Genomic DNA, 57,671 nt, shown 5'->3' on the forward strand with positions numbered 1-57,671 from the left:
GTCGATGACGAAGTGGTCCTCCAACACCTCCTGGAAGTTGTCGCGGGTGGGCACGTGCTTGGAGCCGCCGAACTTCTTGTGCACCACGTCCCGGCCGGGCTCCGTGTGCATGTGGAAGGAGGAGAAACCACACGGCTCCTTGCTCCGCTCCGCCGACAGCACGAGCGCCGCCGCCCCATCGCCGAAGATGGTCGCCTGCAGCCAGATGCGATCCTTGAGCTCCGGCTTGTTGTACGAGGACATGGAGCTGGCCGCGCACACGAGCACGTTGCGCGCCTGGCCCGAGCGGATCATCGACGTGGCCAGCATCATCGCGTTGAGCGTGCCCGCGCATCCGGCGATGTGCGTGAGCGCCACCACATTGGCGGGCGCCCCCAGCCGCTGATGCAGGATGCACGCGGGATCCGGCGTGCACACCGTGGTGGGCGTGAGGGTCACGAACAGGATGACCTGCACATCACTGATGTGCATCCCCGCGTCCTTCAGCGCCCGCTTCGCCGCCTCGTGGACGAGATCGTCCTCGTCGAGATCGTCGAGCCGGTCGTGCTTGTAGTCGTAGCGGGTGTGCCGCGTCCTGACTCCAAAAGTCTCGTAGACCCAGTTTGGATCCCGCCGACCATGCCACTGGCAGATGTCCTCGTTGGTAAAGGCGAGCGGCGGCAGCGCCATTCCGCTGCCCCGAATCACCACCGAGGGAGAAACGTCGTTCCGGAACGAGTTCGACGGGACCATAAACCGTCCTTAGCAGCCCGAAGGGTGGAGTGAGTCGACGGGATCGATGGGCGGCTTCCTGGGACAGCCATCGAGAGCCCATCCGATGAATTCGTGAGGAACACGCACGCCGGGCTGACCACGACAAGAGTACTACAGCCGCGAGCTACTCTCATCTGGGTCAGTCGGGCACCACATGGGGTTCTTGGAACCCACGCCTGTCCTGGAGTTCATGAATGGAAACGCATGCATGTCCCGCACTCGCGAGGACTCGGAGTCCACGTGGTGGACCTCTTTCGTTTCACCCGCTCGAACAGATCCAGCGAAGTTGAATCTCGTGGAGCAGGCCGCCACCACGCGTGCTACAGAGCCCCGGCACCCACTCACCTGGTAGGCAGGTGAGCGACCCGCTCCGGTGCACGGAGCGAATGTGCAACCCCATCATCAGTCAGGCACGGCAGGAGTCCCCCTTCCCCGCACCGCCGGTGGAAGGTCCAGCTCCCAGCGCGCTTGAGAACAGCCCCGAGGAGGGCATCCATGCAGATCGCGAAGGACAGCGTCGTCTCCATCGACTACCGGCTCCACCTGGGTGACGGGAAGATCATCGACGAGAGTGAACCGGGAGATCCGCTCGTCTACCTGCACGGGTACGAGGAGATCGTCCCGGGGCTGGAGAAGGCGCTCGAGGGCAAGAAGGCGGGCGAGTCGTTGAAGGTGGTGGTCGAGCCCAAGGACGGCTACGGGGAATACGATCCGGATGGCGTGGAGGAAGTGCCGCGCGAGGACTTCCCGCCGGACATGGAGCTGGAGGCCGGCGGCATCGTCAGCGCCACGGACGAGGACGGCGATGACGTCGAGTTCCTCGTGAAGGAAGTCCGGGCCAAGACGGTGGTGATCGACTTCAACGATCCGATGGCCGGCAAGACGCTCCACTTCGACGTCACCGTGCGTGAGGTGCGCGCGGCGACGAAGGAAGAGCTCGAGCACGGCCACGCACACGGCCCCGGCCACGAGCACTGAACCCACGCCTCCCCCGATACACGGTCCAGGCCTCACTCCGCCCCACACCAGGGCATGTGAGGCTTGACCCATCTTGGCGTGCCTTCCTACGGTTCCGGGTCTTCAAACCCCGTGGCACCGGGCGGAGGCCCCATGCGGTACACGCGCAAGAACATCTCGGAATTGCTGGAGACGGTGAGCGGAAGCCCGGACGTGAGCGGCTTCGCCACGACGTCGAACATCGTGGGCCACACGATGGTGATGGTGGCGTCGGCCGGAGGAACGGCCTGGCAGAACATGTACGACCCCAACCACCGCATCTGCGAGGACGGCACCACGCCCACGCCCGAGGACGCCGGGCGCATCCACGGCAACTGCGTCGTCTACTAGCGCCCCACATTCCTTGACGGGTGTGGCGATGACTTCCTAGGCTTTCCTTTTTTCCACACACCGTGGCACACGGAGAGTACGGATGCGTTACACGCGCAAGGATGTCTCGGAGCTGCTGGAGACGGTGAACGGAGGCCCGGACGTGAAGGGCTTCGCCACGACGTCGAACATCGCGGGCAACGTGATGGTGATGGTGGCGTCGGGCCCGGGCACGGTCTGGCAGAACGTCTACAACCCGAGCCACCGCATCTGCGAGGACGGGACGACCCAGCCCTACTCCGAGGACGTAGGCAGCGTCTGCTAAGAGCAGGGAATGAGCAGCCGCCTCGTCCTGATCCTCAACACCCACATGCCGCAGGTGCTGGGCGAGGGGCCCCTCCTCGATGAGCCGGAGACCTGGCTCTTCGAGGCGCTGACGGAGACGTACCTCCCCCTGTTCCGGATGATGTCGCGCTGGGAGCCCCAGCGCTTCTCCGGAACACTGGTGCTGTCTTTCACTCCATGTCTGGTGCAACAGCTGCTGGCGTGCGAGGAGCGCTACACGCGCTATCTGCACCTGCTGGGCCGCATCGCCACGCGCGAGCTGGAGCGCACCTCCCAGCGCGAGCTCTACAACCGCTACGAGAAGTATCCCCAGACGCTCACGGACGAGGCGCTGCACCGGCTCCACCAGACGGCGGGCATGTACCTGCGGCGCGTGGAGGACAGCCTGGCCTTCCTGAAGGAGCACCGCCTGCGCGACGTGCTCGGCCAGCTGGGGCGCTCGCGGCTTCCGGGTGTTCAGTTGTGGACATCCTCGCCCCAGCACAACTTCCTGCCCTTCTTCGAGCCCGCCACCGCGGATCGGCTGGTGGCCCGGGGCGTGGAGTCCTTCCAGGAGGTTTTCGGCCGCGAGCCGGACGGCTTCTGGCTGCCCGAGTGCGCCTTCCAGCCCGGGCTCGAGCGCGTGCTGACGCGCCACGGGGTGCGCCGCACCGCGCTCAGCCTCCATGGCATCGGCGCCTACCAGCCGGAGGATCCGAGCGGCCCGTACCGCCATGGGGACCTGGAGGTGCTCGTCCACGACTACCGGATTGGCCTGCACCTGTGGAAGTCGCCCGAGTCCACCTTCCCGGCGCACCCCGTGTACCGCGAGTTCTTCCGGGACCTGGGCTTCGACGTGGTGCCCGAGTACTTCGACGAGCTGGGCGTGCCCGTGCCCGCGCACAAGCGGGGACACCTGTGGACGGGCATCAAGTACCACGCGGTGAGCGGCAAGGACGTGGGGCTGGGACACAAGGCGCTCTATGAGCCCGAGGCCGCGCGCGCCCAGGTGCCCCACCACGTGCGCGCATTCTGGGAGCTGCTGGAGTCCCGCCGGGCGTCCGTCCAGGACGGGCGGACGTTCGTGCTCGCCTTCGACACCGAGCTCTTCGGCCACTGGTGGCACGAGGGGGTCGACTGGCTCGAGGGCGTGCTGCAGCCCGCCGCGCCGCGCGAGTCCATTCCCGCGAAGGTGGAGTCCCCTCCCCCGCCGCCCTCGCTGCCGCGGCTCTACTATTCGACGTGGGGGATGGACTTCTACAGCGAGCACTGGCTGACGCCGGCCAACTGCTGGATGTACGCGCTCATCAAGCTGGTGGAGGCGCACCTGCCGCCGCCGGTGGACGAGGCCTCCCGCGAGCTGTGGCGCCGCTTCGAGCTCTTCAGCGGGAGCGACCTGCTCTTCATGATGCCGGACCCCACGCAGAAGGAGCGGGCCCGCGCGCTGTTCCTCGCGCGTTACGAGGACCTGGTCTCGCGCCTGCCCGCCTTCGAGCCCGAGCTGCTCGCCGCCTACCCGGTGGATCCGTTCAAGTGCCTGCTCGTGCACGTGATGAAGCCGGGGGACGAGGCCCCACCGCCCTTCCAGCTGCACCGGCTGTCGCGCGAGGACGAGCGCATGGCCCGGCGCCGGGAGATCACCCTCGAGCCCGAGGTGCGCGAGATCGCCGGACTGCGCGTCTGCTTCCAGTACTTCCTGCTGCACCCGCAGGGCCGCTACGCGCTGCGCGTGGAGGGCTCGGAGCGCGCGCACACCTTCCAGATGCCGGACTACGGCATGCCGCTGCTGATCGCCCAGGATGCACGGGCGTATCCCAAGTACGACCCCGAGGTGCTCTACCGGAAGCTGGGGGAGATCTGGGAGGGGGATGAGCACCTGCCCATCAAAGCGGCGCCCACGCTGCGCAGCCGCCACGTGTACACGCGTGAGGCGCTGGCCGGAGTGCTCGCCGGGCGGCGGGCGGCGATCTTCAAGTACAACAAGGAGGGGTACGCGCTGCTGCGCTTCCGCGAGCAGGCGCTGGCCCCGGCCTCGATCGTCTTCGATGACACCGTGTCGCTGAGCGACGCGGGCGCGTACATCCAGGCCGGAGCCATGTCCGTGCCGGTGAGCAGCGATCCGGCGGACATCGCACTGCGGGACTTCGACGCGATCGTCTTCACCTGCTCGCTCAACTTCGAGTCCGAGGTGCCGCACGTCCGGGCGTTGCTGGAGGTGGCCACGCGCCGGCGGCTGCCGGTGATCTCCCTGTACGACGACATCCTCTATTACGATCTGTTCGACGGGTTGGACGTGGACCCGGAGCTCTTCTACCGGGTGGCCGTGCCCGAGCAGGACGCACTGGCCGCCCAGGCCCCGGAGGCGTACCAGCCGCGCAACCTGCTGGGCGTCTTTGGCACGGACACGGTGCAGGGCAAGTTCACCACGCAGATCTACCTGCGCGAGGCCCTGGCCCGGCAGAAGCTGCGCGTGCGCCACCACTCCACGGAGCCCACGGGCATCCTGCTCGGGGCGGACACGGGTTATTCGCGCGTGCTCCACGTGGAGCTGGCCCAGCGGCTGGCGTTCGAGCGGCGGCTCATGCTGGAGCTGGCCGGGGGCTGCGATCTGGTCATCACCGGCGGGCAGAACGGGCTGCTCTACACACCGCCGGGAGCCGATCGCCGGGCCAACGCCTCCACGCACATCTACGAGACGTTCCTGCCACGGCTGGTGGTGTTGACGGTCTCGGTGGACACCCGGGCGGAGGACGTGGTGGCCACGCGCGAGTACCTGGAGACGCTGGCCCGCGAGCACGGGGTGCCCTGCACGGTGGTGGGCCTGGCGATGATGGGAGGGCGCAAGCTGCACGGCAGCCGGTGGACCGAGACGTGGTTCCTCGGCGTCCGGGATGAGGTTCTGGAAGACGCCCGGCAGCGGCTGGAGCGGCACACCGGCCTGCGCGTCCATGCCATTCCCGAGGAGGCGGACGCACTGGCCCGGGCCGTGCTCACGCACCTGTGATGGAAGCGAGCGGCGCGACGCGGGAGTCAGCTCCCGGGCTGGGGCAGTCGGCACGGTATCTCGCCGCGCTCGTGCGGATGCTGCGTCCCGCGTGGGGCCTGCTGGCCCGGGGCGCGATGCTCGGGCCCGTCATCATGCTCCTCAGCCTGGTGCCGCCCTACCTCACCCGGCTGCTGTTCGACCATGTCACCGCCACGCGGGACGTGGGCCTGCTCGAGGTGCTGGTGGCCGGCATCTTCGCCGCGTCCATGGCCGCCGTCCTCGCCGAGTCGCTGCTGGGCTACACCTCGGCCTACCTGAACATCAAGTTGGAGAGTTCCGCCGTCCTCCACCTCTTCAACCATGTGCAGCACCTGCCGGACCGCTTCTTCTCCCAGCGGCAGGTGGGGGAGATCACCAGCCGCTTCGAGGACGCCCGCGCCGGGCTGTCCCTGGTGGTGAGCCTGGTCCGGCTCGTCTTCTCGCAGGGCGCGTATGTGCTGATCATCCCCTTCACCCTGGCCTCCCTGCACTGGAAGCTCGCGCTGGCGGCGCTCGCCACGCTGCCGCTCGCCGTGGTGGTGCCGCTCGTGCTCGGGCACCGGATGGGTGGAGCATGGCAGGAGGTGGTGGGCGCCTATACCTCGCTCAACGCCCTCCAGTTGGAGGCCCTGCGGCAGACCCGCACGAGCAAGGTACTGGCGCTCGAGCCGCTCATGTACGAGCGCACGGCGGGTCAGATGCGGTCCGTGCTGCGGGCGCACCTGCGGGCCCATGGAGCGGACGGGCTGCTCCGGCTGTGCGAGCGCACCGTGGAGGCGGCGCAGATCGCCCTGTTCACCTGGCTGGGCTGGCGCCTCATCCTCGCGGGGGAGCTCAGCCTGGGTGGATACATGGCCTTCGTGGCCTACGCCGCGTACCTGCGCGGGCCGGTGCTCGAGATCATCTCCTTCGTCACCCAGGTGCAGCAGCGCGGCGTCCACCTCCAGCGCTTCTTCGAGTACCTGAACGAGACACCGGAGCAGGATCCTGCGGGTGCCCTGCGGCCTCCCGCGCCACTCTCATGGCGGTTGCACGGTGGGGTGGCGCTGGAGGGCGTGTCCTTCGCGTACAGGCCGGGAGAAGAGGTGCTGCGCGAGGTGAGCGCGCGAATCGAGCCGGGTGCGGTGGTGACGATTGTCGGGCCGAGTGGCTCGGGGAAGACGACGCTGGCGCGGCTGCTGACACGGTTGGAGTCGCCCGGACGTGGGCGCGTGCTGTACGACGGACGCGACGCAGACGGGCTGGAGCTCTCCGAGCTGCGCCGGCAGCTCGCCGTGGTGTGGCAGGACGTGGAGCTGTTCCACGGCACCCTGCGCGAGAACCTCACCCTCGGCCTTCCACCAGTGCCCCAGGAGGAGGTGGAGCGCGCGGTGCGGTTGTGTGGGTTGGAGCAGCTCGTGGCATCGCTGCCCCAGGGGTACGAGACACGGGTGGCCGAGGGTGGAGCGAGCCTGTCGGGTGGGCAGCGGCAACGGCTGGCGCTGGCTCGGGCGGTGCTGCGGGATGCGCCGGTGCTGCTGCTGGACGAGGCCACTTCCCAGCTCGATGTGGAGACCGAGGCCACGGTGGTTCGCGGGCTGCTCGCACGGGCGCGGGAGCGAGGACAGACGGTGCTGTTCATCACGCACCGGTTGGCCAACGCGCCGCTGGCGGATGAGGTGTGGATGCTCGCCGGGGGCAGATTGGTGGGCCGGGGGCCGCATGCGGAGCTGCTGGCGCGCTGTGCGCCCTACCAACGCCTGTTCCGCGCGGGAGAGGGTGAAGCCGATGCCGCCTGATCTCTTCAGGAAGATGATCAAAGGGAAGATGATCAAAGGAGAGCCCTACTGCCCCCTCTCCCCTCGGGAGAGGGTCAGGGTGAGGGTATCCGGATCCGTTCTTCAACCCGTGGCCCACGGTGTGGACAGAGGGTTCAACCCGGGGCAACCCGATACCCTCACCCCGTCCCTCTCCCGGAGGGCGAGGGGAAATGTCCGCGGATCAGCCCATGTGACCGGAGGCCTCTGAGCGACCCGTCATGAACCCAGAGCCCCCTCACCTGCCCCTGCTCGAAGACCCAGATCACCCGGGCGTCTTCATCGTGAACCGGTTGGGCACCCTCACGGCCCTGCTGATCGGAGTTCTCTGCGTGGGAATGTTCCTCGCGGGCTCGTTCGTCCGGCTCGACGTCCCCGTCCAGAGTGAGGGCCCGCCACGCACGGAGTCCGTGTCCCTGGGAACCTACCTGGCACGGCAGCTCGGGCTCTCGAAGCTCCCGGGGCTCGGAGGCTCGGCCCCGTGAAGCTGGGGATCATCGACAGCGGTGTGGACGTGAACTTCCTGCGCGAGCATGGGATCCACCTCGCGGGAGGAGCCCGCTTCACGCTCGACATGGGCGCACGGGTGCTGGAGACGCGCAGCTATGACCGCGAAGAGCTGGAGGCGTGGCGAGCCGGCACGCACACGTTGGATCTACACGACGAGCACGGGCACGGCACCGCCGTCCTGAGCATCCTCCACGACCAGGTCCGCCCGTGGCCGGACGTGGAGCTCTATGTGGCGCGCATCTTCGACCAGGAGGTACGCGCGCACTCGCTGTGCCTCGTGGAGGCCCTGCGGTGGATGCTCGACGAGGTGGGCGTGGACCTGCTCAACCTGAGCCTCGGGACGACCTACCGCGCCATGGAAGCACCGATGCGCGAGGTGCTCGAGCGCGCGGTAGCCCGGGGAGCCGTCATCGCCTGTGCCGCGGGCGGAGTGCCCACACTCCCCGCGCAACTGGACTCGGTGGTGTCGGTGGGAGACCCGTCACTCATGGAGGGACTCGGCACCGGAGTGAAGGTCGACCACGTCGTCCCTCAGCGTCACGTGAAGCTCTACATGGGCGGACGCTGGTGCGAGTCGCCAATGACGACCAGCTTCGCCTGCGCGGTGGCCGTGGCCGGCGTCCTGCGCGATGGCTGCCCACCTGCATGGCGGCGCGAACAGCGCTGAGCCGCGCGCCACGGACCCTCAACGAGGGCCCGGGCCCTCCACGAGCGGGATGTCCACCTCGAGCGTCCCTCCAGCGCTGGGGGAGATCCGCACCTCGCCACCCGAACCGTCCGGCGTCCGCACCACCAGCCTCACGGGCTCGGCCGGTACGTCCCGCAACTCGAAGCGCTCTCCCGGGAACTCCCAGGGCTCCTGATCCCCGGGGAGGAACCCCGACTCGAGCTGGTAGCTCACGATGAACCCCTTCACGGGCTCGCCAGTGCTCACCACCCTCCCACTCACCAGGGCCGCGGGCCGCAATCGCATCACCACCCCCTGCTCGCCGGGCTTCACCCCCATCACCTCGCTGACCCGCCCGCCATTGCGCGCGACCACCGTCAGGCGGCCCTTGTTGGCGCCCGTCCCGGAAGGGAAGCCAAGGGAGAACCGTCCCTCGTCATCCGTGAGCCCCATCATCCACTGGGCGGGGCCTGTACCACGCTGGGAGGCCAGCGTGACGAAGGCCCTCAGCGAAGGAGCCCCGTCTGGCTCGAGCACCACGCCCTGGAGCTCGTTCCCTCCCGGAGGCTCCTCCCAGGTCAACTCGACCCGGACCGTCCTGCCCTCCTCCACCTGCACCTGCCGGGAGCCACCGGTACCGGAGCCTCGACGCTCCGCGAGCAGCAACCCGTAGGTGCCCGGGGGCAGCTCCATCCGGAAGTCTCCCCTCACCCCGACCGTGGCCCGGCCGATGTCCGACGCACCGGAACGGCCCTCGCCCTGCGCGACAGCCGTCACCTCCAAGGGCCCGCTGGGGAGCGGACCCCGAGCCGCCCGCACCACGCCCTCCACGGTGCCCGTGCCCTCCAGCGTGAAGTCCGCCCGGGCCGTGCCCACCTCCCCCACTTCCACCGGCTTGCTGACCCCCACCGTCGAGCCCTCCCGGCGAGCGGTAAGGTACTGGGTGCCCGCGGCGACCCCCTGGAGCCGGTAATGTCCCAGGGCGTCGGTCCGGGACTCGATGAACAGAAGACCCGCCCCTTCGCCCGAGCGGTTGGGCGCCATCACCCGCGCGCCCGTCACCGGCCGCCCCGCCGTATCCCTCACCTCTCCCTCCACCGAGCCGGTGCCCGTGAGCACGATGCTGACGGGGAAGCGCTCGCCCGGGCGCACCATCAGGCCACGCCGCCAGGCCGGCGAGAAACCCGGCGCGCTCACCTTCACGTCGTAGCCCCCGGCGGCGAGCCCGCTCACCAGGAAGTGTCCCTCGCCATCCGTCATCGCGCGGCCGGAGTCCCCAATCTCCGCATGGGGGCTGACGTCGACACGGGCCCTCGCCACCGGTGCTCCCGAGGACCGGGCCACCACACGGCCCTCCAGCACCGCGCCCGGTCCGAGCTGGATCCGCACCTCGCGCACCGTCTTTCCCGCCCTCGTGAGCAGGGGTGCGTCCAACCCACCCGCCTCCTCGCCTCGCCGCGCGGACACGGTGTGGGCTCCAGGCTCCACCTCGACGGAGAAACCACCTCCCGCTCCGGTGGTCACCACCTGGGCCGGCTCTCCGCTCACCCGCACCTCGGCGTCCGCGGCCGGGAGTCCCCGTGCGTCCACGACGAAACCCTCGATGACACTCGCCGCCCGGAGCGCCACCGTCAGCGGCTCCTCCGTGGGCACCTTCACATGGCCCATCACCGCTCGCGCGTGCCCGGGAGCACGGGCCTCCAATTGATAGACCCCCGGAGCGAGCCCGCCCACGAGGAAGCGTCCCCGCTCGTCACTGGTGGCGTACACGCGCTCCTCCGCGGGAGCCTCGGCGCGCTGCCAGAACTCCAACTCCCGGCCATGCGCCGTGAGGACGAGCTCCACCAGGGGCAGCGGCTCTTCCGTGCCCTGCACCACCGTGCGGCCGGTGAGGGACTGACCCGGCTCCAGCTCGAGGCGCAGGGAGGTGCGCTGCTCGCCGAACGGACGCACCACGTCGCGCAGCAGCGGCGCATGACCCCGGGCACGCACCGCCACCAGATACCGGCCGGGCCCCGATGCGAGCCGGATGACACCTCGCGCATCCGTCTGGCCCGTGCCCACCAGACGCCAGAGCTCCGCCTCGGGCTGGGCGTCCCGCGCGTCACGCCTGTACAGCCGCACGCTGGCGCCGGGCACGGGCTGCCCACCCGCCGCGAGCACCTCCACCTCCAGGAGGCCGTCTGCTTCGGTGGGCGCCTGGGCCGGGGATGGCGCGCTGCCCATGTTCGCGCGGACCGGCTCCTCGGGTGGCAACGCACCCGCGAGAGCCTCGTCCTTCCGCGCGGCCGCATTCACCTCGCCGGAGCCCTCCTCTGTGCCCGGCCCCCTGGAGCGCGAGACCCAGAGCAGCACGAGCCCCAACCCCACCAGGACCATCACCAGGATGAGCCGCCCGCGCATGTCCGCCTGTCCTCACGCCTGGGGGCGCGCGTCGCTCCCGAGCGCATCCCGGAGGAACGTCAGGATCTCCGCGTGGAGCACCGGCTGGAACGCGGCACGGTCGAAGCCTTTCGGATCCTGGGAAGGCGGAAACCCGGGGCTCGTCATCGCCGGAGGAAACGGGCTCTGGAAGGAGAAGTGGCCCGCGTTCGGGACGACCCGATGGTCGATGCGCTCCGGATGGGGAACACCTCGCAGGATGATCTCCGCGTGCATGGCGGGCGTGTGCTCATCGAGCTCCGCCGTGCGCATCAGGATGGGGAGGTCCACGCCAGCGAGAGCCCCCTCGGCCATGAACCAGGGCGACGCGGGCGCGAGCAGCACCAGCGCGCGGACCCTGGGATCGCGAACGGCCGGAACAGCGTGTGGTTGCCCATCGGGCGACTCGTTCGGAAAGGAGGACGGGCGCCCACCCGCCACCGCCAGCGCGGTGTATCCGCCCATCGAGTGGCCGATCACCCCTACCCCAGCGGGCGAGAGCCTCGGGCCCAGCCGCGCATCCCCGAAGAGCGCGTCGAGCACGAGGCGCACGTGCCGGGGCCGGTTCTCGAGATTCACGGCCGTCCCCGCCAGGCTGTTGTCGGAGCGGCTGTTGCCCGGATGCTCCGGAAGGGCCACGACGAAGCCGGCACGAGCCAGGTGCACCGCCATCCCGCGATAGGTCCACGGAGAGCCGCCCGTCCCGTGACTGATGACGACGAGCGGGAGCCGCTCACCTTCCACCGGAGCATCGGTGGCGACGGAGAGCGGATACGGTCCGAACTGCTCGATTCGCTCGGGCGCGCGCGTCGGGTGGAGAACCCGCACGGGAATACGTGCGCCTTGAACCCCATCCTCGACATCCAGTGCGCGGCAGCCGACGTTCATGTCTGAAGGCATTCGATGAGCACCCAGGTCCGGCCCCGCTTCTATCAGATCGACTCCCGAGCGACATGCCGGCCACCGCTCAGGTGGTGGTGGCGTGCGGCGAGCGCGCGGTGCGGAGCACGCTCACGAACATGGCGAGGACCAGGAACACGAGGAGGTAGATGATGAAGAGGCCGGGCGGCTCGATGCCTTCGTAGCCGGAGTCGCTCGGGAAGACATTCTCGGCCTCGATCAATCGCAACGGTCCGCCTCCCGCGGGCTCCTCGAAGAGGAAGTGGTAGTACGGGGAGAAGGCTCGGGTGGGCGTACCAGCACCGAGCGACAGGAACACCCGCCGTGTCCCCTTGAGGCCCTCGGCCTCCGCCACCACGCCCCAGAGCCCGTGATCGACCGCCGGGAGCCCCTCGGCGGTCACCAGGAGGCCCGAGGCCAGGGCGGGTTCCAGCAACGCCTGGACGCGGCGCTCGTCCGTCACGGGGAGGCCCTGGAGCTTGCCGCTCCGATGCAGCTTGTGCAGCACCTCGCCGATGGACCAGCCGCCCCCTTCCCGCCAGGAATTCTCCCGCACCTGCTCGCGCGTCAGGCGGGGGTGGATGCGCAGGGAGCGCGGAGCCTGCCCTTCTGGCACCGAGACGACGGGCGTCGCGCTCGAGTACTCACGGGCCCTGAGGAACCTCTGCTCGGGCGCTGGAGGAAGGAAGTAGCCCGACTGGAGCTTGCACGTGACGAGCGTGGCGAGGAGCGCCGCGCAGGCCGGAATGATGAGGACCAGGAGGCTCACCCTCGGCCCGGCTGGGGCCGGCTCGGAGGCCTCGCCCGCCCGTGACTTCTTGTACCGGTGGTACAGGTGCACGGCCGACAGCAGGAAGGTGCTGCCCAGCCCGGGGCTGAAGACCATGTAGCTCGCCAGCCCCGCGATCCCGAGTGTCACCATGACACCGTAGACCCTGCGCAGCCTGCTCACGCCACCACCGGGCAGCAACAGGAGGATGGCCACTACGATCAACGCGGCGACGCCCGCGCTGATGCCGGGCTCCTGCTGGAGCTTCCAGAACATCGATCGCTCGATGAGTGGCACCTCGAGCCCCACGGCCTCGGCACCCAGAACGACCGCCATGATGAGCAACACCGGCCACAGGAGGAAGGTGTCACCGAAAAACTGCTTCAGTTCCTCGCGACGCATGCGTCCCGGGAAGATGACACACTCCGCGCCCGCGCCCTAGGCGGACACCAGCCCCGGCGTCCCGGTATCGGGGCGGAAGGGCAGCTCGAGCGTGAAGGTGGCCCCCTTCCCGGGGCCCTCGCTGTGCACCACGAGCGAGCCATCCATGGAGCGGGCGGCGATCGCGCACGAGTGCAGACCGAAGCCGTGCCCTTCCTTCCGCGTGGTGAAGCCATGCTGGAAGATCTTCGTCAGCAGCTCCGGCGCGATGCCCATGCCGTTGTCGCTCACCTGCACGCTCACGCGCTCCTCCGCGGGGCGCTCGACCTTCACGGTGAGCCGCCGCTCGCCGGGCGGGTTGCCGTTCAGCGCGTACTTGGCGTTGCTGATGAGGTTCAGGATGATCTGCAGCAGCTTGTGCTTGTCCACCATCAGGCGCGGCAATGGGGCGATGTACCGCTCGAGCGAAACGCCATGCCGCCCGAGCGCCGCCCCGTTGATCCGCAGGGCGTCTTCGATCAACTCCTCCAGGGAGACCGCCTCCACGAGGCTCGAGGACACGGCGTAGCTCTGCTGCAGCTCGACGATCATCCGGATGTGCTCGACGTGGCGGTGGAGGGCCTCCGTCATGCTCAGCATCTCGTCGCGCTCGGCGGCCAGGTTCTCCCCGAGCTTGCCGAGGAAATCGGGCAGGCGCCGCCCGCGCTCGTCCCCCGTCACGAAGGTCCCGAGGTCGGCACGGTGCTCCTCCAGCAGTCCGGCGAGCTTGAGCAATGGTGGCAGGCGGAGCGCCCGCAGCCGCTCACCGAGGAGGGTGGCCGAAGTGTTGATGCTGTTCAGGACGTTGCCCACGTTGTGGAGCACGTTCGTGGCGAGCTCGGCCATGCCCGCCTGGCGCGCGAGCTCCACGGCGCGGCGCTGGGTGTCCTTCAGCTCCTGCGTGCGCTCCTTGACGCGAAGCTCGAGACCATCGTGGGCGTGGCGCAGCGCCTCGTTGGCCCGCGCGAGCTCCTCGGTCCTTTCGGCGACCCGGCGCTCGAGCCCGTCGCGGGCAGCGCGCAGCGCGGTCTCGCTCTGCTCGAGCTCCTCCGTCGAGGCGACGAATGGCAGGAAGATGCGTTGGATGACGAACCCGAAGAGCAGGAGTGTCAGCAGGAATGCGCCCACCGGGATGACGCGCTGGATCAGCCCGAGCAGCCGCAACTCCTCCCGGGTGTGGTTCTGGAGCAGCACGGAGACATCCCGGGCCGCCTCGGACAGGCTCCGCGACGCGGTGCGGAACTCCTCCAGCTCGGGATTGTTCTTGAGCGAGTGGTTCTCGGAGCGGAGCACGTGCACATGGGCCGCGTTGGCCTTGTCCCACAACCTCGTCAGGGCGGTGAGCGCCCCGAGTGCCTCGGGATCCTGGATGCCCTCGGGCGGCAACTCTCCAACAATCCCCTGGCCATCCCCTCGCAGCATCGCCCCGCTCAGGGTGGTGAAGCGCTCGGCCAGGGACTGGGCGGCCGCCCGCTGCCGGAGCAACATCTCCCAATCGGACGCCGCCAGCCCGACGAGGGCGAGGTAGGTCGCGTTCTCGAACTGCTCGACGACGTCGAACAGGCTCGTCGCGGCCGCGACGTACTGCCGGTTCCGGTTCACCCGCGCGTCGATCTCCACCACCGCCACCAACGAGGCCGCTTGCAGGGCGATGCTCAGCGCGAGCATTCCCAACAAGGGCCAGAGCAGCTGCCGCAGCTTGTGCGCCATCCGTGGCCTCCCCTGCTCACCGGATGGCGGTGAAGCCCGCCTTCTCCGCGGCCACCATCATGGAGCGAATACCGTCGTAGTGGCTGTCCTGCACGAGGGTGAACCGCTCCAGCAACGCCTCGTCGAGGATCTTCCGCCCCTCTGGATCCTCGTGCATCGTCACGAGCGCACGCTGGAGCTTGTCGCGCTGTTCCACCGGCATCTTGGAGGACGCGACGAGCGGCCCGATGGAGGAGGGGCCGGCGCTCTCGATGACACGGACCGCGTGGGCATGCCCGATGCCCTTCTCCCGGTCGTAATCAACCACGAGGCTGTCGACGTAGCTCGCATCCGCCTCGCCAGTCGCCACCATGCGGATGGACTCCTCGTGGGAGCCGGACCGGAGGACCTTGCCGAAGAAGCCCTGCGTCAGCCCGAGCTCGAGCATGCGGTAGCGGGGCATGTTGTAGCCCGCGTTGGAGATCTCATCGTTGTAGACGTAGGTCCGGCCCTTCAGGTCCTGGAGGCGCTGGAAGGGGCTGTCCTTGCGGACGATGAGATCCGAGAAATAGATGGGCTGCCCTTTGTACCGGGCGGCCTTCATGATGGGCGCGGCGATGAGCAAGGCCTTGGGCTGGGGCTCGTCGTGGAGCAGGACGTACGGCTGGCCACAGATGAAGCCGCTCTGGACGGTCCCTTCCTCGAGCATGCTGTTGATGGTGCCGTACGACAGCCCGGTGACGAACTCGATGGAGATGCCGGTCTTCTCCGTCAGGTACCCGGCGAGCTCCGCGTAGACGCCGACCCCCAGCTCCGAGACATAGGCCGCGGACATGGCGAGCCGGATGGTCTTGCCGGCGGATGGGGGGTGCTGCGCCGGGGCGGGCGCCAGCACCGGGGCCGGTGCCCGCACGGCCTCCGGCTCACCGATGAACCACCACAGGAAGGCACTGCCCACGAGCGCGAAGGCACCGGCGAGGCCGAGGAACAGGAATCTGCTGCGTTCGAGGACTTTCATGCGCTCTCTCCCAGTCACGCGGTGACGTCGCGCAGCAGCACGAACGCCTCCGCCGGGTCGATGGCGGCGATCCGTGCCTCGATGCACCGCGTCTCGCCGTCCAACGGAAGCTCGAACTCGAGGACCCGCGCCGGACCTCCTCCAAGAGCCTGGCCCAACCAGGAGAGCAGCTCCCGGGCAACGTGCGCCGGCAGGGAGCTCGCCAGCCTTCCGCCTGGAGGGAAGGCCAGCCGCGGAGCCAGAACGGCCTCGCGGGACGGCTGGAAATCGAGACAGGTACCATCCGCGGCGACGCGCAGCAGTGCGTCCGGGAGCACCTGGAGCAGCGCGCGCAGCCGCGCCTCGTGCCCGTGCAGCGCCTGCTCGGCCTGCTGGCTCGCGGCGTGGTGGGCCCACTTCTCCACCAGCGCACACGCCATCTGGCGGACCTCGACGGCATCGAAGGGCTTCTTGAGGATGAGGAAGCGATCCGTCTGGCCGAACCGGGCGCTGATGCTCTCCCACGAGAAGTCCGAGTACGCCGAGCAGATGACGGCCTGGAGGTTCGGATCCTCCTGCCAGATGCGCGAGAGCGTCTCGACGCCGTCCCACCCGGGAGGCATCCGCATGTCCATGAACGCCATCGCATAGGGAGTGCCAGCCTTCAGCGCCTCGCGGACCTTCTCGAGCGCCTCGGCGCCCTGGTAGGCACTCGTCAGCTCGAACGTCGGCGGTCTGGGCATGGCCGAGGCTTCACCCAGGAGCATCGCCTCCAGATCGTCCAGCTCGGAGGTGTCCACCCGGGGCTGGAGGATCCGGCGGAAATCATCGTGGATGTCCTCGTTGTCATCGACGATGAGGATGCGCCTGTTGGAATTCGGGTTCAGCGCCATGATGCAACCCCCCGTCGCGTGAGCCGGGCAATCTACCGCGAATCCCTGGCTTGAATGCGAAACCCTGAAGAAGTGTACAGCCCTCTTTTTTTGAAATGCAACGCAAGGGCTCCAGCAACAGAGGGATTGAAACGCTATGGTGTGAGCCGATGGCGGTTTCCCGTTCGCATCGGATCTTTCTCGCACTGCTCGCGTTGGCGCTCCTCGCCCCCCAGTGTGTCACCGAGTACCCCGGCCCGTGGCGCAACCACCTCGGCCCGGCCACCGTGATGGGCGCGGACGAGGAGGCCTACCTGATCCTCCTCAATAGCGTCCTGCTGGATGGGGATCTCGACCTGAAGAACAACCACGCGCAGGTGGTGGTGGGCTCGCTCCAGGGCGGCAGGAAGAACGTTGGCCGCGTCATGGACCACCACTCCATCTGGTACATCGACGGCCAGCGCTACGTGTGGCGGGACATGGTGGACCACTCGCGGTGGACGAGGGACGCGAACGGGCTGCCGCAGTATGTCTTCCACCCGCGGTTCGATCCCCGGCTCGCGCTCGGCCCCGAGTACAGCGCGCACCCGGTGGGACTGGCCTTCCTGCTCGCCCCGGTGCTCTGGCCACTGCGTAGTACCCCGTATGTGGAGATGGGCGCGCTGCTGTGCGCCGGGCTCGCCACCGTGTGCGGGATGCTGCTGTTGGACCGGCTGCTGCGGCGCTACACGGCGAACGAGAACGCCATCCGGCTCACCCTGGTGGCGGCCTTCCTGGCCACGCCGGTCTGGTACCACGGCCGCAGCTTCTTCACCGAGCCGTTCCTCGTGCCGCTGCTGTTGGGGGCGTATGTGCTCGGTTTTCGCGAGCGCGGCGGCTTCTGGGCGGGCCTGTGCGTGGCCGCGGGCATGTTGATGAAACCGCAACTGGCCCTGCTGGTGCCGGTGCTGATGGTGCCCGCGCTGCTGCGGCGCGATTGGCTCCAGGGAGCGCTCGTGGCGGTGATGCCCGCCATGGCCACCGGGCTGCTGCTGTGGCTGAACCAGCACATGTATGGCTCGCCCTGGCGGGGCCCCTACCCCTTCATGGTGGGCAACCTCTGGGAGGGACTCGAGGGCCTGCTGGTGTCACGGCCGAAGGGCCTGGTGTGGTTCGCGCCCGCCGTGCTGGTGGCGCTGCCCGGGTGGCCGAGGCTCGTGCGCGAGCGGCCCCTCGAAGGGGGGATGCTTCTGGCCGGCATCCTCCCCTCCTTCCTCCTGGTGGCCCTGTGGAACGACTGGGGAGGCGGCTGGTGCTACGGCCCGCGCCTCATCGTGCCCCTGCTGCCGCTGATGGCCATCGGCCTGGTGAAGACCCTGGAGTTGGACCTGTTCCAGCGCTTCGTCCCACGGTGGATCCTCGCCAACGCCCTGCTCTTCGGTATGGCGGTGAACGCCTTCGCCGCGTTCCGCTACTGGCAGAGCTGGCACCGCTTCCCGGTGCACATGCTCGCGGAGCTGATGGGCGCGCTGAAGCCCTGACGGAGGGTGGTGACGGCAGTCACCAGGGGGGTGACGGCGGTCATCAGGCGCGAGGCCTCCCGCGGGTGACGGCGCAGCGGCCTCCCAGAGGGAAGAGGGGCTCCAACCGGGCTCGCGGGGTGCTGGCACGCCTCCTGCTTAATGCCCTCACGAGACCGAGCAAGGGGCCACCCCCTTCCACAGCCCTCCCGAGGAACACCGTCATGGCCATCGCCCCCCTGTCCCGTTCGTCCATCGCCTGCCCGTCCTCCTCCGTGCGCGAGACCTGCGCCCCGAGCGCCCCCAGCGCCCAGCCGGTCTCCCCCACCCTGGCCAACAAGGTCTCCCCGCGACAGATGTTCGGGGCGGATGGCTTCGACTCCCCGCTGAGCGCGAAGAAGGCGGGCGGACTGGAGGCGGGTGGCCTGGAGGCGATGGTGCAGGAGCTCGCGCGGATGATGCAGGAGCTGTCCAAGGCGGCGGAGCTGCTGGGCGGCGAGGGCGGCGCCAGCGGCCAGGGCCTGCCGGCACTGCAGGCTCCGGCGAAGGGCGTGGAGGGTGCCAGCGGCGCCGGCGCCGGTCCCCAGGCCGCCCCGGCCGTGGCGGGTCCGCAGGCTCCGGCGAAGGGCGTGGAGGGAGCCAGTGGCGCCGGCGCGCCGGGCGCGGCGAAGGGCGGCAACACGATGACCTTCACCAACGATGGAACCTCGCCGATGACCGTCAACTTCACGCCCAATGCCGGGGACAAGGCGATCGACTCCGTGACGCTGAAGCCGGGCGAGGCGCGGACGGTGGAGTTCCCCCAGGGCTGGTCCGGCAACTTCCGCAGCACGGCCGGTGACGGCGCGGCGGCCACGCTCGGGGAGGTGAAGTTCAACGGCGGCGACAACCAGACGTACTACGACGTGAGCTACATCGAGGGCACGAACGCCTCGATGACCATCGAGCCAGAGGGCGGTGGCAGGAAGTCCGGCACGATGGAGAACCTGCTGGCGTCCGCCCCGGACTCGGTCAAGGCGAAGACGGCGGATGGCTCGGTGTACGGCATCAAGAAGACCACTACCTCCAACGTGCAGGACCAGGGCGTGGTGGACTTCTACCGGAAGCACGTGGGCGCGGATCAGGGCTACGTGATTCCCACGGATGACGCGAGCACGCTGGCGACGAAGGGCTCCCACCTGGTGGTCCGCATGAAGGACCTGACTCAGGGCACGACGGGCCGGGTCTGAGAGACGGAAGCGGACCGCCAGTGCCGCTTCTCGAGGGTCCTCACGTTGACGGCATCCGCGAGGGTGGCCAGGTACCTGGAGAGGGCGGGTAGCTCCTGGTCATCCGCCTCGCCGTTGTACTCCCTCACGTAGATGGCGTTGCCATAGTTGTGGACGCACTTGGCGGGGGTGTCGTCCACGATCAGGGTGCGCTCCAGCCGGTACCCCTTGCGCTTCAGCTTGTGCAGCTTCTTGACGTAGTTGTAGTGGGAGGCCGGGTCGACAAAACCGAACTCCCGCGCGAGTGCTCTGTCGAGCGAGAAGGTGCACCGGCTCCTGCCCCAGACGAACTCCAGAGTGAGCTGCCGGGGGAAGATGCGCTTCACGGCCTCGGCGACATAGTCATCGGAGGCGGAGGACCAGACGGCGAGACGGAAGTGGGCGGCGCACTCCGTCAGGAAGCGCTCCACGTGGGGCCGGACGTAGACGCAGTAGTCGAAGAGGAGGAAATCCTCCGCCCGCTCCAGCCTCGTGTCGCTGGCATGGATCAGCGTCTCATCCAGGTCCAGGATCAGCAGGATCTTGTCCGTGTTCGTCATGCGCGATCAGGACGGCCTGGGGACGAGGGGCCGGACAAGGCGGGAACGAACGAGAGCCAGCGCATGGGGAGTATCGTAGGATATCCCCTCGCCCTCTGGGAGAGGGCCAGGGTGAGGGTCTTCCCTCTGTGTCTACGCGGATCGCCCCCGTCGCCGGCCCGCGCAAAGCCAGCCGAGGATGACGGCCTTGTCGCCGGTGGCCAGCTCGTACCGGGACCCGGGGGTGATGACACCCTGGCGCGAGGCGAGCGCCTCCACGGCGAGCTGGGCCTGGGTGAGCTGCACGCCGGCTCCACCGCCGCCGAGCACGAGCGGAGCACCCATCTTGAGATCCAACACGACTACCCATCGCCGTGCGGGACGAGGCTCGGACATGTCCACCACGACGAAATCACCTGCGAAGCGGCGCTGGTCACACCGGAAGGCCCAGACGTTGCGCTTGCGGCGCAGCAACTCCCTCACGAAGGGCTTCTCATCGCTCTTGAGGGCGTAGCGTTCGGACAGGAGGGAGGCAGCGGAGAGCGAATAACCCTCCTCCTTCGCGAGCAGGAGCGCCCAGGGATTGGCATGCCCGAGCAGGGGCAGCGAGATGGGCAGGACGATGGGAGGCTCGCGAGACATGAGGAATCACTATCTGGACCAGAGGAGCGCCAGCTCGAGCTCGATGGCCTCGAAGGGCTCGACGCGCACCCGCTCCTCTCCTGACAAGGAATGGACGGGGATCCACTGACCGTCCTGAAACCGGAAGATCTCGAGCATGCGAGCAAGCGGGTCCAATTCGGGTGGGCGTCGAGTGACCATGAGGGAAGATTTCCGCATGACCCGCATGCGATGCAATGCAGGACCGCTGGGTTGAAGTCACCTCCCTCGGGTTCTGTCCGCCTCCCGGGCGCGCTCTTCACGAACTTGTCCAACTGTTGGACAAGTTCTGCGACACCGAGCCCAGACCCGGCATGAGCAGTCACTTCCAGAACGAGGCGTGCTCCCGAGCGAAGTCCTCGAAGGAGCGCGGGGGGCGGCCGGTCACGCGCGAGACGGTGTCGGTCACACGAGCCTCCGCCCCCTGGCGGATGGACTCATCGAGCCCGGCGAGCAGCCGCGCATACTGTTCCGGAATCCCCGCGCCCATCATGTGCTGGCGGACCTTCTCGCCATCCACCTGCACGTGCCGCATCGGACGGCCGGTCACCTGGGAGATCACGCCCACGAGCTCCCCATAGCTCAGCGCCTGGGGCCCGCTGATGACGTGCGCGGTGTCATGGGAGCGCTCATCGGCGAGCGCCCGGACGCCGACCTCCGCGATGTCCCGGGCATCGACGAACCCGGCGCGCCCCTCGCCCGTGGCCGTGACGACCACCCCGTCGTGCTTGAGAGTGGAGCCATGGTGGTGCCTCTCGTTCACGAAGTTCTGCATGAACCACGAGGGCTGGAGCACGGCCCACTCCGGCACGCGTTCACGCAAGTACCGGTGCACGGTCCCCAGGCCCGGAGAGCCCTCGGGCACGGCGGACGCGCTCAACAGGACGACACGCCGCACGCCCCGCTCCATCGCCCGCTCGATGAAGGGCAGCATGAGGGTGGAGGGGTCCTCTACCATCCCCGGGGCGATCAGATACATCCGGTCCACGCCGGACAACGCCTCGTCATGGCTGGACGGATCGGCCCAATCGAAGCGCACGTGCTCGGCGGTGCTACCCGTGGGGCGCTCTCCGCGCGTCGCGGTGCGGACGATGAAGCCGAGCTCCGTCAGGCGCGAGACGATGTGACTGCCCGTATTCCCCGTGGCCCCGATGACGAGGACGCGGGCGGAATCTCCACTGGAGGAAGTCCTCATGACGCGTTCACCGCCTTCCGCAGGTTCTGCTCCCCCCCGAAGGCCCTGAGCCCCGGGACGGGGTTCCAGTACTCCCGGTAGAGCGAGATCCTCCCGTTCCGCGCCTTCACCAGCATGACGTAGTCCTGCTCGTACGTGCTGCCCGTGGCGGCGATCGTCGCCGAGCCATGAGCCTCCGCGAGCGCGATGTCCGGCGCCGTCGTGGGGTAGCGCCGGACGTTCGTGAAGGTGAGCCCCCGGAAGTGCTTCGGCGTGTCCATGAAGTACTGGCGGATCGCCTCCCGGCCCTCCAGACGCTCGGGCAACCCGAGCCCGGCCGCGTAGGGGAACTCGACGACCGCGTCGTCGGTGAAGAGCTCGAGCCAGCGTCCGATATCGGAGGGGATGAGCTCCAGGTGGGCGTCCAACAGGTGGGCGGCATCGCGAGTGTGAGTGGCTGTCATGTGCGGCTCCTGATTTGTGATGGACGTAAATTGCTCCTGGCGCTATGGACTCTCAATGCCAGCGAGTCCAAATCTGTTGCCCGATCGTCCAGGAGCGATGGACGGCCACGCCGACGTCATCTCGGACGTGCTCGAGACGATGCGCTTCACCACCCAGCTCTTCGGCCGCTTCGAACTGGGAACGCCCTGGGCGATCCGCGTCCCGAAGAAGGAGACCTCGTCCTTCTACGTGCTGGCGCGAGGCAGCCTGCGGCTCCAGGTCGAGGGCCTGGCGACGCCCATCCTCCTGTCAGCGGGGGACGTGGTGCTGGTGCCCCATGGCGCGGCCCATGTGCTCGACGATGGCTCCCGGCGCACCCTCGCCCCCCGGGACGTCATTCCCTCGGAGCAGTTGCGCGGCTCCGGGCTGACACCGCGCAGGCTCGGCGGAGAGGGGTCCGTCAGCACGCTCGTCGTCGGATGCTTCCGGTTCAGCGCGGGTGTCCACAGCCCGCTGTTCACCGCCTTCCCACCGGCGATTCACCTCCCCGCCCACGAGCCGGGAGTGGCGCCCTCGCTCGCCGCGACGGTGCAACTCATCGTCGCCGAGAGCTCCGCTCCGGGGCCGGGCAGTGCCATCGTGCTCGGGCGGCTCGCGGATGTGCTGCTCGTCCAGGCACTCCGCGCGCGGGCGGCGGCCACCGGCCCGGACGAAGCGGGGCTGCGAGCCCTGGCGGATCCCCAGATCGGCGCCGCGCTCGGGCTGATGCATGGGCGCCTGACCGAGCCCTGGACGGTGGAGCGCCTCGCGTCAGCGGCCGGCATGTCCCGCTCGGGGTTCGCCGCGCGCTTCCACACGCTGGTGGGAGAGCCTCCGCTGCAGTACCTCGCACGGTGGAGGATGATGAAGGCCGCGCAGTGGCTGCGCGAGACGGACGACAGTCTTCCGGAGATCGCCGAGCGGGTGGGCTACGAGAGCGCCGTGGCCTTCAACAAGGCCTTCAAGCGCTGGCACGGCGTCGGGCCGGGGGCCTGGCGGCGGGCGCGAGACGTGGGGCCTGGCGCGGAGGCCCCGCTCTCTTCCCCGAGCCCATGAATCAACGCTCCGCGAGCTTCAGCTCGTTGGGCTCCTTCAAGAGCTTGCCCTTGCGGCTGAAGTTCCGCACCACGAGGGCATTCCGGGCCGTGTCGTAGGTCACCTGGGTGAAGTTGTCGTCCTGCTCGAAGCCGCGGGTGCGGTAGTGCATGGTGACGGAGCCGTCGATGTCGAAGCCATCCTGCTCGGCCTTCGAGTCGTGCACGAAACCGAGTGGATCCCCATCGGCGAACGGGAAGGGCCAGTAGAAGGCCGAGGAGACGATGGAGAAGGCCTTGAGCGGCAGTTTCCCGCGCCGCTTCTCGAAGGAGATCTCCGACACGTTGGAGCAGTGCACGTCACCGGAGAGGAAGACGACGTTCTGGACTCCGTTGTCGACGATGGTGCTCAGCACGCGCCGCCGGGTCTCGGGGAAGGCGGGCCAGGAGTCGCTGCTTCCACCGCGGCCACCGCGCGAGCCGACCTCATTGGGCACGAAGACACCGGGCGAGACGACGAACTTGGGCACGTTGCCTCGCTGCTCCTGCATCGCCACGAGCCAATCGCAGACCTGGTCCAGCTGGCCCTTGAAGCCGGGGGCACTCTCCTTGGCGGGGTAGCCCAGCAGGTGGTTGCCGAGGAGGGACGCATTGGCGTCATCGCGGATGCGCTGCGTGCGCACGTCGAGCACGAAGAAGGGAACGCGGGCACAGTCGAAGCTGTAGTGGATGCGCTTGTCGAAGTTCCGAGGCCCGTGCACCCACTGGTAGCTCATGTACGCGCGGATGGCGTTGTGGAAGAGGTCCCGCTTGAGGGCATCCTTGAGGCGTGCCTGCACCCAGTTGTCCTCGATCTCGTGGTCATCGAGGATCATGTACGTCGGCACCGAGCGCATGAGCTGGCGGATGTAGGGCGTGGTGAAGGCCTCGACGTAGCGCTCCTGGAACTCGCGCCAGGTGTCCGCGCGGCCCATGGGGATGCTCCGGTTGAGCTTGTCGGCGTAGATCTGGTCTCCCATCATCAGCACGAAGCGGGGCGGGAGCGGCTCCTCGTTCCGGGCCAGCTCCACGTGCCGGTTCATGGCCTGGAAGATCTCATCCGAGCGCTTGGACTGGCCCATGAGGCCCGGGTAGCGGCAGGAGCCCATGAGGAAGGAGAAGCCACCTTCCTCGGAGCTGGAATGGGTGGTGAAGGAGGCCTCGGACACCTCCGGGTCCAGCCGCAGGAAGTCCTCCCTCCACACCTTCAGGTCCTTGGGGAGGCGCTCGAAGACCTCGTCGTCCTCGACGATCAACTCCGAGTCGAGACTGTCCACCGTCACCGAGCCCAGGCGGGCGGTGTAGCGCGTATTGGGCTGGAGGCCCTCGAAGTCCACCGTGCCGGTGCGGTCGTATTCGCGATGGAGACGGAAGTAGCGCACCTCCCGCGGCGCCGAGCGGCCCCACTCGTAGAGCGCGGCCACGCCCACGGTGCGCAGGTCCGGAACATCGGCGGCACGAATCCAGAGACGAACGCTCGTATCGGTGGTGTGCCCGACGATGGGTCCGACGGACGGTGGGCGAAGCATCTGAGGCATGGTGTCCCCTGGGCGGTGCGGAGCGGCCACTCTAGATCAGGAAGCGGGCGCTCGGCCGGAGGGATGCCTACGCGGTGGGGGACGTACGCGCGGGCTCGGTGAAACGCGTGGCCTCGAGCCTCGGTCCTGGTGCAGGCCATCCACGGCTTCCTCAACCCCGTGGTGCACTGAGCACACCGCCCCGGACGCTACTGTCTTCCCCTGGACTTTGTTCGGAAAGAAAACGAACGCCAATTTCAGGAGAATTCCTGGAAGTCGGGCAGACTGGTCTCCCTTTCCCCAAAGGAGATCATCATGACCCGAGAGTTCGTGTACCGCGGTTTGTCGCTGCTGGGTGTCGTGGGTGCGTTGAGCGGATGTGCCCTCGAAGCACCGGAGTCCACCGAGGAGATTTCGAGGACGGAGAGCGCCGTCATCGTGTCCAGCATCACGGAGGGTGACTACGTCATCCGGTCCGCCATGACGCAGAAGTGTATCGACATCGCCTCGTCGAGCACGGCGGATGGGGCGAAGGTGCAGCAGTGGGATTGCAACAACACCAACGCGCAGAAGTTCCGCATCTCCCCCACTTCGGACGGCTACTGGAGGATCATCAACGTCAACAGCAACAAGGGGCTCGACATCAAGGAGGTGAGCTACGCGGAGAACGCGCAGGTCCACCAGTGGGCGTACTTGGGTGGGGCCAATCAGCAGTTCAAGTTCGTGCCCCGGGGCAACAACCAGTTCAGCATCCACCCGCGCCACACGGACATGGCGCTCGATCTGTACTGGGGCTCGGCGGACAACGGGACGATCATCGTCCAGTATCCGTACACCGACCGCGCCAACCAGCGCTGGACCTTCGACAAGGTGGGCGGTGGTGGCGGCGGCGGGAGCGGGTTCGGCGCCATCCTGAGCCGGGCCACGTTCGACACCATGTTCCCCAACCGCAACCCGTTCTACACGTATGACGCCCTGGTGGCCGCGGCGTCCACGTTCCCGGGGCTCGCGACCACGGGAGACACGGACACGCGCAAGCGCGAGGTGGCGGCCTTCCTCGCCAACGTCTCGCATGAGACTGGCGGCCTCGTGCACATCGAGGAGATCAACAAGGCGGCGTATTGCGACACCTCGTGGGGCCCGCCGGGCTGCAGCTGCGCCCCGGGCAAGTGGTACTACGGGCGTGGCCCCATGCAGCTGTCGTGGAACGGCAACTACTGCGCCGCGGGGAACGCGCTCGGGCTGCCGCTGCAGAGCAACCCGGACCTGCTCGCGCAGGACGCGAACGCCGCATGGCGCACGGGTTTCTGGTTCTGGATGACGCAGACGGGCGCCGGCAACATGACGGCCCACAACGCCATGGTGAACAACGCCGGCTTCGGCGAGACGATCCGCACCATCAACGGCTCACTGGAGTGCTACGGCCGCAATCCCGGCCAGGTGCAGAGCCGCATCGACACCTACCTGCGCTTCACGAGCCTGCTCGGCGTGAACCCGGGAACCAATCTCGGCTGCTGAGCCGGGCCTGCTGCTCCCGGGCCTCGGGCCTGGCCGTGAAGAGGGCCCACACGGCCAGGGCCAGCAACAGGCCCGCCACCCCGTCCACCGCGTAGTGATGCCTGGTGGGTGGGGGTGCTGCCCCAGATGAACGCCGCCCACGCGACGAGAAGCGGGGCGCGGCGCTCCCCCTCCCCCACCACTGCAAACGCCGAGACGAAGGTGGCCGCCACGTGGAGGCTGGGCAGACAACTGGCGTGGCTGTCCAGCTCCAGGCATATCACCCGGGGTTGAGCGAACTCGGACTCTGAAGACCTGGACCGGGCTCGCGAGCGCGCTGAGACAGGAGGCGGTTTGCTCGGCGTGGGTCCTCCGACTACAACCGGAGCGGCCACCATGCACAACGCTCCTCCGTCTCGTTCCGACATGCCCTCCCTCGAGCCTAGCTCCCGCCTCGCGGCCACCGCGTTCTACCTGGCCGTGGGGTCGGCCGGGGTGATCTTCACCTCGGCGTTCTCCCTGGTGATGTGGGCGGTGGGCTGCGTCCTGGCGCTCGTGGCGTTGGTGCTGGGAGGGGTGAGTTACTTCAGGTTGGAGGCCACTTTCGACTTCGTCGGTCAGAAGCGCTCCAAGGCCGCGATGATCGTCTCGGGTCTGGTCCTCGGCCTCACGGGTGCGCTGGTCCTGTTGTTCCTGAGAGGCCTATCTCAGACGTCGCCATCGAGTTGGCACTGATCCTCCCCTCACGGCTCCGGAGTGATCACCGCCGTCCGTCCGGGCTCGGGCGGTTTGGGCGGCTCGGGGAGTCGGGTCTCGATGGGCCGGCGCTCCTCGAGCTCCGCGGCCCGGCCACTCGCCGTGAGCGCCTGGTTCACCGCCGCGAACTGGGGGTCCGTCGCCAGCCGCTCGAGCAACAGCTCCCGCCCGAAGCGCGGCGAGGCCTGGATGAGCAGCTCCACCACCTCCTGGGCGGACCGTCCCTGCCGCAACATCATCTGCGCCTGACGCAGCAGTGGATCCGCGAACCAGCGGTTGGCCTCGGCGGCCCTTCCGTAGGCCTCGAGCGCCTCCGGGAGCTGGCCCCGCGCCTCCAGCAGCAGGCCCGCGTAGTAGTGGGACATGGGGAGGTTCTCCTCCCCCGCCTGCGCGTAGACCCGCAGAGCCTCGTCCTCCCGCCCGAGCGCGAACAGCGCACTCGCCTTGCCCGCGAGGAACGGCTTGCGCTTGGGGTCCGTCTCCAGGTGGCTCCCCAGCAGCTCCTCGTAGGAGCGCAGCGCCTCCTCATAGCGGCCCTCGTCGAGCTGCAACGCGGCCAGGTCCTCGAGCGCGTAGTACGCCCGCAGACGGTCCTCCCGCGTCTCCCGCTTCGCCACCACCTCGCCCAGCGCCGCGAGCTTCGCCTCCGCCGCCTCGCGCTCCGCGAGCGTCCGCTCCTGAGCCTGCTTCCAGTCCCCCTCCTTCATGAGCGCGGCCAGATCCTCGGGCGTGGGCACGTGGACGTGGAGCATCAGCGTCTGCTTCACCTGCGCATCGCCCTCCTGGACGAGCACGCCCACCTGGTGGAGGCCCGGCGTCTTCGGAGCCACCCACACCGCCGCCGGCCCGTTCTCCTGCTCCAGCCGTCCTCGCGCCGCCACCCAGGTGTAGCGCCGCGCGCTCGCCTCGCCCGAGCCGCCTTCCACCTCGCAGCCCAGCACCACCCGCCCGCCCACGGGGACGTCGTGCGGCGACGCAGTGAGGCGGACGATGCGCAGCGGAGCCCCCACTGACCGTGAAGCCGGCGCCAATGCCACTCCGGCACCGGACGCGGAGGCCCCCGCCACGGCCTGCTCTGGCACGGGCGGCTCCCCTGCCCCACGCCACATAGCGAAACCTCCGCCCAGCACCGCGGCGAGCCCCAGGCCCATCACCACCCACCGGGCCCGCCCCGGACGCTGACTGTCTGCCGACGTCATCCTCGCTCCTTCCCGGAGGCCCGGGCGGAAGGTTCCCAAGCCAGGAGGGGTAACTCCTGTCAGGGGGGTCCGGCCGCGATGGTGAGCAACTTGTCCAGTTGTCGGACGAGTTGGCGCGCCGTGCGGCCGGAGGGTGCCCCGTGCTCGAGCAGGAGCACCCCTGAAAGAACCTGCTTCCGCTGGCTCAGGCTCCCATCCGGCTCACTGCTCCGCCCTCAGCCAGGTGAGCATCCGGTTGGCGAGCGCGGAGGTGAGAAGCTCATGCTTCTCGTTGTAGTCGTTGGAGGCCCAGTCCTTCCACTGCGTGGGAGCGAGCGAGCTGTAGTTGACCGGGCAGCTCGAGCTGGCCGCCTCCGGGTTGAGCGCGTTGCCCGTCACCGCCAGGGCCGAGTCGGCGTTGATGAAGGCCGGCTCGAACTGGAGGCGCAGCCGGAAGTTGCCGCACAGCGAGGCACCCTGATCCGTGTTGACGTCGGCCGCGGAGATGCTGCGCGAGCCCGCCACGCAGTCGCGCTGGCCCGGCTCCCAGTCCCGGTCCTCCGAGCAGAACCACCCCGTATAGGTGAAGTCATACAGGCGCGAGTCGCTGCCCATCTTCGTGTAACCGTTGGTGGGGTTGGCGTCGCCGAAGGCCAGCGCGTAGCGGGGAATGGCCGAGGTGGGCCAGCCCATGCTCCCGTAATACAGATCATGGTAGCTGCTGGTGCTGTTGCACGTGGAGTTCTCCGGCTCGTTGTCGCAGGAGCACGTGGTGGCCATGCTGTAGGACAGATCGTACGCGGGCGGCGCGGTGAGCTTGCGCCGGCCGGAGTGCGTCTCGGACTGGTGGCACAGCAGGAGCGTCTGGACGCCGCGGTAGGCGCGGCCCAGGTTGGCGCCGAGCTGCGGCGAGTCGATGGAGTACCAGGCCTTCACCTTGCCGAGGATGCCGTTGGTGTTGTTGTGCAGGGTGTCGCGCAGCACGACGCCGCCCTGGCTGATGCCGGCCACCTGCACCTTGCTGCCCGCGGGCATGCGGCCGAGGATGTCATCCACCCACGCGGCGACCTCGCCCCGGAACCAGCCGAGCCGCTGGTTGCCGTCACCGTGCTTGCCGATGATGACGTCGTAGCCCTCGGCGTTCAGCGTGCGCACCAGGTCCCCCATCAGCATCAGGTAGTTGGCGGTGGAGTCCTGGTTGAGCGGATCGAACCCGGTGACGATGAGCAGCGGCTTGTCGAGCGCACCGCTCTGCCAGTAGTCGAGCACGGCGCGGTACGGGGTGGCGCCGCCGTAGGTGACGCTGAAGCCGCTCTGCCGCGTCTGCCGGGGCGTCACGTCCGAGCGCTTGAGGAAGACATAGGTACCGCTGGTGACCGCGGTCTCGCCGCCCATGAGCGGATAGGTGGAGACGCTATAACCCGCGGCATCACCGCCGAAGCGGGTGCCCCGGAGCGTGGGCGTCGAGGAGCAACCCACGGCCGAGAAGGCCCACCCGTCGTTGGCGGTGGAGCTGGTGCTGCGGGCGGTGGTGGAGGCGTTGAGGGTGCCGCACGTGTAGTCGAGCGAGTACATCAGCTCGGGGCGCGGCTGGTTGAGGAGGCCATCGCGGATGTTGACGTAGAGGGCCGCGGCGCCCGGGCGGGTGAAACGCCGGGCGGAGAAGCTGGCGAGCGCGGCCTGGTTGTAGCTCACCGGATGGGCCACGGTGTTCTGCCCTTCCTGGAAGCCGGCGGTGGCCGAGACGCCATTGTCCGCGCCCGAGCCGTAGCCTCCGGTGACGGTGCCGTAGTGGAACTCGAGGGCGCCGTCGCTGAAGAACTTCACCTTGAAGGTGTAGCCACCGGCGGTGGACTGCCCGTAGTGGAAGAGATTGCGCCACTCCACCACGTAGGCCGAGCCCACCTGGCCCGCGTACACGTCTCCGCCGGCCCCCGGGTTCCAGTCGTCCCACATGGGAGCGATGGTCCCCGCGGGCGCGACGGTCGAGCCCGACCACGTCAGCTGGGGATTGCTGATGCCGGTCGCCGTGGTGCTGCCGAGCACCAGGTAGCCGTTGCTCGACACGGTCACCTGCGTGAAGGACTTCCCATAGAAGGGAAAGGCGAACGGCAGGTTCACCACCTCCGAGCAGTCGTCACACCCCGACACCGTCGCCAGCAGCGCCGGAGCCGGGTTGGGGTCATACGCCACCGTCGACGGCGTGTAGTGCGCGCGAGCGCTTCCAGCGCCGAGGCCCACCAGCAACGCGGTGAGCGGCAGGCTCCACTCGAGTGTCCGATTCATCACGGCTCCCCTCTGGCCGCCAGGAGGGCAGCCGAGCTTCCTGGGCTTCAGGGTAGAGCCAAGAAAACCTGGGAGTCCAGTGTGCCTGTACGATTGGATCGCTGCTGACCAGATTCCGGGATCTCACCGGGGAAGCGCGGCGGGCCCTGGGATGTCCGCGCGCGAACAGCCGGACGCGCAGTCTGTCTTGCAGAAGCAGAAGCGATCGACGGCACGCCTACCCGCTTGCCCCCGGGCAGACCACATTGAGCTGCCTTGGGGGGCAACGCTCCATGATGCTTGGCAAATACCAGCTGGTCAGCAAGCTCGCCACCGGGGGCATGGCCGAGGTGTACCTCGCCCGAGCCGATGGCCCCATGGGCTTCACGAAGGCGCTGGTGGTCAAACGCATCCTGCCGCACCTGGCGGAGGATCCCCAGTTCGTGGAGATGTTCATCGCCGAGGCCCGGCTGGCCGCGCGGCTGGATCATCCCAACATCGTTCAAATCTTCGACTTCGGAGATGCGGACGGCACCTGGTTCCTGGCGATGGAGTACATCGACGGGTTGAACCTGCGCGTGCTGGCGAAGCGGGCCCGGGCCGTGGAAGTGCCCCTGCCTCCGGCCTGTTGCGCGCGGATCATCGCCAGCGCCTGCGAGGGATTGGCCTTCGCCCATGACAGCCGGGATCCGGAGCTGGGCGTGCCGCTGGGTCTCATCCATCGGGACATCAGCCCGGACAACATCCTGGTGTCCCACCAGGGCGCGGTGAAGGTGGTGGACTTCGGAATCGCCAAGGCGGCGGACCAGGGGCACCGGACGCAGACGGGGGTCATCAAGGGAAAGCTGGCCTACATGCCTCCGGAGCAGCTCCGGGGGGCGCCATTGGACCGGCGGGTGGACGTGTACGCGCTCGGCATCGTGCTCTACGAGTTGCTCACCGGACACAAGCCATTCGACGCCACCACCGAGGCGAGCATGGTCCAGGCCATCCTCCACGAGCCCTTCATCCCCGCGGAGGAGCGGCAGCCGGATCTCCCCGTGGCGCTGAGGAGCATCCTGGAGCGGGCGCTGGCCAAGGATCGCGATCAGCGCTACCCGGACTGCCGGGTCTTCCAGGCGGACCTCGAACGCTTCATGGTGTCGACTGGAGAGCCCGTCGGCACCTGGCACCTCGCCCAGTTGATGAGACGGGTAACGGCCTTGAACGAGGCCGCGGTGACGGAGCCCATCCCCGGGTACACGCCGGGCAGGAACACGCCCGCCAAGGGGACACCTCCCAAGGGCACTCCGCCCAAGGGATTGCCTTCCAAGACTCCCGCCAGGGGCACGCCGCCCAAGGGATTGCCTTCCAAGACTCCCGCCAAGGGCACTCCACCCAAAGGCACACCCGCCAAGGGCATTCCCAGCCCACAGGAGCCCAGGCCGGAACTGGTGAAGAGCATGGAACGTCCCGCTCCCACCATTCGCACGCCCACCATCAGGGTTCCCGAGTCCGAACCACAGCCGGAGCCGGACGAGCCTTCCGTCAGACAAAGGTACGGGAAACACCTCGTGGCCGCGGCGGCGGGAGTCGCGGTGCTGCTCGCGCTGACGTGCGTGGCCCGGCGCGACGAGGCACCCTCCCCCCAGCCGCTCGCGATCCATGAGCCGGCCGTGTCCGCGCCTCAGGCAACGGCTCCAGCCCAGCAACAGCCACCGGCTCCGGCTCCACCCCAGAAGGTGGCGGAAGCGGAACCCACTCCCGTGCCACCTCGGGAGCCCCCGGCCGTGGAAACCCCGGCTCCAGGAGAGAACACGACGGAGACGCCCGCGGGAGCCATCGCGTCCGCCGACCCTTCCGTGATTCCTCCCGCCCAGGAGACGAAGCGTCCGGAATCCGCACCGGGCACGCCAAATGCTCCCGGAAAGAACCCGTCTGGAAAGAAGAAGACCCACCGCCCCGTCAATCCGAACCCTGTACCGCCCATCAACCGGGAGCTCGCGCAAGCCAGACAGAAGACGGGGAGAGTGGAGTTCCGCATCCGGCCCTACGCCATCGTGTGGGTCGACAACAAGCTCATTGGACAGACACCGCTGACGCCCCTCGAGCTTCCCGCCGGGAAACACACGGTGCTGCTGATCAACCAGGAAATGGGCAAGCGCGTCACGCTGCAGATCGAGGTCCAGGCCGGCGAGCCCTACATCCTCAAACACAACCTGGGCACGGAGTGAGGTATCGCGGCCCGGGCCGGGGCGGGACGGTGAAGCACGGCCCGGAAGCCGTGCTCCACCCCGCTTCAGTGCATCACCGCACCTGGATGGCGTCGGCGACGACGACGTAGCCCGTCGTGGCCCAGCGGCTCAGCTGCACCTTGTTCCAGCCGGCCGGGAAGCTCCACGAGCCGAGCGTGCTCCACGCGCCACCGCCCGTCTGCTGGTTCTTGTACACCGTGGCCAGGGTGGTGCCACTGGCGTTCTTGATGATGTACGGCGCGGCCGCCGAGCGGTTGGTGCCCGACGTCCACCGCGCGTCGATCGTCTTGGTGGCCGCCGCCGGCAGGTAGAACCAGAACGTCGCCGGCTCGGAGACCGCCGCCGTCGAGGCATACAGGTAGTTGGAGCCGTAGTAGCCCGCCGTGCCCGTCGCGGCCGCCCAGGTCCCCGTCAGCTCGATGTAGCCCTTGGCCGTGTCGTTGGCGGCGTTGTTGTTGTCGATGATGATGCCCGTGGTTGGGGTACCGCCGCCCGTCGTCCACAGGTACGTCACGTCCACCCAGTCGTTGTTGCTCATCCCCAGGTCCGTCCAGAACGAGCCATCGGCGATGTCGATGCCCGCGGGGTTGGACGGCCGGCGCCCGAACTGATCCAACCCGCCGTTGAAGCCATCCTGGTAGGCGGCCTGGGCCTCGGGCTTGCCCTGGGGCAGGGTCTTCCACATCTCGCGGACGCTCGAGGGATTCCAGTAGTCATCCTTCGTGTTCCACGGGCCCACGTCCCACACCGAGGTGGTCGTGCACTTGGCCGTCTTCGAGTAGCACACGCGCACCTGGTACTCGGAGCCACCGTTGGTCGCGAGCGCCCGGCGCGAGGGCAGCGCCACGAAGCGGTCATAGCTCTTGATGACGTGGCCGTTGGCCGTGGTGCCACCCACCAGGCCCTCGCGCGTGGCGTAGATGCGGTAGGTCAGCGCGGCCAGGCTCTGCACCCCCTCGGTGGTGCCACCCTCCAGGGTTCCCTCCAGCTTCACCTCGTGCACCGCGGGACCGCGGCCGTGCTCGTCCGCCACCAGCGCGAGCCGTACCTGCACCTCCGTGCCGGCCCAGGGAAGGCGCACGGCCTCTCCCGCGCTGGAGATGCTCCACTCGCTCCAGGCACCGCTGGCCGAGCGCACGCGGACATCCACCTCGACGCTCGTCCCAAACGCACGCTGCGCCCGGATCAGCGGCCGCACCGTGTCCACGGGCCGCTCCAGCCGGCGGGCCGGGAAGGTGTAGAGCCCCGTCAGGGTCCGCAGCCCCTCCGGCCTGCGCATGACGTTGTAGGGCTCGTACACCAGCCCCTCCCGGGTGCGCACCAGCTCGCCCGTGCCCTCACCGGCGCCGAGCTCCTCGGTCCACTCCAGGGCTCCAGCGGAAGCACGGAGCGCTTCCGTCGCGGGCTCCCGAGGCGCCTCCGCCAACGCGGCGCCTCCCGCCAGCGACACTCCCCACATCATCGTCATGAACGTCGACCGCACCTTCGAGCGCATGGACGGCTCCTTGGAATAGAGGAGGGAATTCCCGAGTAATCCCTCCTTGCCAGAAGAGCACTGAAAGCGGCTCGGTGTCTCAGAAAAAAATAAAATCCAGTTCACGGTGCGCGAGGACGCCCACCGACGCCGCGTGATTCGGCCTTTCCTGGAGTTCCCGTCCGCCCTAGTCGTAAAAGTTCTATATTCCTTCCATCGGGGGAGGCCGGTTCGATGGAGTCCAGAGGATGATGGAACTTCCGGGGTACGAGCTTCGAAGTCTGTTCCAGACGACGAACAACAACCTGCTGTTCCATGCGGTGCGGCGGGCGGACCGGCTGCCCGTCATCCTCAAGACGCCACGCACCCAGCACCCCGGCCCGCGCGAACGCGCCCGCTACCAGCGCGAGCACGCGCTCCTGGAGCGGCTGCGAGGCACGGCCGGAGTCATCACCGCCCATGGCCTGGAGCTGCACACGGAGCGGCCCGTGCTGGTGCTGGAGGACGTGGGCGCCAGGGCCCTGTCGGAGCAGCTGGGCCAGCCCTTCGAGCCCTCGCGCTTCCTGTCCATCGCCGTGCCCCTGGCGTCCATCCTCGCGGAGGTGCACCGGCGGGGCGTCATCCACAAGGACATCAAACCCGCCAACATCCTGCGCTCGGAGGGAGGGCGGGTGTGGCTCATCGACTTCGGGCTGGCCAGCCCGCGGCAGTTGGAGCACGTGGAGGCCGCGGCGGCCCCGTTCATCGAAGGCACGCTGCCCTACATGTCCCCGGAGCAATCCGGGCGGATGAACCGGGCGGTGGACTACCGGACGGACTTCTATTCACTGGGAGTGGTGTTCTACCAGCTGCTCACCGGGCAGCTGCCCTTCCGGGGCCGGGACGCCCTGGAATGGGTCCATGCGCACGTGGCCCACGCGCCCGTGCCCCCGAGCCGGCGCGTGCCCTCGGTGCCGCCCCTGTTGTCGGCGGTGGTGCTCAAGCTGCTCGGCAAGGCCGCCGAGGAGCGCTACCAGAGCGCCGAGGGGCTGAAGGCGGACCTGGAGCGGTACGAGGAGGGGCTGCGGCGGGGCGTGGCGGAGGAGTTCCCCCTGGGGCAGCGGGACTTCCCCGCGCGCTTCCAGGCCCCACAGAGCCTCTATGGGCGCGACGTGGAGCGCCAGACGCTGCTGGAGTCCTTCGAGCGGGTGGCCCGCACCGGGAGGACCGAGTGGGTGCTGGTCCGGGGCTACTCGGGCATCGGCAAGTCCTCCGTCGTCCATGAGTTGCACAAGCCCCTGCTGGGGCGACGCGGCTTCTTCCTCGGTGGCAAGTTCAACCCGCTGCAACGGGACGTGCCCTACGCCACGCTGGCCCAGGCCATGCGGGCGCTCGTGCAGCAGATGCTGGCCGGCAGCGACGAGGAGGTGGCCGCCTGGCGCCAGCGCCTGCTGGAGGCCTTCGAGGGCATGGGGCAGGTGCTGGTGACGCTGGTGCCCCAGTTGGAGCAGGTGGTGGGCAAGCAGTCCCCGGTGCCGGAGCTGCCGCCTGCCGACGCGCAGAACCGCTTCAACCGCCTCTTCCTGCGCTTCCTCGCGGTGTTCGCCACCGCAGAGCGGCCGCTGGTGCTCTTCCTGGATGATCTCCAGTGGGCGGACTTCGCGAGCCTCGCGCTGCTGAAGTACCTCACCCTCCACCCGGACACCCCTCCCCTGCTGTTGATCGGCGCCTACCGGGACAACGAGGTGAGCGCCTCGCATCCGCTGGCGTTGACGCTGGCGGAGGCGCGCAAGGCGGCGGGACAGCTGGTGGACATCCACCTGGGGCCGCTGACTCCCGAGCAGACGCGGCGGCTGGTGACGGATGCCCTGCCGGGCGCCACGGACGCGCTCGTGGCGCCGCTGTCCGCGCTGGTGCAGGAGAAGACGGGGGGCAATCCCTTCTTCCTCCTCCAACTGCTCCAGACGCTCTACCAGGACGGACTGGTGACGCGGGGGTCGAACGGAGCGTGGCGCTGGAACGAGCGGGCCGTCCGGGCCCGGGGCTACTCGGACAACGTGGTGGAGTTCATGGCCGGGCGGCTGCGGCAGCTCCCCCTCCCCACCCAGCAACTGCTGCGCCTGGCCGCGTGCGTGGGCGATGCCTTCGCCCTGGAGACGGTGGCCCTGCTCTCGCGCCAGGAGGCCTCCGAGGTGGAACAGGGGCTCGAGCCGGCGCTGCGGGATGGGCTGCTGGTGGAGACGGGTGCCCACCGCTACCGCTTTCCGCACGATCGCATCCAACAAGCCGCCCATGCCCTCATCGCCGAGGAGGAGCGCAAGGCGGTCCACCTGGAGATTGGCCGGCGGTTGTGGTCGAGCCTCCCGCCCGGGGAGCTGAACGAGCGCCTCTTCGAGGTGGTGGGCCAGCTCAACGCGGGCGCGGAGCTGATCTCCAGCGCGGAGGAGCGCTCGCGGCTGGCGCGGCTCAACGCCGAGGCGGGCGGACGGGCCAAGGCCTCGGTGGCCTACCGTTCGGCCATCGGCTACTTCACCATGGCCTTCTCCCTGCTGCCCGGCGACCCGTGGGAGACGGCACCCGCGCTGGCCTTCTCCCTGCGGCTGGATCAGGCCACCTGCGAGCTGGTGACCGGCCATGCCGCCGAGTCCAGTGTCCTCGTGGAGGAGTTGCTCTCGCGGGCCACCACGCGTCCTCAGCTGGCGGCCGCCTACGAGCTCAAGAGCGGCATCCTCCTCACGCGCAACCAGGGCGCCGCCGCCGCCGCCTGCCTGCTGGAGTGTCTGGAGCGCTTCGGCGTGAGCATTCCGCCCAAGCCCACCTGGGAGCAGGTGATCGCCGCCCACCAGGAAACGGAGGCCCTGCTGGGCAATCGCCCCGTCGAGAGCCTCCGCGAGCTCCCCCCCATGACGGATCCGGACATGAAGACCGTCATGGGGTTGCTGGCGGCATTGACGTGGCCCGCCTTCTTCTCGGACGAGAAGCTCCTGGCCCTGCAACTGTGCCATGCGGTGGCCCTGACGCTCCGCCATGGATACACCGCCGCGGCCGCACCGGGCTACGCGTGGTACGGCACGGTGCTCGCCAGCCACTTCAAGGACTACCAGCGGGGCCATGCCTTCAGCCAGCTGGCCTGCGAGCTCGTCGAGAGCCCCGACGGCGCGGCCTGGCGGGGCAGGACGACCTTCACCATGGCGCATACGAGCCTCTGGGTGAAGCCCATCCCGGAGGCGATGGAGATCTACCACCGGGCCTTCCAGCAGACGGTCCAGTCGGGTGACTACCAGGTGGCCTGCTATTGCTGCCTCTTCATCACCACGGTGCAGCTGATCTCCGGCACCGAGCTGGCCGAGGTGGCCCGGGAGATGACCGTCCGCAAGGACTTCGCGCGCAAGGTGGGCTACCCGCAGCCGTACGACATGATGCGCCTCTCCCACGCCTTCGTGCAGCAGATGCGCGGGCTCACCGCGTCCTTCGACTCGCTGAACATGGAGGACTTCGACGAGAAGGCCTTCGAAGCGCAGCTGGGCAGCCGCATGCCCACGCTGCGGCTCTGGTACGCCATCATCACGGCCCGCTCGTGCCTCATGCGTGGGGCCTACGAGGAGGCCCGCCAGGCCGCGGAACAGGCCAAGGCCCTGAGCTGGTCCAACTTCGGGCGCATCCAGCAGCTCGAGTATCACTTCTACCGGGCCCTGGCCCTGGCGGCGTGCTACCGGCGAGCCCCGGCCGAGCGGCAACCGGAGGACCTGCGCGAAATCCAGACGCACCACCAACAACTGGCGGAGTGGGCGCGGCACTGCCCGGAGACATTCCGCGCACCCGAGCGGATGGTGGCGGCGGAGCTGGAGCGAATCCTCGGGCGGGCGGACATGGCCCCCGCGTTCTACGAGGAAGCCATCCAAGCGGCTCGCGAGCAGGGCTTCATCAACCACCTGGCGCTGGCGAGCGAGCTGGCCGCGCGCTTCTGGGAGGAGCGGCGGGTGAACACCCTGGCCCTCTTCTACGCTCGCCGGGCGCGCGAGGCGTATGCCCAATGGGGCGCCGACGGCAAGGCGCGGCACATGGATCGGCAGTGGTCCCTGCTGACGGCGGGCTCCGCCACCAGCCAGGAGGACTCCACCAGCTATGACTCGGACTCGAGCCAGTTGGACGCGCTCACCGTCGTCAAGGCGCAGCAGGCCATCTCCAGTGAGATCAACCTGGAGAAGGTGGTGGCCACCCTCATGCGGGTGGCGCTGGAGAACGCCGGCGCCCAGCGGGGAGCCCTGCTGCTGCTGCAAGGCGGAGCACTGAAGGTGGAGGCCGTGGTGGACGCCACGCGCGGATCGCTGGAGACGGTGTCACCGGAGGCGGCGAAGCCGGAGCTGCCGTGGACCGTGCTCTCCTACGTGCGGCGGGCTGGCGAGCCCGTGCTCATCAACGACACCGCCGAGCCCCACCCCTTCTCCGCGGATCCCTACTTCTCCCACAGCCGGGCCCGCGCCGTGTTGTGTCTGCCCCTGCAACGCCAGGAGCGGGTCAGCGGGCTGCTGTACCTGGAGAACGCGCTCACCACGGGGGCCTTCCGGCCCGGCCGCATCACCCTGCTGCGGCACCTGGCCTCCCAGGCGGCCATCTCCGTGGAGAACGCGAGGCTCTACACCGAGGTCCAGGAGGCCGAGACGGCCCTGCGCAGGGCCAACGAGGAGTTGGAGCAGCGCGTGGAGGAGCGGACGCGCGAGCTGAAGCAGGCCCAGGCGCGGCTGGTGGCGACGGCGCGCTCGGTGGGAATGGCCGAGGTGGCCTCCAATGTGCTGCACGACGTGGGCAACACGCTCACCAGCATCGTGGTGGACACCGAGCAGATGCACAAGGCGGTGGAGTCCTCGCGCGTGGACCGTGTCGACAAGGTGTTCCACCTCCTGGCCGAGCACCGGAGCCACCTCTCGGACTTCGTCGACCACGACGAGCGGGGCCAGCACCTGTTCACCTACCTTCCGATCCTCGCGTCCGAGCTGAAGCAGGAGCGGGAGTCCTTGCGTCAGGGCCTGGGGACGCTGGGAAAGAACGTGGAGCGCGTGCGCACCATCATCCAACTGCAGCAGACCTACGCGACGTCCACGCTGCTGCTGGAGGAATGCGAGCTGTCCGAGGTGCTGGAGGAGGCCCTGCGCCTGCAAGGGGGAGCCCTGCGCAAGGCGGGCGTGCGGGTGGAGAAGCAGTTCGCCCCCGTCCGGATGAAGGTGGACAGGCACCGGCTGCTGCAGATCCTCCTCAACCTGCTGAGCAACGCCTGGCAGGCGATGGAGCCGGTGGCGCCCGGGGAGCGCAGCCTGTGGCTGGGTCTGCATGCGGAGGAGCCCTGGGTCCGGATCCAGGTGCGGGACAGTGGCCAGGGCATCGCACCCGAGGTGGCCCGGCGCCTCTTCAACCATGGCTTCACCACGCGCAAGGAGGGCCACGGAATCGGGCTGCACTCCAGCGCGCTCGCGGCGCGATTGATGGGGGGGCAGTTGAATCTGGAGAGCGCCGGCCCCGGACAGGGAGCTATCGCCACGCTCGAGCTTCCCCTGACGAACCACATCGACGGTTGAAGCGCTTTCCCCTACCCTGGCCAGCGGGAGGGTGGGAAACATGAAATGGATGAACGTGATCGCGGTGACGCTCGCCGCGAGTGCCATGGGTGCGTGTGATTCGGCGGCCTCGCGGTCCCTGGAGGATCCGCTCTTGAGTGATCCGATGCAGCTGGAGGATCCACTGCTGGGGACGCCCACGCCGCCATGGCCGGCCGGTGACGAGCGCGGAATGGGCAACACGCAGGGGGTGGCCACGCGTCTGCGCTGTGCCGCCTATATGGCGCATCCGGCGTCCCGGGAGTACGAGCTGTCGCACGTGCGCTCGGAGACCATGCCGATGTCTCCCTTCTCCGTTCCGCTCGACTACCAGTATGAGCCGACGTTCGGGCCTCAGTTCTCCCGGCACGCGGTCAACGGCGAGACGATCTGCGGGGAGCCCGCGGGCCAGGGCACGCAGATGGACGCGATCGGGCACTTCGGAGTGCTGCCCCAGCCGTGGGATCCGGCGACGGGCCCCATCCCGTCGCAGAACGCGGTCTACTACAACGGCTACACGCAGGCGCAGGTGAAGCCGACCCCCGACTCGCCCCTGCTCAAGCTGGGAATCGACAAGGCGCCGCCGATCGTCACCACCGCCGTGCTGCTGGATGCGCGGGCGTACGTGGGCCGTGGGAACCGGCTCGCAGGAGGCCAGCTCATCACCGCGGCCCACATCCAGGGGATGCTCCAGGCCCAAGGTCTGGGCTGGCGCGGCATCCTCCCGGGTGACGTGCTCTACATCTACACCGGCTGGGAGGAGCTCTGGGAGGACCCGAACGTGACGGGGGTGTACTACTCCCAGTCGCCCGGGCTCTCCGTGGACGCGGTGAACTTCATCGCCCAGAAGGCCATCGTCGCGGTGGGGCTCGACGCGCCCTTCGTGGATCCGGTCAACCCGGGCCAGTTGCAGGGACAGGCGCCGCCTCCCGCGGGCACCCCGCCGGGGCTCCCCTTCTATGCCCACCACTACCTGCTGAGCCAGGCGGGCATCCACCTGCTGGAGAACGTGCGCCTGAAGGCCATGGCCCAGGACAAGACCTGGATCTCCTGCACGCTCGTGCTGGCCCTCAAGGAGCGCGGAGGCTCGGGCTCGGCGATCCGGCCCGTGGCGTACGGTCCCCCGCGCCTGTAGAGGGCATGCGGAGGGCCCGGCTACTTCCTGGGCAGCTCACAGACAGAAGGTTCGGCGGCGTTGGCGGATGGAGCCAGCGCCTGCCGGGCCTTCACCACGAGGGCGAGCACGCGCTCGGCGACCGTCACACCGCCCGAGGCGACTTCAATTGCCGCCCCGATGAGCGCCAGGGTCCCCGCCACCACCACGGCACCCCGGGCCTTGCGCCTCCGCGTTGGAGTCTTCCGCTTCATCCTCGAGCGTATTTGCGAAGGCAGTGCCAGCCCGCCGCGCTCGGCATGGCGGATGGCGGTCATGACCGCCCGCCGGATGGGAAGGCGGATGCCCATCTTGGGAAAACGTGTTCCCACCTGGGGCAAGCCCCTTGGAGCAGTGCCGGCCTACCTGGACTTCGACTGGGGCTTCGTGGATTGAACGCAGCGGAAACCGAGCTCCTCCGCGTGGTGGTCACGAATAGCGTCTCCGTAGTCCGAGGGATACACAGGCTCCAGGTCGGGAAGCCCGCCCCTCGTCGCTTCGTAGCCAGGATTCTTCTTGGTGGACCAGATCACCCACTCACCGGCTCCCGGAGCTCCATCGATGCCCCGATTCATGTCATGCCCGGAGTCGGCCGCGTACTCCCATTCCTTCTCCGTGGGCAACCGCCCTCCTGCCCACGCGCAGAATCGGCTGGCCTGCTCGAAGTCCACGTAGTCGACGGGCAACGTGGGCTCCGACGCTCGACGGCTCCAAGTGCCCACGAACCGCGTGTCCGGCTCGGTGCACTGCCCGGCGGCGACACAGGCCTCGTACTCGGAGACGCTCGTCCGGCCGCGCATGATCCAGAAACCGTCCACCTTCGCGCGGACTCCACGCTTCTTGCGCGATCTCTCGCAAGCCGACCGCGGCTCACAACCGAACGTGAAGGATCCACCCGGCAGCCACATCCACCGGTCCTCAGGCACCGTCGAAGCAGGTTTCGGAGGGGGCTTGGAGGATGACTTCGGACCGGCGGAGACGCTGATCGGAATCAGGCCGAGCGTCAGGATGAGGATGAACGTAGCTCGCATCGATACCTCCGAGTAGGTCAGAGCGAGATGTTGCCCGAGTCACCCTCCCCCGCGAGCGGCACCACATGACGCAGCACGAACTGGTGCAGCCGCTCGCGGGCCTCGGGCTCGAGGGTGAGCACCACATGGGGTGCCTGCCGTGCGAGCACCTCGTAGAGGATGAGCTCCTTGCCATAACCGTCCTCCACGATGCGCATGAAGCGTTCCAGGGCGGGATCCTTCGGCTTTCCCTCCTCCTGGAAACGCGCGTAGACGGCGCCGAGCAAGCCCAGGCACTCGAGCTCCTCGATGTTGGTGGGGTGGTAGTCGCGCTCGCCCGTCATCTCCTCGCGATGTGACTCCTCACCGAGCCACAGCGCCTTGCACAGCCCATAGGCGAACCAGGGGGACGCCGGGTCGACATGGACGGAGACCCCCTTGCCCTCGACGCGCGCGAGGGCCCGGGGCCGCAGCACGCGCGGCCGCAACCGGATGCCCAGCGTGTCGGCGTTCTGATCGAGGGCATGCGTCACATACGGGTGCTCGGGACGCAGCGTGAGTGCCCAGGCGTACATGTCGCGCGCCTCGGCCATGCGGTCCAGATGCACGAGCGCGGTGCCACGGTAGAAGTAGCTGCGATGGTCATCGGGGTTGATCCGGGCGGCCCGCTCGTAGCGCGTGAGCGCCGTCTTCGGGTCCCCCGAGAAGAGCGCCGCGTCCCCGAAATTGAGGGCCGCCAGGTAGTTGCCAGGCTCCTTCTCGAGCGCCTGGGCATACAGCTTCTCCGCCTCCGCGTAGCGCTCCGCCCGGTAGTGCACCTCGGCCTGATGGATGAGCGCCATCGCCTCGGGATTGAACTTCGCCGGCCGCACGACTCGCGAGCCGTCCGCGGACCGAGTGACCACTGGCACATCGAGGGGATCGGGGCCGTGGGGCCAGACGACATCCACGAGCTGCTCGGGAGCGACGCCCTTCAGGCTCTCGAGATCCTGGATGAGGTACTGCACCGGGGAGGATTCGATCCGCTTCATCAACTCCGGCGGCGTGAGGAAGTGGCGCGACCGGCTGTCCGGCACCGCGCGCACGTTCAGCGCGACGGCCTCGCCCGAGCCTTCTCCGGAAGCAGGCTCGGACGCGGGCCTGGGCGTGGTGGCGCAGGCGGACGTGAGCAGCAGGACGGCAATCCAGCGCGAGTGGCTACGAGACATGGCTCCCCCTCTTCAGCGTTGACGGCAGGAGAGGGAGCCTAGCACCGGACGATGGGCGGAGCGGATTCAGTGGCCGCTCCCACGCACCTAGTACTGAGAGACGGTGCCCGTGGATGAGTTTTCGACCAGGGAGCCGCGCTCGAAGTCCACGCGCCGTCCGCCCGTCACCGCGTAGGCCTCCGTCCTGGGGAAGCCGAGCGTCTGGGCCACTCCGGCCTGCAGGTACCTGGTGAGGAGGGGGCCCGCCTGCAGTGCCTTGGCGCCGGTGGCGGGAGAGAAGTAGACGTGTCCGCCCTGAAAGCGGCTCACCTTGCCCGGGGCGAAGGAGGTGTTCTCCTCGTCGGACACGGGGTAGCCCAGGAAGCCCGTCTCCCATCCCAGCGCCGCCCACCTGCCGTGGATGAGGCCCTGCACGGAGTGCGCTCCCGTCTCCGGCGTCCAGTAGATGCTGCCCTGCTGGAAGTGGTTGTAGCGCCCGCGCCCATCCGGCGTGGTGAACTCGTCAGTGGTGGGGTAGCCCAGCACGCTCACCTCCCACCCGAGCTCCTTCCACTTCTCCCGGATGGAGCCCATCACCACGTGCGCCCCCGTCGCCGGTGTCCAGTAGATGCTGCCCCGCTGGAAGTGGTTGAAGCGCCCCACTCCATCCGGCGTCGCGATCTCCCCCTCCAGGCACGTCCCCAGCAACACGGGCCCATTCACCGCGTCGTACTTCGCCTTGATGTCCCCCTTCACCTCGCACCCGCGGAATCCGAACGCTCCCGCACCGACGAACCCCCATGGACCGGTCAACGTGTCCTCCACGAGGAGCCGCAATGTCTCTCCCCGGTAGGAGGACAGGGTCCAGGTGACGGGGAGCTCCGGACTGTTGGTGCGCCGGCCGCGCGTGGTGCGGATGACCTCGCCGCCGCGGAGCAGGCGCACCTGGGCATCGCCACCGTGGACGAAGAAGCCGAGCTCGCGCGTGGCCGCATCCACCGTGAAGTCCTGCCAGATGGCTCCCGTCAGCCCGTCTCCCTTGGGCTGGAGGAAGGTCGTCACACGGCCCCTGCCATCGCCACCCGTGAAGATTCCGAAGGCATCACCGCTCCTGCCCCATCCGGTGAAGCCCTGGGTGAAATCGGGATTCGTGAGCGCGGTCCTGGGCAGCCCCACACCGCCTGACGGCGGCGTGTACGGCGTTTCGGGAAGCCCGAGCCGCGTGCGCATGAGGTGGACCTGATAGGGATTCCAGGACGACATCGTGTAGACGAGAGAGAGAACACCGCCCGGCTCCTCCTCGAAGTAGCGGGGGATGAGGTACGGCCCATACTCACCGCCCCACTCCTCTTCGCGTCCTGGCTCGGAGAGTCCATCGTCGTACGTCACGACGCTCTGACGAGCATGGATGAAGTGCTCGTAACCCCTGTCCTGGTCCTTCCCCGGATCGAAGATGACGAGCGGCGCCGACCACGGCCCATTGACCGAGCGCGCCCAACGAAGCGTGATGCCTCGTGGCTCCGGGGCCCCACAGTTGTAGGCCATGAAGTAGAGGCCAACCTTCGACCACTTGCGGACCGACAGCTCCCCGACGCAGGAGGTTTGAACGATGGGGACCGCGCTCGACTCGCCCGGGCCGAACGTCGCGGTGGTGCCGCTGCCTCCCCGGTAGTACATCCAGGCCGAGCGATCTCCCATCCGGGCCAGCTCGACCTTCGCGAGGTAGACGGGGCTCTTGCGATAATCCCCACTGCCATAGATGAAAGCGGTCGTCCCCTCCACGACCACGCTCACATTGATGAACTTCGAGCTGGGGACGATGTGCGTGGTCCGCATCCCCGCGACGTTCAGCCCGTCCATCTCCGCCAGCACCGAGTGGCTGTATTTCTGCGTGCTTGGATCCCAGCCGGTGGTGAAGAAGACGTACGTCTTGGAGCCAACCGGAACGCCTTCCATGGGAACGTTCATCCCCTGCAGGTTGATGCCGGACAGGCGCGGTGCCACGAACTGGCCGTTGGCGTCCGTCACCCACGTGAGCTTCGGCAGGGGTCCCGCTGGAGGAACACTGGTCGCGGTCGTCCAGGCGATGGAGTCCTGGTCCTGTCGCGCCCCCCCGGGCGTCCAGGAGTCTCCAAAGATGAACACCAGCTTGCCGTCCCGCTCGAACGTCACACCGAGATCCGTGCCCGTGATGCCGACGTTGAGCGACGGATTGACCTTCGTGTCGGTGAGCTGTCCCAGGTGCTGCGTGTAGAGCTTGCGCAACGCGGGAAGGCTGCCATCCGCCGGGAGCGAGAACGACGCGTCCAGCCCCGAATCGACCCGCTCGGCAGTGCCCGCGCCCACATGGGGGGCAGCCGGTGAAGTGCCCGCGGGCCCACAACCGAGGCCCAGGAGCACGGCAAGAAGACCGAGGCGCCGGCCTCCCGCTCCGGCCCCCTTCCATTTCCCTTCGTTCACGTCACGCATGATTTTTCTCTCCGTTTCGAGATAGAGGAGAGACGTGACGCGGCGGCGTCCAAGAAAAATGCGCCCTTCAGCCCGCGGCGGGCTCGACCCACGCCTTGCGCACGTTCGACGCGTAGAGCGCGTCGATCACCCGCTCCACCTCGACGGCCCGGGCGAAGCTGGCGAGCGGTTCGCCGCCGGTCCTGACCGTCGTCGCGAAGGTGTCGAACAGCCGCGCCATGGACAGCAGCTGGTCGCCCGCCGAGGGGGTGCTCACCACCCGCGGGTCGAGCACCCTGCCCCGCACCGTGAACAGGCGCTCGGGTACCGGCACCTCCAGGCCCTGCGGAGCCATCATGCCCAGGCCCGCCTTCGCGGCATACAGCCTGGCCGTCGACGCGCTCGGGTAGCGGAGAGCCTCCAGCCGCAGCCGCCCCTTGCTTCCGAACGCATCGATCCAGAAGCCCGGGCTATCCACCGCCGTCCATGAGGTGGCCAGAGTGCCCATGGCACCGTTGGCGAAGCGCAGGAGCGCGTGACACGTGTCGTCGGTCTCCACCGTCATGGTCTCGCCCGGTGAGAGCTCCCAGGTCTTCAGTTGGGTCTCCATCCGGCCGGCCACCGATTCGATCCGGCCGAACAGGTACCCAAGGGCGTGCAGCATGTGCGAGCCATGATTGCGGGTGACGCTGACCCCGTGACCGGCCTTGCCGAACCAGGTGTAGGGGAAGAGCGGGATGACAGGCAGGAAGTAGCTCATCTGCCAATGGCAGTGCACTTGAAAGACCTCGCCGAGGTAGCCCTCGTCGATCATCTCCTTCATCAGCGTCAGGTGCGGCATGCCCACCACGCTGGCCGCCACGGCGCCGGTGACGCCCTTCTCGCGCTGCAACTTCACCAGGCCCTCGGCGGCCTCCAGCGACGGTGCGAACGGCAGCTGGTTGACGACGTGCTTGCCGCCCTTCAACGCCGCCGTCACCAGCTTCTCCCGCAGGACGGGGCTGGTGCCGGCATCGATCACGTCGATGTCCGGGTCGGCGCACATCGCCTCGTAGCTCCAGAACGGCCGGGCGATGCCGTGCTCCCTGGCCGCCGCCTCGGCTGTCTCCTGCCGCGAGGTGCAGATCGCCGTGACCTCCACGTCATCGCCCAGCATCCGCCATGCGGGCAGGTGGGCCTTGGCTCCCCAGTTCGCGCTGATGATCCCCACGCGCAGCTTGCCCGGGCGCGACTTCGTTTCGCTCATTTGATCTCCTCCGAGGGTTGTATGCTTCACCCTTCTTTACCGAAGGAAAGAACCCCCATGAACGAGAAGATCGCGAACCTGCCGCTCGAGCGAATCGATGGAACCAAGACCTCGCTGACTGCCTTCAAGGGCAAGGTGCTCCTGGTGGTCAACGTGGCCTCGCAGTGCGGCCTGACGCCCCAGTACGAGGGCCTTGAGAAACTCCACAAGAGCTACCAGGCCCGGGGTCTGGTGGTGATGGGCTTTCCCGCCAATGAGTTCGGCGCCCAGGAGCCGGGCACCAACGCGGAGATCCAGGAGTTCTGCCGCTCCAAGTTCGGGATCGACTTCCCCATGTTCTCGAAGATCGTCGTCAAGGGAGAGGGCCAACACCCGCTCTACCAACACCTGACGGAGACCCTCCCCGAGGCGCGCTATCCCGCCAACAGCACCATGCGCACCCGGCTGGAGAAGTACGGCATGAAGCAGGAGAAGCCCAACGACATCCTCTGGAACTTCGAGAAGTTCCTCATCAACCGCCAGGGCGACGTGGTGGCGCGCTTCTCACCGGACACGACTCCGGATGACCCCACGTTGACCCAGGCTATCGAGGCGGAGCTCGCCCGGGCCTGACGACAGCCCAGCTCCGGAATGCGGCGGTGACCGCGGCGAAAACCATGGTGAGCAGCGCCGCCACCACCGCCGACTCATAGACATCGGCCGTGACGAACGTGCGCCCGCCCACCGTCACGTTTCCCGCGGGCGCATACGCCAGTTTGATCGGGTACTGGGCCGCGCTCGCGGCCCAGACAAGGCAAGGCAGCATCATGGTTTCGGGCCGCCAAAGCGGACGCCCAGCTCGAGCCCCACCATCGCCAGCAGGTCCCTGACATTGGCCTCCCCGACGACGCCCACGTAGAAGCGATCGAAGAGCGTCGCGCCCACCGCGGCCTGTGCGCTCATCCTGAAGCCCTCCCCGAACATCAGGGGCACCCCGATGCGCGCGTAGACGGGCCCGGCGTCGAGCCGGGCGGCGGGCGTCACCGCGAGCCGGAAGTCCGGAAACCCCCACGCGTCCTTCACGGGCACCATCGCCGACAGGCCGAGCTCGGCGGCGAAGAGTCGTGACAGACGGTAGGAGGGGACGACGTCCACGGCTACCCAACCTCCGTCCCGAAGCGTATGCGTCCTGATCGCGCTCACCCCGCTGAGACCGATGAGCGGCCGGGCGCTGAGCCCCAGCCTGAGAGCGAAGGGGTTCTCGGCTGGAGCGTGGGTCTCCCCTTCCCCTGATTGGGCCAGCACTCGCGGCGCCCCCAGCAGCACGAGCATGCAGATGAAGTGGCGCATCGTCATAGCCTCTCCCCGAACCACTTCCAGATGAGCTCGTCCGACTCGGCCCGGTGGGTGGCATCGATGTCGTGGCCCGCGCCTTCGAGGTACTCGACGTGGACCTCCTGCCCGAGCAATTGAGCCGATACCGCGAAGGATCGCTGCACCTCGGGGAGGACGAGGGTGTCCGCCGTCCCCTGGAGGATCAGCAGTGGCACCCTGGGCCCATGCCCCATGTAGGTGAGGTTGCTGACGTCAGCGAAGACCTCGGGCGTATCCCTCACCTTCGCTCCATCCGGTAGCGCGAGGAACCGGGTGACGTAGGGTTTGATCCACCAGTCTGTCGTCTCATAGACGGACGCGGGGTCACCGGCGCCGCACATGGACACCACGGCCTTCGCCTCGAGGTTCTCGCTGTAGGGGCAATAGTCCGGCTCGAAACGTGCCTCGTTCCGGGCATACGCCGACATCATCGCGAGGTGCCCGCCAGCGGACCCGCCAATCACCCCCACCCGGCTCGTATCCACTTTGTACGTGGCGGCATTCGCGGCGAGCCACCGGAACGCACACCGCACGTCCTGCAGTTGCGCCGGCCAGGGGTGGAGGGCCTTGCCGTGTCCATCATCGAGGTTCGCGAGCCGATAGTTGATGGTCACCCCGACGAAGCCCCGCCGGCTCGCTTCCTGGATTCGATCTGCGTAGTCGTCCAGATCTCCGATGACCCACCCGCCACCATGGATGAAGACGATCGCGGGAAAGGGACCCGGCCCCTCTGGCACCGCGATGTCGAGTGTCAGCGGATGCACCCCACCCGGCTCACTCGGGCTGGGCACCTCCGCGTACGTGACCTCGCCTTCCGCGCCACCGGTGAGCTCACCGCATCCCGTGATGGCCAGCAGCAAGGCCGCGGGCAACAACCACCTCGTCTTCATGACTTCCGCTTCGGTATCCATGCTCCTCCGGAGACTCAGGTCACCCGGAGGGAGCATAGGAGAACGACGGAAGGATGGGGCCCCAACATGCCGTCCGCTCAGGAGCGGGCGAGCCACTGCATCTCGCTGCCCGCAGGAGCTAGAACGCCAGGGGCAGGCTCACCAGCCCACGCGACTGGGCACTCGGGCGCCACGCGAGCTTCTCGGGCGCCGTGGCCAGACGCAGCCCCGGGAGCCGCTCCAGCAGCAACTCGAAGGCGACGATGGCCTCCAACCGGGCCAGGGGTGCTCCCAGACAGAAGTGGATGCCATGACCGAAGGCCACGTGCTTGTTGGGCGTGCGCCCCACGTCGAACTGGTCCGGCTCGGGGAACTGCCCCGCATCCCGATCCGCTGCCAGGTAGTTCACCCGGACGGCCTCATGGGCCTGGATGCGCTGGCCATGCAGCTCCATGTCCTCCTTCGCGAAGCGCAGGATGCTCAGTTCGAACGGGCCGCAGTAGCGCAGCATCTCCTCCACAGCAGAAGGGATGAGGGAACGATCCTCCCGCAGCCGTTGGATCTGGTCCGGATGCTGCAGCAGCGCCAGCAGGCCGTTGCCCAACAGGTTCGCTGTCGTCTCGTAACCGGCGACGAGCATCAGGAAGACCATGCTCGTCAGCTCCTCGGCATTCAGCCGATCCCCCTGCTCCTGTACGGCGAGCAACGCACTGATCAGATCGTCCCGGGGATGCTGACGGCGCTGCTCGAAAACCTCCCCCAGGTACTTGAAGAAGTGCTGGTGGGCCTCGCGGGTCTTCTCCTGGGAGTCTTTCGACGGAGGGGCGAAGAACGTCTGCGTCCACTCGCGGAACCGGTCGCGGTCCTCCGAGGGAATCCCCAACAGCTCGGCGATGACGATGACGGGCAGAGGAAAGGCGAGCACCTTGAGGAAATCCCCCCCGGAGCCCTGGGCCATCAGCCCCTCCAGCAGCTCCGAGCAGATCGCCGTGATGCGCGGGCGCAGTTCCTCGATGCGGCGCGGGGTGAAGGCCTTGGACACCAGCGAGCGCATCCGCGTGTGGTCCGGCGGGTCCACGGTAAGCAGGTGCCGGCTGAGCGATCTCAGCTTATGGCCGAAGAACCGCTGCCGGACCTCCTCGGGCAGGCGGGTGGGATCCTGCGTGAAGCGAGGATCCCTCACCATCGAGACCACATCCTCGTAGCGCGTCAGCAGCCAGAAATGCATCCCCAGTTGCGGATCCGTGATCGGGGCGACGGGGAACTCCTCCCGCATGCGCTTGTAGAGGGGGAACGGGTTGGCACGCACGTGGGGAGACCACAGTGTCTCTCCCTCCGCGAACAGGGGACTGGCCGTCATGGAGCGCTCCTTCGCCTGCAATGCTCCAAGCTTAGCCCCCGGCGCTCACGGAAATCGACAGTGGAGTCAGGCATGACAACCCGTGTGGGCCCGGGAAGCCGGTGTCTGGAATTGACGTCTCGCGAGTGACAGGAGCATCGTGAACCACCCGTTGGTGGGGCAGCGCGGGTGACACGAGGAGCGGTGAGATGAAGCCGTATCCGAGGGTGCTGGCGGGGTTGTGCATCCTGTTGGCCATGGGAGGGGGCTGTGCCGAGGAGAATCCCGCGCGGGCCGCGGCGCCCGGGCAGGTGAGGCGGGCCCTGGGCACGATGGCACCCGAGCGGGTCCGGGACATCAACCTCGTTCCGAACACCCTCGTGGGAAGTGGTCCGGAGAATCCGGCCCTGGTGGGCGACACCCTCTTCTTCTCCGCGAACGGCGGCGGCCCCGGCATCGAGCTGTGGAAGAGCGATGGCACGGCCGCGGGCACGGTGATGGTGAAGGACCTCAAACCCGGGCGGTTGTCCTCCAGCCCGGCGGCACTGGCGCGGATGGGCGGGCTCGTCTACTTCACCACCTTCGCCGGTGACGCGCTGTGGAAGAGCGATGGCACGGACGCGGGCACGGTGGTGGTGAAGGCGATCAAGCCGGGCGGCGGATATGCCATGCCTGGCTCCCAGCGCATGGTGCCCTTCCAGGGGAACCTCTACTTCCAGGCGGATGATGGTTCCGGTACGGGCGGCGAGCTGTGGAAGAGCGATGGGACGGAAGCGGGCACGGTGCTCGTGAAGGACATCTACCCGGGCAGTACGAATTCCGAGTTCAGGGGGCTCATCGCCCTGGAGAACGCCCTGTATTTCGTCGCCACGGACGGGACGCACGGGTTCGAGCTCTGGCGCACCGATGGGACGGAGGCGGGGACGTACCTGGTCAAGGACATCATGCCGGGCTCTTCCAACAGTTTCGTGGGTGAGCTGGTCCGGCTCGGCAACACGCTCTACTTCTCCGCGGACGATGGACGGGGAACGACGCTCTGGAAGAGCGATGGGACGGAGGCGGGGACCGTCAGGGTCGAGGCCCCCGCGGCCCCCTATGGCATCCACCCCCTGTACCTGACGGCCATGGGCGGGGCGCTCTACTTCAACAACTTCAAGGATGGCGAGCTGTGGCGGAGCGATGGCACGGCCGCGGGCACGTACCGGGTGAAGACCCTCAACCCGGTGGGCCAGAGCAGTCCGTGGATCATCCGGGCCACCACGAACGCGATCTACTTCTACGCGACCGACGACACCCACGGGTATGAGCTGTGGAAGAGCGACGGGACGGCGGAGGGCACGCAGCTCATGAAGGACATCGTGCCCGGGAGCAGCAGCAGCCATCCGGCTCCCCAGTGTGGTGTGGGGACGTTGATGTTCTTCACCGTGCGCGACCGGGACCATGGCTTCGAGCTGTGGAGGAGCGATGGCACGCCGGAGGGCACGTTCCTCCTGAAGGACATCCATCCAGGCACTTCCGACAGCATGCCCTCCAACCTGCGCTGCTCGGACACGGCCGTCTTCTTCACCGCGAATGACGGAGTGCACGGAAGTGAGCTGTGGAGGAGCGATGGCACGGAGGCGGGCACGTACCTCGTGAAGGACATCCTCCACCTGCCGGGCAGTTCCAGCCCGAAACTTTTCACGGACGTGGGGGGAACCGCTTTCTTCCAGGCCACGGACGGTCTCCACGGCCGGGAGCTGTGGAAGAGCAACGGGACGGAAGAGGGCACGCTGCTCGTGAAGGACATCCGAGTGGGCACCGCCGACACGCCGCTCGGGGCGTTCACCGCCGTGGGCTCACAGCTCGCCTTCACCGCGGACGATGGGGTGAGCGGCGTGGAGGTGTGGTGGAGCGATGGGACGGAGGCGGGCACGCACCGGACGCGGGACATCCATCCGGGAACCAGTGGCTCGGGTCCCAACTACCTCGCCGCCATGGGGGGGGTGCTCTACTTCATGGCGCAGGATGGGGTGAATGGCCACGAGCTGTGGAGGAGTGATGGCTCGGAGGCCGGGACGTACCTGGTGAAGGACATCAACCCGGGCCCGGCTTCTTCGACCCCCACCCTGCTCGTGCCTCGGGGTGACACGCTCTTCTTCTACGCGAACGATGGCGTGCACGGGATGGAACTGTGGAGCAGTGATGGGACGGAGGCCGGCACGCGCCTGGTGAAGGACATCAACCCCGGAGCGGGCCCCTGCTTCACGATGGTGGTGGGCTCGCTACTGAGCCCGGCCGTGCTGGAGGGGGTGCTCTACTTCTCCGCCAACGACGGGGTGATGGGCTCGGAGTTGTGGAGGAGCGATGGCACGGAAGAGGGAACGTACCAGGTGAAGGACATCAACCCCGGGACCGGCTGGTCGGGCGTGAATTCCCTCACGGCGGTGGGGCACGTGCTCTACTTCAGCGCCGCGGACGCCACCACCCTGTGGGAGCTGTGGAGGAGTGACGGGACGCCGGAGGGGACGTATCTGGTGAAGGACCGCCACGGGACGGCGGCCTCCAATCCCAGGATCTTCACCGCGGTGGGAGACCTCGTCTTCTTCCTGGCGAGTGACAGCAAGAGCGGCGTGGAGGTGTGGAGGACCGATGGGACGGAGGCGGGCACGTGGCAGGTGAAGGACATCCGCCCGGGCTCCACGAGCTCGAATCCCGCGTGGCTGGTGGCCTTCGAGGGCCTGCTCTACTTCACCGCCGATGATGGGGTGAACGGGGTGCAGTCGTGGAAGAGCGATGGGACGGCGGAGGGGACCGCCGTCGCCTGGAAGCTCACGGCCGGAGATCTGCTTCCCACGCCCGAAGGGCTCACCCGCGTGGGCTCGAGCCTGTTCTTCTCCACCTCGGATGGGGTCTCGGGCATCGAGCCGTGGCGCGTGGCCCCGTCTCCCGACACCACGGCGCCCACGGTGACGTGTCCCGAGCCCATGACGGCCGAGGCCACGAGCGAGGCGGGCGCGGAGGTGGGTTACCCGTCCGCCACGGCCAGCGACGACGTGACGGCGGAGCCCTCACTCACCTACGGCCCCCCGAGTGGAGGCACCTTCCCGCTGGGAACGACGGAGGTGCATGTCACGGCCCGGGACGAGGCGGGCAACGAGGCCTCCTGCTCCTTCACCGTGACGGTGCGGGACACCACCGCGCCTGGGCTCATCTGCCCGCCCGACAGGGTGGCGGAGGGATTCACGGAGCCGGGTGTCCCCGTGTCCTTCGCTCCCGCCACCGCGAGTGACGCGGTGACGGTGCCGCTGGAGGTGGCCTACAGCCATGAGTCCGGTGGCGTCTTCCCCGTGGGCACCACGCGGGTGACGGCCAGTGCCGTGGACGAAGCGGGCCTGCGCGCCGAGTGCTCCTTCCAGGTGACGGTGACCCGGCGGGTGGTCTCCGTGCCCATCGAGGCCGGCGGGTGTGCGTGCCGGGTGTCGGGTCCGGGCCGCACGAGCCCTGGTCTGGTTCCGTGGCTGCTGCTCGGCGTGGGGATGCTGTGGAGCCGGCGGCCGAGGACGGAATGGCAATCGAGCCAGCGAAGCCCGCCTAGCTGATCGACTCGCTCCTGCCGCGCCACTCTTGCAACCTCTCACGAAAGTCCGCGGGAAGGCCCGGCAGGCGCAGCATTCGCACCACCAGCGGATATTCCAGACACCAGGAGCCCTCGGAGGGCCGCTGCCCGAGCAACGCCGTCAATTCCTTGAAGACCGCCCCCACCTCGCCGGGATGCGCGAGCGCGTGCTCGGTCAGCGCGACGATGGCGGCCTCCCCCACCCAGTCCATGGGACCGTGCAGGAGTTCCACCAACAACTCGCGCCCGCCTCCGGTCTCGGCGAGCACCAACGCCGCCGCCATCTGCACCGCGATGAACCAGTTCCAGGTCCGCACGCCCTCGGGCTTCGGCGGCGGATGCACCATCACGGCGGCGAGCTCCAGCGGGCTCACCCGCTCCAGCTCCCGGGCGATCGAGGCGGCCTCCGCGCGCCATGACTCCATACGGAAGGGCTTCGCGGCGAGCGCCCCTACCCTCCCAGCCACCTCTGCGGGAGGCGGCTCGACGGCCGGGGACGGCTCGGTCCCCTCGTAGCGCCACAGCACCGGCCGCTTCTTCCCGAACCCCAGACGCGCCAGCAGTCCCTGGCTCCGGTGCGCCCGAGGGTCCGGCTTCTGGATGGACTGAACAGTGATGTCCAACGTCACGCCCTCGGCGAGCTCGGCGAGCTCGAGCCTCGCGGAGCGGATGGCGCTCGGGGCCTCGACGTAGCCCACCGTCATCTTCAGGCGGCTCGAGGCCTTGACCTCGAACTCCTTCTTCGCCACGGCCCCGAGGATCTGCCGGATGGAGTTGATCGTCGCCTCGGTGGGCTCGGGCAGGAAGTCCACCCAGGGCTCGCCCTCGGGCGGCGGCGTGTAGCCGGAGGCGCGCAGCATCTGATGGAGCGCACTCGCGCGCTCGTTGTCCGGGTGCGCCTCGGCGTAGCGTACGAAGCGCTGCGCCAACTCCAGCGTCCCCGACACGTGGGCGCGAAGCAGCAACGCCGAGGGGAGGGCCCACGGGTGCTCCGGCTCGCGAGCCAGCACCTCCTCGTAGGCGGCGAGCGACTCCTTCTCCTGCCCGATCTCCCAGAGCAGGTCACCGATGTCCAGCCGGGCCGAGAGGTCCTCCGGATCCCTCTCCACCGCACGGCGGAAGTACGCCACGGCCGACGTCAGGTCCCCCAGATACCGGTACCCATTGGCCACCGAGACGGCCGCCATCCAGTCCGGGTGCTCCCGCTCGTAGGCGAGCGCGATGTCGAGCGCCTCCTGGAAGCGCCTCGCGCCCCGGGCCGTGCGGGCATGCACCATCATCAGCAGACCCGAGTCCCCATGCACGGCGCGGATGCGCGCGAGCACATCCAGGATCCGCTCCGCGAGCGAGGGATGGGTGGAGAGGTCCACCTGCTGCAGAAACCGCTCGGCCGCCGAGGCCACGGACATGGGATCCACGGCTCGGACGAAGTCGGGCGACTCGAGCCACTGGCGTGCCCAGACGAGGTAGGGAACCTCGGGTTTCACCTCGGCCACCTGCAGCAGGAGACACACCGCGGGCGTGGCATTGCCCGTGCGCGCGAGCAGCCACGCGTGCAGGGCCACCTCTCCGAACCATCCCCCATCGTTGTTGAGAGGGATGAGCTCGGCGGCGTTCTCCGGGCCCGCGCGCAGCAGGGCCTCGGCGGTGTCCAGGAACTCGGGATGCAGCGGGTCCGAGGCGAGCGCGCCGGCAAGGTGCCGCGCGGCATGGTGCACATCGCCATTGGCGAGGGCCTCGCGTGCGACGGCCAGGTCCTGCTCGGGAGTCGGATGGGAGCGGCTCATGGCGGGAGGCGTAGCACCAGGCTGGGTGACTTCGCCACCGCGTCCAGGCGGCGCACCAGGAGGTAACGCCTCGATGAACCGCAGGACCAGACGGGTGCCAGGCAGCACCCGCGCCTCTCCGGCGATGTGGAGGACTGGCCGCGTTAGAAGGTCAACTCCCCCCCATTCAACGGCTCGTCCCTCGTTTCCGGCGGTGCGACCCTGAACGCTCTCTTCTGCACGCTGCCCGGAAGGAGTCCCATCGATGCGCCTGCTGCTGCTGGGAGTCCTCATGCTCCTGGGGTGTGCTCCGAGCCTCTCCCGTGCGCACGTGGAGGGTGTAGACGTAGCCTCGGCCCCAGCAAGGACGAGCCTGCTGGTGCAGGGTGGGACACCAGCAGGCGCACGCAATGAATGGGCCGCCTTCCTCCCAGTGGAACTCGACGAGTCAGGTCCCGATGGATGGGGCACGGAGGCGCTACGTTCGGCTGGCTACCGCATCTCCATCGTCGAGTTCGAGGACATCGTCGAGTCCACCCCCATCAGAGATCCAAGGGGCGAGTCGGGTGAACTCTTCTCGAGACGTCCTCCCCGGCGGGGTGGCCCGGGTGGGCCTTCCGTACGGCGCCCGCCCTCGCTCTCCCCTCGCCCGACGCCTCAGCAGCGACAGGAGATGCAGCGACGCGCGGCGGACATGGAGGCGGTGCAGACTGCGCGCAAGCTCTACTTCCAGCGGTTGGCGGAGGCCCAGGCGCTCTATCCCAACAGCCAGGGCTACCAGGACCACCATCTCGTCCCCGTCTACCTTGGTGGGCCGAAAAGCGGTGTGACGTACCGGATTCCCACCGCCTACCACAAGCTGCTCACCCGGGAGTTTCGGAAGGAATGGAGTTACGACAGGGGAGAACCTTCTGCCCAGCGGCTTCAAGAAATCCTGCTCAAGGTCTACTCCCAGCACCCCATCCCCCAACTCATCGGAATCACTCCTTGACCATGCGCGAGATCATCGAATTCAGGATTGGAGAAACAGAGGCGCGCATGCTTCCGGGGAACCCAGGCAGAAGTCTTGGAGGAACAATCCGCAATGTCCGGCTACCTCTAGAAGACGAACGGGTCCGTCTGATTGGCGAACTGGATCGCGAGTTCAACAAACGAGGACGCTCTTTCTTCACGGGCTGGTCCATCTCCCGCCACTACACGCCAGCGGAGGTCCAATCCGCGCAAATATTCGCGCTTCGCCCCCGCTCCATCTTCGAACCCTGCGGCGAAATGTGCGGGACGGAGTATGACGAATCAGAAGCATGCTCCCACTGTGGCGCGGGTGCACGTCAATCCACGGATCTTCACCTGGAGCCCGAAAGCATTCCGAAGCGGGATCTGAGTTTCACCATTGCCAGGGAAATCGTCATATCGAACCGACTGGCCCAGGCCCTTCAAGCCCATGGAATCACGGGAGCCGGATTCCTGCCGGTACGCGATCCAACGGGGAGCCTCCTTGATGACTGGCGTCAGCTCACCATCACCTCGGCACCAGTAGACATCGTTGCGCCCACCCTTGTGGGCAATGACCTCTTCGATCTCGACGAGCAGGGGCAGTACAGCTGCCCCCGAGGCCACGTCCTCGGCTTGAATCGCCTCTCCGAGTTGTGGGTGCGAAGGGAGAGCTACGACGACAGTGACTTGGTCCGAACAAGACAACTGACCGGTGCCCGCCGAGGCGTGTTGCACCCGAAGCCCGACATCCTCCTCTCCCCGAGGCTGCATCGGCTGCTGCGCGAGCTGAAGGTGGGGCGTCTCGTGGTGGAGGTGGCCCACCTGACTTGAGGCTCACAGGGGATCAGACGAGCGCCAACTTGAGTTCAAGGGCCTCTCCAGCAAAGGAATTCACCAAAGGTCCACTAGCCCTCAGTTCGAGTTTCACACCTTATTGAGCCCACCTGCAGCGGACCATGAGAGCACTCGTCGTTGCTTCCGAGGAGGCACGCGGTTTTTCGCGTTCCCATGGAGCACGATGGCTCGAAGAAAAATGGAGCACGATGGCTCGAA

45 protein-coding genes (1 of these 45 only partly in view) are annotated in these 57,671 nt (G+C 68.2%); 19 read left to right on the plus strand and 26 right to left on the minus strand.

From position 1 onward, the window contains the following. Positions 1-732, minus strand: partial view of a 3-oxoacyl-ACP synthase III family protein gene (locus BO221_RS15590; RefSeq protein WP_073561224.1) — the 5' portion only. The gene continues 327 nt to the left of window position 1, outside the view; only the first 732 of its 1,059 coding nucleotides appear in the window; its start codon is at positions 730-732; the stop codon falls past the left edge of the window. 516 nt (positions 733-1,248) lie between these two features. Between BO221_RS15590 and BO221_RS15595 the strand changes: the two genes are divergently transcribed. The 7 genes from BO221_RS15595 to BO221_RS15625 all read left to right on the plus strand — a co-directional run bounded on the left by BO221_RS15595 (position 1,249) and on the right by BO221_RS15625 (position 8,401). Continuing rightward, positions 1,249-1,731, plus strand: a complete 483-nt coding sequence (locus BO221_RS15595) for a peptidylprolyl isomerase (protein ID WP_073561225.1) — start codon at positions 1,249-1,251, stop codon at positions 1,729-1,731. 132 nt (positions 1,732-1,863) lie between these two features. Next, on the plus strand, positions 1,864-2,100 hold the full coding sequence (locus tag BO221_RS15600; RefSeq protein ID WP_073561226.1) for a hypothetical protein: 237 nt from the start codon (positions 1,864-1,866) through the stop codon (positions 2,098-2,100). 82 nt (positions 2,101-2,182) lie between these two features. Continuing rightward, complete coding sequence (locus tag BO221_RS15605) at positions 2,183-2,404, plus strand: hypothetical protein (RefSeq protein ID WP_073561227.1); 222 nt, start codon at positions 2,183-2,185, stop codon at positions 2,402-2,404. Positions 2,405-2,413: 9 nt separating this feature from the next. Continuing rightward, positions 2,414-5,407 (plus strand): DUF1611 domain-containing protein, encoded by a 2,994-nt coding sequence (locus BO221_RS15610; RefSeq protein ID WP_073561228.1) that lies wholly within the window; start codon positions 2,414-2,416, stop codon positions 5,405-5,407. Next, a complete protein-coding gene (locus BO221_RS15615) occupies positions 5,407-7,206 on the plus strand; it encodes a peptidase domain-containing ABC transporter (protein WP_143195464.1) in 1,800 nt (599 codons plus the stop codon). Before BO221_RS15610 ends, BO221_RS15615 begins: the two co-directional genes overlap by 1 nt. A 239-nt stretch (positions 7,207-7,445) precedes the next feature. Further along, positions 7,446-7,709 (plus strand): hypothetical protein, encoded by a 264-nt coding sequence (locus tag BO221_RS15620; protein WP_073561230.1) that lies wholly within the window; start codon positions 7,446-7,448, stop codon positions 7,707-7,709. Continuing rightward, entirely contained in the window at positions 7,706-8,401 is a 696-nt protein-coding gene (locus BO221_RS15625) for a S8/S53 family peptidase (protein ID WP_073561231.1), read from the plus strand. The genes BO221_RS15620 and BO221_RS15625 overlap by 4 nt, the downstream gene beginning before the upstream one ends. An 18-nt stretch (positions 8,402-8,419) precedes the next feature. Here BO221_RS15625 and BO221_RS15630 read toward each other — a convergent pair whose 3' ends face one another. From BO221_RS15630 to BO221_RS15655, 6 genes are all read right to left on the minus strand, one after another. Continuing rightward, on the minus strand, positions 8,420-10,804 hold the full coding sequence (locus BO221_RS15630) for a carboxypeptidase regulatory-like domain-containing protein (protein WP_073561232.1): 2,385 nt from the start codon (positions 10,802-10,804) through the stop codon (positions 8,420-8,422). 12 nt (positions 10,805-10,816) lie between these two features. Continuing rightward, positions 10,817-11,722, minus strand: coding sequence for an alpha/beta fold hydrolase (locus BO221_RS15635; protein ID WP_073561233.1), 906 nt, complete (start codon positions 11,720-11,722; stop codon positions 10,817-10,819). 67 nt (positions 11,723-11,789) lie between these two features. Continuing rightward, positions 11,790-12,893, minus strand: coding sequence for a hypothetical protein (locus tag BO221_RS15640; RefSeq protein ID WP_073561234.1), 1,104 nt, complete (start codon positions 12,891-12,893; stop codon positions 11,790-11,792). A 36-nt stretch (positions 12,894-12,929) separates the two neighbouring features. Further along, positions 12,930-14,621 carry a sensor histidine kinase gene (locus tag BO221_RS15645; RefSeq protein ID WP_073561235.1) on the minus strand — a complete coding sequence of 564 codons (1,692 nt, stop codon included), beginning with the start codon at positions 14,619-14,621 and terminating at the stop codon, positions 12,930-12,932. A gap of 16 nt (positions 14,622-14,637) precedes the next feature. After that, positions 14,638-15,618 (minus strand): PhnD/SsuA/transferrin family substrate-binding protein, encoded by a 981-nt coding sequence (locus tag BO221_RS15650; RefSeq protein ID WP_073561236.1) that lies wholly within the window; start codon positions 15,616-15,618, stop codon positions 14,638-14,640. Positions 15,619-15,632: 14 nt separating this feature from the next. Continuing rightward, entirely contained in the window at positions 15,633-16,490 is an 858-nt protein-coding gene (locus BO221_RS15655; RefSeq protein ID WP_073561237.1) for a response regulator, read from the minus strand. Between the two features lie 149 nt (positions 16,491-16,639). Between BO221_RS15655 and BO221_RS15660 the strand changes: the two genes are divergently transcribed. Beyond that, positions 16,640-17,989 (plus strand): hypothetical protein, encoded by a 1,350-nt coding sequence (locus tag BO221_RS15660; protein ID WP_073561238.1) that lies wholly within the window; start codon positions 16,640-16,642, stop codon positions 17,987-17,989. A 203-nt stretch (positions 17,990-18,192) separates the two neighbouring features. Further along, entirely contained in the window at positions 18,193-19,197 is a 1,005-nt protein-coding gene (locus BO221_RS15665; RefSeq protein WP_073561239.1) for a hypothetical protein, read from the plus strand. On the opposite strand, the gene BO221_RS15670 is transcribed toward BO221_RS15665, so the two are convergent. The 5 genes from BO221_RS15670 to BO221_RS15685 form a co-directional block, all read right to left on the minus strand. Then, complete coding sequence (locus BO221_RS15670; protein WP_073561240.1) at positions 19,173-19,775, minus strand: NIF family HAD-type phosphatase; 603 nt, start codon at positions 19,773-19,775, stop codon at positions 19,173-19,175. The two genes, BO221_RS15665 and BO221_RS15670, sit on opposite strands and share 25 nt — an antisense overlap. Before the next feature lie 132 nt (positions 19,776-19,907). Then, on the minus strand, positions 19,908-20,396 hold the full coding sequence (locus BO221_RS15675) for a hypothetical protein (RefSeq protein WP_073561241.1): 489 nt from the start codon (positions 20,394-20,396) through the stop codon (positions 19,908-19,910). A 9-nt stretch (positions 20,397-20,405) separates the two neighbouring features. Continuing rightward, positions 20,406-20,534 carry a hypothetical protein gene (locus BO221_RS57065; protein ID WP_255408463.1) on the minus strand — a complete coding sequence of 43 codons (129 nt, stop codon included), beginning with the start codon at positions 20,532-20,534 and terminating at the stop codon, positions 20,406-20,408. 202 nt (positions 20,535-20,736) lie between these two features. Beyond that, on the minus strand, positions 20,737-21,609 hold the full coding sequence (locus BO221_RS15680) for an NmrA family NAD(P)-binding protein (protein ID WP_073561242.1): 873 nt from the start codon (positions 21,607-21,609) through the stop codon (positions 20,737-20,739). Beyond that, a complete protein-coding gene (locus BO221_RS15685) occupies positions 21,606-22,052 on the minus strand; it encodes a nuclear transport factor 2 family protein (RefSeq protein ID WP_073561243.1) in 447 nt (148 codons plus the stop codon). Before BO221_RS15685 ends, BO221_RS15680 begins: the two co-directional genes overlap by 4 nt. 97 nt (positions 22,053-22,149) lie before the next feature. Between BO221_RS15685 and BO221_RS15690 the strand changes: the two genes are divergently transcribed. Next, positions 22,150-23,127: an AraC family transcriptional regulator gene (locus BO221_RS15690; RefSeq protein WP_233166025.1), complete on the plus strand. Its 978-nt coding sequence runs from the start codon at positions 22,150-22,152 to the stop codon at positions 23,125-23,127. 1 nt (position 23,128) lies between these two features. On the opposite strand, the gene BO221_RS15695 is transcribed toward BO221_RS15690, so the two are convergent. Further along, positions 23,129-24,682, minus strand: coding sequence for an alkaline phosphatase (locus BO221_RS15695; RefSeq protein WP_073561245.1), 1,554 nt, complete (start codon positions 24,680-24,682; stop codon positions 23,129-23,131). A gap of 294 nt (positions 24,683-24,976) precedes the next feature. Here BO221_RS15695 and BO221_RS15700 point away from each other — a divergent pair, with 294 nt between their 5' ends. Then, a complete protein-coding gene (locus tag BO221_RS15700; RefSeq protein ID WP_073561246.1) occupies positions 24,977-26,179 on the plus strand; it encodes an RICIN domain-containing protein in 1,203 nt (400 codons plus the stop codon). Positions 26,180-26,554: 375 nt separating this feature from the next. After that, positions 26,555-26,893, plus strand: coding sequence for a hypothetical protein (locus BO221_RS15705; protein ID WP_073561247.1), 339 nt, complete (start codon positions 26,555-26,557; stop codon positions 26,891-26,893). Positions 26,894-26,901: 8 nt separating this feature from the next. On the opposite strand, the gene BO221_RS15710 is transcribed toward BO221_RS15705, so the two are convergent. Both BO221_RS15710 and BO221_RS15715 read right to left on the minus strand, forming a co-directional pair. Continuing rightward, positions 26,902-28,113: a tetratricopeptide repeat protein gene (locus tag BO221_RS15710; protein WP_143195465.1), complete on the minus strand. Its 1,212-nt coding sequence runs from the start codon at positions 28,111-28,113 to the stop codon at positions 26,902-26,904. Between the two features lie 201 nt (positions 28,114-28,314). After that, positions 28,315-30,378 (minus strand): hypothetical protein, encoded by a 2,064-nt coding sequence (locus tag BO221_RS15715; RefSeq protein ID WP_143195466.1) that lies wholly within the window; start codon positions 30,376-30,378, stop codon positions 28,315-28,317. Between the two features lie 272 nt (positions 30,379-30,650). Between BO221_RS15715 and BO221_RS15720 the strand changes: the two genes are divergently transcribed. Beyond that, entirely contained in the window at positions 30,651-32,570 is a 1,920-nt protein-coding gene (locus tag BO221_RS15720) for a serine/threonine-protein kinase (protein ID WP_073561250.1), read from the plus strand. A 73-nt stretch (positions 32,571-32,643) separates the two neighbouring features. Here the strand turns inward: BO221_RS15720 and BO221_RS15725 are convergent, their stop codons facing one another. Continuing rightward, the gene (locus BO221_RS15725; RefSeq protein WP_073561251.1) at positions 32,644-34,086 is read right to left on the minus strand and encodes a hypothetical protein; all 1,443 of its coding nucleotides are present in this window, start codon (positions 34,084-34,086) and stop codon (positions 32,644-32,646) included. A gap of 227 nt (positions 34,087-34,313) precedes the next feature. Between BO221_RS15725 and BO221_RS15730 the strand changes: the two genes are divergently transcribed. Beyond that, positions 34,314-39,617: a trifunctional serine/threonine-protein kinase/ATP-binding protein/sensor histidine kinase gene (locus tag BO221_RS15730; protein WP_073561252.1), complete on the plus strand. Its 5,304-nt coding sequence runs from the start codon at positions 34,314-34,316 to the stop codon at positions 39,615-39,617. A 40-nt stretch (positions 39,618-39,657) separates the two neighbouring features. Further along, positions 39,658-40,770: a cyclase family protein gene (locus tag BO221_RS15735; protein ID WP_143195467.1), complete on the plus strand. Its 1,113-nt coding sequence runs from the start codon at positions 39,658-39,660 to the stop codon at positions 40,768-40,770. 20 nt (positions 40,771-40,790) lie between these two features. On the opposite strand, the gene BO221_RS15740 is transcribed toward BO221_RS15735, so the two are convergent. The 5 genes from BO221_RS15740 to BO221_RS15760 all read right to left on the minus strand — a co-directional run bounded on the left by BO221_RS15740 (position 40,791) and on the right by BO221_RS15760 (position 46,679). Beyond that, positions 40,791-41,099 (minus strand): hypothetical protein, encoded by a 309-nt coding sequence (locus BO221_RS15740; protein WP_073561254.1) that lies wholly within the window; start codon positions 41,097-41,099, stop codon positions 40,791-40,793. Positions 41,100-41,150: 51 nt separating this feature from the next. Continuing rightward, complete coding sequence (locus BO221_RS15745) at positions 41,151-41,819, minus strand: SUMF1/EgtB/PvdO family nonheme iron enzyme (protein ID WP_083681062.1); 669 nt, start codon at positions 41,817-41,819, stop codon at positions 41,151-41,153. 17 nt (positions 41,820-41,836) lie between these two features. Beyond that, positions 41,837-43,006 carry a tetratricopeptide repeat protein gene (locus BO221_RS15750; RefSeq protein WP_073561256.1) on the minus strand — a complete coding sequence of 390 codons (1,170 nt, stop codon included), beginning with the start codon at positions 43,004-43,006 and terminating at the stop codon, positions 41,837-41,839. An 87-nt stretch (positions 43,007-43,093) separates the two neighbouring features. Beyond that, complete coding sequence (locus tag BO221_RS15755; protein WP_083681063.1) at positions 43,094-45,454, minus strand: DUF4185 domain-containing protein; 2,361 nt, start codon at positions 45,452-45,454, stop codon at positions 43,094-43,096. A gap of 67 nt (positions 45,455-45,521) precedes the next feature. After that, a complete protein-coding gene (locus BO221_RS15760) occupies positions 45,522-46,679 on the minus strand; it encodes a Gfo/Idh/MocA family protein (RefSeq protein ID WP_073561258.1) in 1,158 nt (385 codons plus the stop codon). Positions 46,680-46,736: 57 nt separating this feature from the next. On the opposite strand from BO221_RS15760, the gene BO221_RS15765 reads away from it, so the two are divergent. After that, positions 46,737-47,291, plus strand: a complete 555-nt coding sequence (locus BO221_RS15765) for a glutathione peroxidase (protein ID WP_073561259.1) — start codon at positions 46,737-46,739, stop codon at positions 47,289-47,291. On the opposite strand, the gene BO221_RS15770 is transcribed toward BO221_RS15765, so the two are convergent. The 4 genes from BO221_RS15770 to BO221_RS15785 all read right to left on the minus strand — a co-directional run bounded on the left by BO221_RS15770 (position 47,263) and on the right by BO221_RS15785 (position 50,282). Continuing rightward, positions 47,263-47,487: a hypothetical protein gene (locus BO221_RS15770; RefSeq protein ID WP_143195468.1), complete on the minus strand. Its 225-nt coding sequence runs from the start codon at positions 47,485-47,487 to the stop codon at positions 47,263-47,265. The two genes, BO221_RS15765 and BO221_RS15770, sit on opposite strands and share 29 nt — an antisense overlap. Further along, a complete protein-coding gene (locus tag BO221_RS15775; protein WP_143195469.1) occupies positions 47,484-48,014 on the minus strand; it encodes a hypothetical protein in 531 nt (176 codons plus the stop codon). The genes BO221_RS15770 and BO221_RS15775 overlap by 4 nt, the downstream gene beginning before the upstream one ends. Next, the gene (locus BO221_RS15780; RefSeq protein ID WP_158079851.1) at positions 48,011-48,922 is read right to left on the minus strand and encodes an alpha/beta hydrolase; all 912 of its coding nucleotides are present in this window, start codon (positions 48,920-48,922) and stop codon (positions 48,011-48,013) included. The genes BO221_RS15775 and BO221_RS15780 overlap by 4 nt, the downstream gene beginning before the upstream one ends. 139 nt (positions 48,923-49,061) lie before the next feature. Then, the gene (locus tag BO221_RS15785; RefSeq protein ID WP_073561387.1) at positions 49,062-50,282 is read right to left on the minus strand and encodes a cytochrome P450; all 1,221 of its coding nucleotides are present in this window, start codon (positions 50,280-50,282) and stop codon (positions 49,062-49,064) included. A gap of 188 nt (positions 50,283-50,470) precedes the next feature. Between BO221_RS15785 and BO221_RS53735 the strand changes: the two genes are divergently transcribed. Beyond that, positions 50,471-53,842 (plus strand): ELWxxDGT repeat protein, encoded by a 3,372-nt coding sequence (locus tag BO221_RS53735; RefSeq protein WP_073561263.1) that lies wholly within the window; start codon positions 50,471-50,473, stop codon positions 53,840-53,842. Here the strand turns inward: BO221_RS53735 and BO221_RS15795 are convergent. Further along, a complete protein-coding gene (locus BO221_RS15795) occupies positions 53,835-55,646 on the minus strand; it encodes a tetratricopeptide repeat protein (protein WP_073561264.1) in 1,812 nt (603 codons plus the stop codon). The genes BO221_RS53735 and BO221_RS15795 overlap by 8 nt on opposite strands. A gap of 652 nt (positions 55,647-56,298) precedes the next feature. Here BO221_RS15795 and BO221_RS15800 point away from each other — a divergent pair. Then, positions 56,299-56,616 (plus strand): hypothetical protein, encoded by a 318-nt coding sequence (locus tag BO221_RS15800; RefSeq protein ID WP_143195470.1) that lies wholly within the window; start codon positions 56,299-56,301, stop codon positions 56,614-56,616. A gap of 2 nt (positions 56,617-56,618) precedes the next feature. Then, positions 56,619-57,449, plus strand: a complete 831-nt coding sequence (locus tag BO221_RS53740) for a hypothetical protein (RefSeq protein WP_143195471.1) — start codon at positions 56,619-56,621, stop codon at positions 57,447-57,449. Positions 57,450-57,671 lie beyond the last annotated feature (222 nt).

The organism is Archangium sp. Cb G35, from assembly GCF_001896145.1.
GTDB classification, from domain to species: Bacteria; Myxococcota; Myxococcia; order Myxococcales; family Myxococcaceae; genus Archangium; species Archangium violaceum.

Excerpts from the sequence above, each read along its gene's own strand:
- BO221_RS15595 (WP_073561225.1), top strand. The coding sequence starts at position 1,249 with ATGCAGATCGCGAAGGACAGCGTCGTCTCCATCGACTACCGGCTCCAC.
- BO221_RS15600 (WP_073561226.1), top strand. The coding sequence starts at position 1,864 with ATGCGGTACACGCGCAAGAACATCTCGGAATTGCTGGAGACGGTGAGC.
- BO221_RS15605 (WP_073561227.1), top strand. The coding sequence starts at position 2,183 with ATGCGTTACACGCGCAAGGATGTCTCGGAGCTGCTGGAGACGGTGAAC.
- BO221_RS15610 (WP_073561228.1), top strand. The coding sequence starts at position 2,414 with ATGAGCAGCCGCCTCGTCCTGATCCTCAACACCCACATGCCGCAGGTG.
- BO221_RS15615 (WP_143195464.1), top strand. The coding sequence starts at position 5,407 with ATGGAAGCGAGCGGCGCGACGCGGGAGTCAGCTCCCGGGCTGGGGCAG.
- BO221_RS15620 (WP_073561230.1), top strand. The coding sequence starts at position 7,446 with ATGAACCCAGAGCCCCCTCACCTGCCCCTGCTCGAAGACCCAGATCAC.
- BO221_RS15630 (WP_073561232.1), bottom strand. The coding sequence starts at position 10,804 with ATGCGCGGGCGGCTCATCCTGGTGATGGTCCTGGTGGGGTTGGGGCTC.
- BO221_RS15635 (WP_073561233.1), bottom strand. The coding sequence starts at position 11,722 with ATGCCTTCAGACATGAACGTCGGCTGCCGCGCACTGGATGTCGAGGAT.
- BO221_RS15640 (WP_073561234.1), bottom strand. The coding sequence starts at position 12,893 with ATGCGTCGCGAGGAACTGAAGCAGTTTTTCGGTGACACCTTCCTCCTG.
- BO221_RS15645 (WP_073561235.1), bottom strand. The coding sequence starts at position 14,621 with ATGGCGCACAAGCTGCGGCAGCTGCTCTGGCCCTTGTTGGGAATGCTC.
- BO221_RS15650 (WP_073561236.1), bottom strand. The coding sequence starts at position 15,618 with ATGAAAGTCCTCGAACGCAGCAGATTCCTGTTCCTCGGCCTCGCCGGT.
- BO221_RS15655 (WP_073561237.1), bottom strand. The coding sequence starts at position 16,490 with ATGGCGCTGAACCCGAATTCCAACAGGCGCATCCTCATCGTCGATGAC.
- BO221_RS15660 (WP_073561238.1), top strand. The coding sequence starts at position 16,640 with ATGGCGGTTTCCCGTTCGCATCGGATCTTTCTCGCACTGCTCGCGTTG.
- BO221_RS15665 (WP_073561239.1), top strand. The coding sequence starts at position 18,193 with ATGGCCATCGCCCCCCTGTCCCGTTCGTCCATCGCCTGCCCGTCCTCC.
- BO221_RS15670 (WP_073561240.1), bottom strand. The coding sequence starts at position 19,775 with ATGACGAACACGGACAAGATCCTGCTGATCCTGGACCTGGATGAGACG.
- BO221_RS15675 (WP_073561241.1), bottom strand. The coding sequence starts at position 20,396 with ATGTCTCGCGAGCCTCCCATCGTCCTGCCCATCTCGCTGCCCCTGCTC.
- BO221_RS57065 (WP_255408463.1), bottom strand. The coding sequence starts at position 20,534 with ATGCTCGAGATCTTCCGGTTTCAGGACGGTCAGTGGATCCCCGTCCAT.
- BO221_RS15680 (WP_073561242.1), bottom strand. The coding sequence starts at position 21,609 with ATGAGGACTTCCTCCAGTGGAGATTCCGCCCGCGTCCTCGTCATCGGG.
- BO221_RS15685 (WP_073561243.1), bottom strand. The coding sequence starts at position 22,052 with ATGACAGCCACTCACACTCGCGATGCCGCCCACCTGTTGGACGCCCAC.
- BO221_RS15690 (WP_233166025.1), top strand. The coding sequence starts at position 22,150 with ATGGACGGCCACGCCGACGTCATCTCGGACGTGCTCGAGACGATGCGC.
- BO221_RS15695 (WP_073561245.1), bottom strand. The coding sequence starts at position 24,682 with ATGCCTCAGATGCTTCGCCCACCGTCCGTCGGACCCATCGTCGGGCAC.
- BO221_RS15700 (WP_073561246.1), top strand. The coding sequence starts at position 24,977 with ATGACCCGAGAGTTCGTGTACCGCGGTTTGTCGCTGCTGGGTGTCGTG.
- BO221_RS15705 (WP_073561247.1), top strand. The coding sequence starts at position 26,555 with ATGCACAACGCTCCTCCGTCTCGTTCCGACATGCCCTCCCTCGAGCCT.
- BO221_RS15710 (WP_143195465.1), bottom strand. The coding sequence starts at position 28,113 with ATGACGTCGGCAGACAGTCAGCGTCCGGGGCGGGCCCGGTGGGTGGTG.
- BO221_RS15715 (WP_143195466.1), bottom strand. The coding sequence starts at position 30,378 with ATGAATCGGACACTCGAGTGGAGCCTGCCGCTCACCGCGTTGCTGGTG.
- BO221_RS15720 (WP_073561250.1), top strand. The coding sequence starts at position 30,651 with ATGATGCTTGGCAAATACCAGCTGGTCAGCAAGCTCGCCACCGGGGGC.
- BO221_RS15725 (WP_073561251.1), bottom strand. The coding sequence starts at position 34,086 with ATGCGCTCGAAGGTGCGGTCGACGTTCATGACGATGATGTGGGGAGTG.
- BO221_RS15730 (WP_073561252.1), top strand. The coding sequence starts at position 34,314 with ATGATGGAACTTCCGGGGTACGAGCTTCGAAGTCTGTTCCAGACGACG.
- BO221_RS15735 (WP_143195467.1), top strand. The coding sequence starts at position 39,658 with ATGAAATGGATGAACGTGATCGCGGTGACGCTCGCCGCGAGTGCCATG.
- BO221_RS15740 (WP_073561254.1), bottom strand. The coding sequence starts at position 41,099 with ATGGGCATCCGCCTTCCCATCCGGCGGGCGGTCATGACCGCCATCCGC.
- BO221_RS15745 (WP_083681062.1), bottom strand. The coding sequence starts at position 41,819 with ATGCGAGCTACGTTCATCCTCATCCTGACGCTCGGCCTGATTCCGATC.
- BO221_RS15750 (WP_073561256.1), bottom strand. The coding sequence starts at position 43,006 with ATGTCTCGTAGCCACTCGCGCTGGATTGCCGTCCTGCTGCTCACGTCC.
- BO221_RS15755 (WP_083681063.1), bottom strand. The coding sequence starts at position 45,454 with ATGCGTGACGTGAACGAAGGGAAATGGAAGGGGGCCGGAGCGGGAGGC.
- BO221_RS15760 (WP_073561258.1), bottom strand. The coding sequence starts at position 46,679 with ATGAGCGAAACGAAGTCGCGCCCGGGCAAGCTGCGCGTGGGGATCATC.
- BO221_RS15765 (WP_073561259.1), top strand. The coding sequence starts at position 46,737 with ATGAACGAGAAGATCGCGAACCTGCCGCTCGAGCGAATCGATGGAACC.
- BO221_RS15770 (WP_143195468.1), bottom strand. The coding sequence starts at position 47,487 with ATGATGCTGCCTTGCCTTGTCTGGGCCGCGAGCGCGGCCCAGTACCCG.
- BO221_RS15775 (WP_143195469.1), bottom strand. The coding sequence starts at position 48,014 with ATGACGATGCGCCACTTCATCTGCATGCTCGTGCTGCTGGGGGCGCCG.
- BO221_RS15780 (WP_158079851.1), bottom strand. The coding sequence starts at position 48,922 with ATGAAGACGAGGTGGTTGTTGCCCGCGGCCTTGCTGCTGGCCATCACG.
- BO221_RS15785 (WP_073561387.1), bottom strand. The coding sequence starts at position 50,282 with ATGACGGCCAGTCCCCTGTTCGCGGAGGGAGAGACACTGTGGTCTCCC.
- BO221_RS53735 (WP_073561263.1), top strand. The coding sequence starts at position 50,471 with ATGAAGCCGTATCCGAGGGTGCTGGCGGGGTTGTGCATCCTGTTGGCC.
- BO221_RS15795 (WP_073561264.1), bottom strand. The coding sequence starts at position 55,646 with ATGAGCCGCTCCCATCCGACTCCCGAGCAGGACCTGGCCGTCGCACGC.
- BO221_RS15800 (WP_143195470.1), top strand. The coding sequence starts at position 56,299 with ATGCAGCGACGCGCGGCGGACATGGAGGCGGTGCAGACTGCGCGCAAG.
- BO221_RS53740 (WP_143195471.1), top strand. The coding sequence starts at position 56,619 with ATGCGCGAGATCATCGAATTCAGGATTGGAGAAACAGAGGCGCGCATG.